This window comes from Ochrobactrum sp. EDr1-4, assembly GCF_049199085.1.
GTDB lineage: Bacteria > Pseudomonadota > Alphaproteobacteria > Rhizobiales > Rhizobiaceae > Brucella.
The window spans coordinates 1-57,671 of record NZ_JBLZOF010000009.1 but is presented as its reverse complement, the minus strand read 5'-3'; the positions used below and the strand labels follow the sequence as shown (position 1 = coordinate 57,671).

Sequence of the window (57,671 nt, the reverse complement as noted above, 5' to 3'; positions counted from 1 at the left end):
TCTGCATACCATGCAAATCGCACATCTGGCCAGGCGTCTTCCTTCGCAAATCTCAGGTGGGCAACAGCAACGCGTTGCAATTGCCCGCGCTCTTGCGACCGATCCGAGCCTCCTTCTATTCGATGAGCCGCTTTCTAATCTGGATGTGCAACTGCGTCTCGAGATGCGCCGAGAATTCGCGCGCTTATTTCGTGATCTTGGCAAGACGGTGCTTTACGTCACACATGATCCGTTGGAAGCCAGCAGCTTCGCCGATATTCTTGTCGTGTTGAAACAAGGGCGTATCGAACAAATCGGCGATCCGCAGGAATTGTTCTCCAAACCGCAGTCGAAATGGATTGCGGGCCTTGCGGGTTATGACAATCGGATTGCTGCACAGGTCGTTGGTGCAAAGAATGACGGTATGCTCGTAATCAGAGCTGGGTCTCAAGAGCTAATCCTACCAGCAAGCGTAGACGTGAAAAGCGAGTATCGTGGCGACATCGTCCTTATGCTTCGCCCTGAAGCAACGGCCGTTAATGTCAGCGCGCTGGGAGAGCAGGGTCGATTGCGGCTACACGGTAAGGTGCTGCAAAGCCTGTTTGAAGGGGGGAAGTGGCGCGTAGAAGTGGACCTCGGCAATGCAACGATTGCAGCGTTTATTTTGAATGAACGCCATGCAGCCGGAACAGTTATCAGTCTTGATATTGATCCAGCGCATGCACTTCTGTTCCGTCCCTGATTCTTCACTTAGAAAAATGCTCAAAAAACCAATGATCAAGCCCTATTCTAAACCATCCTTTGCCAACGAAGCATTTCGTGAGTGGTATCTTCCATCGGGCACCCAGTGTCTGGGATATGTGCCATATTCGGTTGCCAAGTTTTTGGTCCGTATGGGGCTGTTTTTGGATGATGGTATGCGCCTAGAGTTGAAGGGGCAACACGAGCAAATGAGTGACTTCACTGCTGCACTTGAAAAAGTTAGGGATGCTTTATGGTCAGAGGGATTAATCGTTGAGCACCGCAATGAGGTGATGGACGTTCTTTATCATTGTGACGCTGAGCCTGTCGCCACAATCGACCGTAGTGCTTTGCGAATTTTGGGGCTGTGGGCAACGAAAGTTCATGTGAACGGCATCCTCACGACATATGAAAGCAGCAATTCCCAAATCTGGCTTTCTCAGCGTTCCGATACCGCGAATGCCGCGCCGGGACATTGGGATACGTTGGTGGCGGGCGGTAAGGCGAGCAATGTAAGTACTCTTGAAACGGCTGTTAAAGAGGGATGGGAAGAGGCTGGCATTCCAGCAGAGCTCATGTCCGGTCTTACGCAACGAGGCCGAACCCCATGCATCTATTTTAGTCCACAAGGAATGCATCGGGAATTGCTTGTCTCGTATGATCTCGTTCTTCCATGCGAGTTTGAACCCATATGCAACGATGCTGAGGTTCAGGATTTCAAACGTGTCGATGCAAAAACACTGACTCCCTCAAATGGTAGAAGCCTTCCCATCAAGTTTAGCTCTAAGGTGGTTCTCACCTCAGGCGAAAGCGCTTTATGAACTTAAACAGTCCGGTTAGGGATAGCTTGGCTTCAAAGTTTCCGGCAACACAGCGGTGATACGTGAGCTTGAACCGGTAATATTGACTGGCAATCTTGAATCGAAGCTACCTTCACTTACAAAGGGCGGGTCGAGCCCTTTATTGACTCCTAATCATCTATCTCGGGGACCTCACCCAGAATGATGGGCACTTGAGGGGGAAACGCTATCAAATTCAGAAAGCATTTTGTCACTGACTTTGACATGAGTTTTGAAACGAGAGATGCTGTATGGCTTAATCGCAACAGGAGTAGAACGTCCAAGGATCAGATTGGTAAGGCAAACGCCTACAGCTGGACCAATCTGAAATCCGCCGCCACTGCCACCGAACGCGTGATAGAGTCCCAGCGTTGTTTCAGATGCGCCGATTATCGGGAGCATGTCTGGCAAATAGGCCTCTACGCCTGACCATACGCGAATAATTTCTGCATTGCTTAACGCTGGAATATATTGCCTAATTGCATGCGTTCCGTTGAGGGTTTTCGTGGGCGGAACGAATGTGTGTTTACCATCGTCATTAGACATGGTGCGCGGGTAGCCCGCAAAAATGAAATTTCCACGCGAAATTTGTCTGATAATCAGATCGCCGTCAATACTGTAGACGGACGGTTTCAGAACATAGGGCAGGGGTTCTGTCACAAACTGTGGCGGGCCTGCTCGAAAGAGTGGCACTATTTCACCAAAGCTCTCAGCAATTTTATCGGCCCAGCCACCGGCTGCGTTGACGACGACATCAGAGAAGAACTTTCGTCCATCGACGCTGGTCACTTTAAAGTCTGTGAGGCGTTTCTGGATCTGAGTTATCTGGCAGTTTTCAATTATCCTCCCCCCGCGCTTTTTAAACGCATGGGCAATGGCGGGGGTCGCAAGGCGCGGATTAGCTACGGCGCAGGCCGGCGAATAGGATGCAACAAGCGCATCTTTGCTCAGCCAGGGCAGGTTTTTGCGCAAAGCTTCGCCTTCCCATATTTCAACCGCAAGACCACACTGATGAGAATTGCTGGCATAATGAAAAAGCTTTTCCCGGCTTTTCTCATTGTGAGCAAAATAGATCATTCCATTTTGTTCATACTCACAGTTGGAGCCGAACTCTTGTTCGAAGTTCTCCCAATATTGCTGCGCTAATAATGATAGTGGATATTGTGTAAGTGCGCGTCCTTGTAAGCGTAAGCCACCAAAGTTAGCGCCGCTGGAGGCCGCCCCAATATAATTGCTTTCAAGCAGGAGGACGTTCTGGCCAGCTTTCGCAAGAAAATAGGCTGTGCAGACCCCGAAAAGGCCGCCACCAACGACAATGGTGTCATGCTTGCTATCCATTTGCCTTTTCCTGCTCACACGTTTTCTGGTCAGACGGACCAACCGGAATTGGGCGAAATGGAGCTTGTGCTCTTAGTCTACCAATGAACTCTGGCGATTTGCCGGAAGTACAGATTGCGAGCTCCTGCAAAGTCTGGTTACAATAGCGACCTTGGCATCGTCCCATGCCGCACCGCGTAATCGCTTTGATACGATTGACTTCAGTATGGGCAATGTCGAATTTCACCGCCTGTCTTATCTCACCAGCCGTTACTCTCTCGCAACGGCAGACATAAGTCTCGTCTGCCAATGATGAGGCATTATCGTGCGGCCACTGGAAGGCTGTCGTCATAGCACGCTGAAAATTCCGAAGCCGGTTAACTTTTTTCTGTAGAGCGGCTAAGGCGGTTTGCTCGGTCAATGATCCTCGTTGTTTCAGCATAGATAGCGCGGCCAACCGACCAGACGCTGCCGCAGCTTCTGCTCCGCCAATTGCGGCACAATCGCCAGCCAGCCAAAGATCGTCATGCGCCTGGCCACTTTCTGAAATTATAGGAAACCATTGCCGGAAATGTGGGTCAAACCCGATCTTTGCTCCTGCAAGTTCGGCCAGCTGGGTTTCTGATCTCAGACCAAAACCAAACGCAGCCGCATCAGCTTCCAGCCGATGTTTGGTGCCATTCCTGTCTGTATAGTTGACGGCTTCCACGTGATCATTGCCTTCAAACTTATTTAAATGAGCGCCATTTATGATTTTGACGCCCCATAATTTAAGTTCGCTGATAAGCCGTAATCCATCAAACAAGGTTCTCAAAGAATAGCGCGCCATATGAAACGCAGCTTTGTACTTGGCGCTTTGAACGGTCGTATCCAGGATCGTAATTTTATTAAAACCGAGGCGCAAATATTGTGCAGCGGCAAGGTAAAGAAGTGGGGAAGAGCCGGCAAATACGATCTTTTTTCCAATCGAACTGCCATGGGTTTTCAGTGCGACCTGCGCACCGCCGAGAGAGTAAATTCCCCCGAGTTGCCACCCTTCAACTGCCATAATGCGGTCAGTTGCACCGATAGCAATCAATAATTGCTGATAAGGAATTTCACTCTGATAACGATCAGAGATCGTGGAAACTCTATTGTTGTAAATAGCCCATGCCATGGTGCCAGAGCGATAATCACAGCGGGAAAGAACGGCGTCTTCATCTTTCTGACGCAACAAGATTTTTCGGTACGCATTGCGGCCAAATATCTTTTGACCATGTTCTTCGATCCGCGGATGAAGCCGACGTGTACCCTGACCGCCTGGGAAATTAGTTTCCTCGAGGATGATCGGTTGAATGCCAGCCGCAACAAATGTCCTGGCGGCTTCAAGCCCTGCCGGGCCTGCCCCGATAATGACCGGCGGCAAGTCAAAATCCTTTGATGTCATACCGGAAATCCAAGCAGTGGCGCACGGCTGAGGAGCTTTTGCCCCTCCTCCACAGTTGCGCGGCAGGCGCGTAAGCGTTCACCATAGTATGTCCAGACAGAACAGTCCTGACATGCTCCCATCAGGCAAAAACCGGCTCTCGGTGCTCCATCAAACTCTGAGAATGAAAGGCTTTTCTGCTGCCGTAACAAAGCCGCTATCACGGTCTCTCCGCGATAAGCGGGAATGGAGTGGTCATCGTAATAAATAACGAAGTCCGGCGTTATGCCTGAGCTTATAGGAAGGAATTGACCTCCGTCCATTATGTTCCCCATTATTGTTATGCAATAACTATTATCTTATAATGGTAAGTTTAATTTTCCCCAATTGTCAATCAAAATGCGCTGGGCAATGCGAATATTAACTCACCGACATTGAGTGGGCAGCTGCAATGACAAGATTGGCAAACTTTTCAGGTACGTCTTCCCGTTTGTAACGCGCAAGCGTCACAGCAACACTGACTGCGCCTAAAACGTCGCCATTAGGATGCGTGATCGGAGCCGCGATTGACGCATCAGCGTGATAAATCTCTTCATAAGCTGTAGCAAAACCAGCTGCGCGGGCCTCAGCGATCATGGCCATAATGCGCTCTGGATCGGTCGTGGTGTCTCGTGTAAAGCTACGCAAGTCAGAACTATTAATTATCTGCGTTACTTTTTCACGAGGGAGGCGAGATAGTATTGCTCTTCCAGGGGCTGTACAAAATGCCGGGAGTCGAGATCCAATAATAACATCAGTATTGAGTAAGTGTCTGCTCAAAAAACGCGTTACGAATACGATTTCTGTACCATCCAGTACCGTAAGATTTACAGTTTCTTCAGTCTGCTTGCTCAGATGTTGCAATATAGGCATCGCTCTATCAACAAGCTTTGAGCTTCCGATAAAGTGGTATGCTAGGTCTAGAGCCTTAATTGAAAGCTCATATTGACGATTCTGCGGGTGTTTATTCAAATAGCCAAGCTGATGTAATGTATGGGCGAACCTTTGTGCAGTACTAATATCTATGTTGGCCTTCTGCGCGATTTGCGACAAGGTCATAGCAGGGTCATAGCGATCAAAAGCACGAAGTATATTAAAAGCCTTCGCCACAGATTGCACCATTAACGGATCTGTCTTTTTTGGGCTGTTTTCCATCGCTTTCAGCCTTTCCCCTTACGCAACAATCAAATGTCGACAACCAAAATCTCAATTCAGTAATTCATAGAGCAAGTTTCCGATGCATTACACCTCCTGTTTGCCGAAAAAATCAGGGAAGGCGCAACTTTTCCTTGACGTGGATCATCTCTCTTGTTTCTATATAATAACAATTATTGCATTACAATAACGGAGGCGCAGTTGAGCAACTTTATTCTCACCGAGACGATAGGATCCGTTCGTCGCATTACACTGAACAGGCCTGAAAAGCTCAACGCATGGAACAAGCCTATGCGCGACCAGCTCATTGCGGCCCTCAAGGAGGCTGAACAAGACAATGATGTTCGCGCAGTTATCCTTACAGGTGCAGGGGATCGCGCCTTTGGCGCGGGTCAGGACCTGAGTGAGAGTAAGACGTTTGATGCATCGAGTGCTGAAGGCTGGATGGGAGAATGGAAGGCGCTTTATTCGCTGTTTCGTGATTCTTCCAAGCCAGTCGTGGCAGCTTTGAATGGCGTTGCAGCCGGCTCTGCGTTCCAGATTGCTCTTCTATGTGATCTGCGCATCGCTCATTCGGGCGTAACAATGGGACAGCCAGAGATTAACTCAGGCATCCCAACAGTTACCGGCAACTGGATCATGCGTGAGATGATTGGGCTTTCTCGCACCATCGACCTCACGCTCACTGGCCGCATGCTTGAGGCTGAAGAAGCCTATTCCTTCGGTCTCATTTCGCGACTGGTTGATCAGGAGAAAGTGCAGAGCGAAGCACTCGAAATTGCCAATCTTTTGGCTTCGAAGCCTCCGGTCGCTATGCGCCTTAATCGCAAGCGAATTGCCGAAGTTACTCAACAGGGCTTCGATGACGCAATGCAGTCTGGCATTCTTATTCAAAAAGATGCCTACGCGACCGGCGAGCCGCAAGCCATGATGGAAAAATTCTTCGCGGAACGTGCTGCTCGTAAGGTGGAGGCGTAACACATTCGCATGAGTGACCCGTTTCGCGGGTTAACATACAGCAGACGTTGCGCTCTGTAGTTCTCCGAATAAAGCCAGTCCAATGGGTAAGTTAACACGTTGGACAGCTTAAATGGAAATAGAAGCGCTCGTTCAACGATAAGAGGGAACAATATGAAGAAATCAACTTTTGAGATCAGTCGCCGCGGCCTGCTTCTTGGAGGAGCGGCTGCATTGACCTTGCCAATGATTAACCGGCAGGCATGGGCAAAAGAAAGTCTTGTTGTGGCGGACCCCGGCGGACCATTTGCAGAAGGCTATCGTGTGGCTTTTTACGATGATTTTACCGCAGAAACCGGGATCGAAATCCAGAGTGTTGCACGCGATGCTGAACCAACAGCTCAGTTTAAGTCAATCGTGGAAACCGGCTCTTATATTTGGGATGTTTGTACCTCTACGCTTTCTGCTCGCCTCATTCTAGAGCGGGATGGATTGCTTGAACCTCTCGACATCCCTACTGCAGATGTCGTCGATGTAATGCCGGAGGCCGTACATTCCAATATGCTTGGCACGGATGTTTATTCAACGGTTCTCGCCTACAATAAAGAAACCTTCTCAAAAGCCCCGACGAACTGGGCTGATTTCTGGAATGTCGAGGAATTTCCGGGTCGTCGTTCTTTGCGGAAAAACCCACTGGACACGCTGGAAATTGCGCTGATGGCTGACGGGGTCGCCCCGAAAGATCTTTATCCGCTTGATCTTGACCGTGCGTTCCGCAAGCTTGACGAGATTAAGGACCATATCGACGTTTGGTGGACAGGAGGAGCTCAGTCCACTCAGCTGTTGGAAAGTGGGGAAGTCGATATGATTGCTGGTTGGAACGCTCGTTTCCAAGCTGCAATTGATAATGGGACCCCCGCTGAGATCGTCTGGAACCAGGGGCTATACTCAATTGAGGGCTGGGTTGTTCCAAAAGGTAGTCCTAAAGCCGATTTGGCGCGCAAGTTTATCGCCTTCTGTGCTCAGGCCAAACAGCAGGCAAAGTTCACTGAATATCTGGCTTATGGACCGACAAATCTGAAGGCATATGATTTCATTGCACCGGCACGTGCCGCCATCCTCCCAACAGCTCCGCAGAACCTGAGCAAGATGACACTGGCCTCTGACCCTTACTGGCTGGAGCACCGCAACGCTGCCACAGAACGCTTTAATGGTTGGCTCTTGCATTAAAGCGAGCCTTCGGTGGGAGAGCGTTCGCTCCCCCATTTAACCCTTTCCGCACATTGCTCAAATGCCAGTTTGGCTTTGAGAGAAATACCAGACTACGGAGTAGTAATGACTGAGGACGTCCGCTCTGAGAAACTTCTGCTTGATGGTATCTCCAAAAATTATGGGGAATTCACAGCGCTGAAACCCACGCAGCTCTCCATTATGGATGGTGAATTCCTCACCTTGCTGGGGCCTTCCGGGTCGGGAAAAACCACGCTTCTTCAGATCATTTCGGGTCTGGTGGAGCCGACAACTGGCAAGATGTTTTTCGAAGGCGAAGATTGGACGCATCGACCAGTCAATGCACGTGGTATGGGCATGGTGTTTCAGCACTATGCATTGTTCCCGCATATGACTGTTTCTGAGAATATCGCTTTTCCGCTGAAAATGCGTGGCATGAACCAGTCTGAGATTAGCAAAAAAGTTACCGACACGCTGAACAAAGTAGAGCTTGGCGCATTTGGGCATCGTTTCCCGCGTGAGCTTTCAGGCGGGCAACAGCAACGCGTTGCCTTGGCACGTTGCTTTGTCTATCGTCCGAAAATCATTCTGATGGATGAACCTCTTGGAGCATTGGATAAATCGCTGCGTGAAAATATGCAGCTTGAGATCCGCAGGCTGCATCAGGAGTTCGGCACCACAGTCATTTATGTTACCCATGATCAGGAAGAAGCGCTGGTCATGTCGGACCGTGTTTGTGTGATGAACCACGCTCAGATTGAGCAGATTGCACCACCACGCGAGATTTACCTCAACCCGGAAACCGTGTTCTCAGCGTCTTTCATTGGGCAGTCCAATATCATTAAAGGCAATCGCGTTTCAGCAAGTGCAGATACTGCTATGATCGAAACCGCTGTTGGCAGCTTCACGGGACGGTTTACAGCGCGTGACAAACAAGCATCCGAATTGGCGCTTGTTATCCGCCCCGAGCAAGTTTTTGTCGGACAGCCCCAATCTGCAGAACAAGACAGTTTAGAAGGCATTCTGGACGACACTGTTTATATAGGTTCCGATGTCCGCCTGCTGGTCAGGCTTTCGGATGGCAGCCAGTTCAGTGTGCGCCATAATCCACTGGCAACCAACCTTCCTTCCAAGAATGACACAGTTCGCCTGTACTGGAACCGGTCTGTCGCGAGGATCGTATCATGACGACTGTCTCGGCTAAAAACTGGAGACCCGATCCGATATGGCTTGCGGCTCCGGCTCTGCTTCTTCTTGCCGTTTTCTTCCTGCTTCCCATGTTTCGATTGCTTGGCCTCAGCTTTACTGATGAAGGTCAGGGAAGCATTTCGCTTATCAATTATCAGCGCCTCGGCGATAGTCTGCTCTACTGGCGAATTCTTGGGATAACACTTGAAATTTCGGCTTTGACGGCACTGTTCTCAGTATTGTTCGGCTATCCAATCGCGATGTGGCTCGCTGGCCTTGAAGATCGCAAGCGTGGCAATATGCTGATGCTTGTACTGTTACCCTTCTGGACATCCTATCTGGTCAAAACCTTTGCCTGGATGATCCTGCTCGGTAAAAACGGTGTCTTTAATTCGATACTTCTTGGGTCTGGAGCAGCGGAACGTCCTGTCAATCTCATGTATAATGAGTTGGGCGTTTTGATTGGCATGGTTCACGCCATGATACCGCTTGCCGTCCTTTCCATGCTCCCGGTTATGTCGGGAATTGATAGTCGTCTTACGCTTGCTGCATCAACTATGGGCGCAAGTCGCTCAGATCGCTTCTGGCTTGTTTATTTCCCGCTTTCCATGCCCGGCGTGGTGGCCGCCGGTTTGTTGACCTTCATTACGTCGCTCGGCTTCTTTATCGTTCCAGCCTTTTTGGGCGGTCGTCAGCAAACTATGCTTGCGCAGGCGATCATTACCCAAGTTCAGGAAATCGTTAACTGGCCTTTTGCAGCGGTCCTCGCCACGATGCTTGTCGTTGCAGCACTGATTGTTATTGTCATGTACAACAAGCTTTTTGGGCTATCATCCCTTTCGTCAGGAAGTGGTGCACAAAGCAAAAAGGTGATGTCGTCCAACAGTCTGCTACGCAAACTGGGATATGGTCTTCTCGCGATTATCGCCCGCATTTTCCGACCGCTCGATCGTGTATTCAAGTCGAAGTCGAGCGGCAGTCCGGTCCGAACCATTTATGTGGTTCTGGTGATCGCATTTTTGATGTTGCCCGGTCTGATTGTTATTCCGCTCAGCTTTACCTCCGGAAGAAATCTTGCCTTTCCTCCTCCCGGATTTTCGCTGCGTTGGTTTGAACAATATTTCAATTCTGCAATCTGGATGAGTGCAACAATGCGCTCCTTCGGTGTCGCCTTCGCCACAGCATTTTTCGCCACAGTTCTTGGCGGCCTGGCCGCGCTCGCACTTTCGCGTAGTTCATCCCGCCTGAATGGTCTGATCTTTGGTTTGATGCTGGCTCCTATGATCGTGCCGAGGATTGTGATTGCAGTTGGCTTGTTCTATCTCATGGCACAGATTGGTCTTGTTGCCACTGATACGGGCCTTGTAATCGGCCACACACTTCTCGCTCTACCCTACGCATTTATAACGATTGGCTCGGTTCTCAAAAACTACGACTGGCGTCTTAATCAGGCGGCGGAAACGATGGGAGCGGGCAAGTTGACTGTGTTGCGGCTGATCACCATTCCTCTGTTACGGGGCGGTCTTTTGTCTGCGGCACTCTTTGCTTTCGTAACATCGCTGGATGAATTGACGATTGCGATCTTCGTATCGGGTGGACTGAAAACGACCCTGCCAAAACAAATGTGGGACGACATGTTCCTGCAATTGAACCCAACCCTCGCGGCGGTCTCTGTCATCGTTCTTCTGATAGTGACGGTGATCTTGTTGCTCGCACGTAAACTCGAACGATAATTCAAAGATAACCTCCCATCTTTGATAGCAAATACTAAGGATGCAAGATGCATATCCATGGACTGGTGCGGTCGTTTTTAGACCGCGCGCGAAACAGTGCGCAAAATACCTACGCGACTTTGAACGGCCAGTTGTGCAATTTTGACGCCCTCTATAAGGCGTCTGAAGCGATTGGCCACCGGCTGGCACAAGCAGAGCTAAATCCCGGCGACCGTGTGGTCGTGATGATGGCCAACAGTCCATATTCGCTGGCTCTTGTATTTTCGCTTCTGCGTCGTGGCCTTGTCTGGGTGCCGGTTAATCCGGCTCTCGTAGGAAGCGCTTTAGATAATGTGCTCCAAACGACAGAACCAAAACTCGCTTTCTGCGAGCCGGAGATTGCTGATGTTTTGCGGGGTAGCGCAAAACTTACCGGCACGGCTTTAGAAATCGTCGCGGATACTTCGTTCCCGGAATATACGTCAGACGCTCCCGCAGTAGATTTACCGGGTCCCCATGATCTTGCTGCCATCATGTTTACATCAGGCACCACCGGACCAGCAAAAGGTGTCATGGTGACACATATGATGTTGGAGCTTGCCTGCCATTCGGTTGCACTTTGTACGGATTTGAAGCCGGGCGATAAATTTTTTATGTGGGAGCCATTCTATCATATTGGTGGCGCGCAGGTAATTTTGCTCCCTCTGTTCCATGACATAACGCTTACTATGGCTGAGCGTTTCAGTGCGTCTCAGTTCTGGAAGCAGGTTAGCGAAACTGGCTGTACTCATATTCACCATCTGGGCGGCATTATTCAGATCCTGTTGAAGCAGCCTGAAAGCCAATTCGACCGGAACCATAATGTCCGCGTTGCCTGGGGTGGTGGCTGTGCAGCATCAGTCTGGCGCGCGTTTGAAGAGCGCTTTGCTGTTCAGATCCGTGAGTGTTACGGCATGACGGAGTGCTCATCTTTGACGACCTTCAATGATGAAAATGTCGTCGGCTCGGTAGGGCGGGCACTGCCCTATTTTGAGGTCAGGCTGGTTGATCAGAATGGTAAGGTGTTAGGGCGTGGTGAAGGCAAGGGTGAAATTGTAGTTTCTACCACTTTGCCCGGGGCTATCACCGCAGGCTATTATCGCAATGTAGAGGCAACCGCCAAAGCATTGAAATCTGATGGCTTCTATACGGGCGATCTTGGTTCGTGGGATGAAGATGGTCATCTCTATTTTCATGGCAGAACCGGCGATTCAATCCGCTGTAAGGGCGAGAATGTTTCTGCCTTTGAAGTCGAAAGTGTTGCGAACCGACATCCAGATATCGAGGAATCTGCTCTTGTCGGTGTTAAAGCGGAGATTGGAGAATATGACATCCATCTCTTCATCGAGCCAAGAGTATCCAGTTCACCTGATCCGTTTGAGATATGGTCTTGGCTTTCAACGCGACTGGCTCCTCATCAGCGACCCAAATATATTTCCATTGTGGAGCGTTTCCCAAGGACGCCTAGTCAGAGAATTCAGAAGCACTTGCTGGACGTTAATCCGGGAAATCGATGGGTGGCACCGCAAGAAGTGAGAGGGAAAGCAATATGAGCTGTGATGTTCTGATTACTGGCACTGGCATGTTTGCAGGGCGTATTGCTCTGGATATAGCTGCGACCGCTAAAACACCGGTGAACGTGGTGATTGCTGGCAGAAATAAGATGCGCCTCGACTGGCTGAAAACTGCCGGTAACGCACGCGCAGCAATGTTTTCGACGCCGGCGCGCTTTTCTACCATCGAAGTCGATATGGTTGCGGAAGGTGCCAGCGACCGGCTGTTAGAAGAATGCGATCCACGTATTGTCGTGCAGGCTGCATCCATTCAAACATCGAGCGTTATATCTGATAAGGGCAATCGCTGGACTCAACTTGTCGCTGAAGGGGGATTGAGTGCCACAGCCGTATTTCAGGCACTCATTTCCTCGCGTATGGCAGCAGCAATATCACGCCGTAAAAACCGTCCGGTGTTGATCAATTGCTCATTCCCTGATGTGGTCAATGGCATCATCAAAGCGATGGGATATGACGTACTATGTGGCACGGGCAATGTGGCCATCTTGTCTAATGTGTTTGAAGGTGCTTACAAGCCCGCACCGTCTGATCCATTGCGTGTGGTCGCTCATTATCAGTGTCTCGCAGCATGGCGAAAGCCCCCTGAAGAACGCGCAGGCGCGCAGGCGCCTTTGGTGTATGTCGGTGACAAAAAGCTCGAAAATGTACTCGATACATTCAAAAATTGCCAACTGACACCCGAACCTGCAATTGAGATTTCAGGTGGCTCCGGGGTGACCCTCATCCTTGCCTTGGCTGCTGAAACGACGTGGCGAGGCCATGCGCCGGGGCCAGATGGTTTACCCGGTGGTTATCCCGTGCGGCTCGACAATAACAAGCTGGTTCTTGATCTTCCGGCGGCTATCACCAAGGAAGATGCGATTGCATGGAATAGCGAATTTGAGCAGAAAAATGGGCTTGTGATAGAGGGCGAAACTGCACGCTATTGCGGTAAACTCAAGTCGCTTCTCGAAAACGAAAACTTTCAATTTGCTGAAGGGTTCATAGCCAGCGATCTGGAGCACGTATGCAAAGACATGATCTTATTACGTGATCGATTAATGGCCCAGACAGCCTGACGAGAATTTCTCGCCTGCACACTGACTAACAGCCTCCGGAAATATCAATATCAGCACGGCACACCGTGCTGTTCTTCACTTTCATCTAACCGACAATCAGCACCAGATCGCTAATTTTAGGGTGCGGAGGCGTGCTATAACCAGCTCTTCAATCTCTGTATCACCTCAATGGAGCTTATCGTTCATATATGCCATTATGGTGTTAGCCCGAACATCTATCGTGGCTGCTATTCCTATTCTTGCTTTGAAATTTTTAGGTCACGCCAATTATATCAGCGCGCTTTATCTTTCCACGAGCGTGATTTGTCTTGCCTTCAGTCTACTTCTTCCAAAGCTAATTTCTACAGCAGGACTTTGGCGCTCGTTAGTCCTCGCCGCGTTATTCGGGGTTATCTCTGCAGGTTCGTTTCTTGCGAACAGCGTATGGTTTTTATTCCCCGGCTTATTGTTTCAGATTTTTATGTTTTCGCTTTTTGAGAGCGCTATCAATATCTATACGACGCAACTCATATCACGCCGCGACTTGTCATTTTTCGAATCCCGAAGAGTGTTGTTCTCTGGATTTACCTATCTTGGCGGACCTCTCATTTGTGGCTGGGCGATTTATGCTGATATTTTATGGCTGCCTGTTTTGCTCGGTGGCGCTTGTGCTATTTCTGTGCCAGTTTTGTTGATTTTTTTAATCCCAACGGCAAAAAAAATTCAATCGACTAGAAAGCTTGCCATGCCTGGTCGCGCGGACCTGAAGCTTTTTGCTTCTCAGCCCCGGCTGGTATTGGCGTGGTTTCTGGCTTTAAGCAGATCATCCTGGTGGCAGGTTTATACGGTTTATACACCCGTCTTTGCTGTAAAGGCGGGCTTTGGTGCTGCATCTGCGGGCCCGATTATCGCATTGGGTACCGGAACGCTGATTCTTGCACCATTTTGGCAAATTCTTTCCCGAAAATACGGTCTGCGTCTAACATTCTTCTATGGCTATTTGATGTGTGGTATCTTCACCGCATTCGCTGGCCTGATTGGTAAGGAACACGCTTTTTTGTCAGTTACCTTATTGGTTGGCGGCGCACTTGCTATCAGCGCGGTGGACAGCGGCGGCAATGCGGCATTTCTACGTGCGGTGCGGCCTCATCAGCGAATGAGACTGGTACCGCTTTATAACACCTATCGTGATGTTGCGCAGATCGCACCCTCCGCAATTTTTGCAATTGTTCTGGTTTATTGTAGATTGCAATCTGTATTTTTAGTAACGGGAATTTTCATAGTTACTTGTTCCTTTTACTGTCTTTCTCTAAATAAGAGAATTTAAATCTAATGCTGAAAATTAAATTTATTAGGCAACAGAAGTGGTAATTTTAATTTTTGTTATGTAGGGAATAGCGTGAAGTCCTTTGTAAATTTATTGCAAGTATTCCGCACTCCAATCCATCTGGATTCTTGACTGGCAATCAAATTACCGCCAAATGGCAGTTAACAGTGGCTCATAAACCTTCGAGAGATTTCAGATGGCTTTTTGCCATGGAGCCTATTGTTTGATTAGTTTTATTTCAGCGTTTTTAGAAATTGACCTTAACGGCATTCATGTAGGCCATTTAGTCGTTCTCGCAGATACGAAAGGCTAGACCGAGCAACTCCAATGGGGTCTATGTTTCTATTGCCGAAGCCTGTTTCTACTGTAAACACACCCTTGTAGCGATGATCCGCAAGCGATTGAAGCAAAATATTCCAATCCATATTGCCTTTCCCGATGGCTGTTCGACCTGTATCTGCAGCGTGAATATGCAAGAGTTTATCACCCATTGCAGTCACATAGGATGGAAGGCTTTGACCTTCATATGCAACATGGCAAGTATCAAACATCAAACCCACATTGGGGGCGTTGCATTCATTCATCATGCGTTGCGCGTCAGCAGCACTGTCAATGAGATTGGTGTCAGCTGTGGTAGGTTCAATTGCAATCTGGATTCCTGCTGTATTGGCATAGGCTGCAACCTGCAGCAGACAATTTAGACTGTGAGCCCAGCCGTCAGTCTGCGACATACCCTGTGCGCGCCAGCCGCCGATGTAAAGAACCATGCCGGCATCAAGATCATGTGCGAGATCGATAATTTTCTTGTAATGATCGATAGTCGCTTCCCGTTCAGATGCGAGAATCGAGCAGGGGTTGCAGCCGAACCCCCCACCAATGGCTGGCAAGAGGCTTGATATGGCAATATTTTCCCCCTTCGCTGTCTTTGCGATCTCTCTGCGATCATCTTTGGATAGGTGATCTGGCCATGCATGTGGCGCGCAGCATCCGATCTCAACTGCATCATACCCAATTCTTGCCAAAATGCGGATCGTCTCTTTAAGGGAATATGTTGGCAAGAATGTTGGAAAACTGCTGAACGCAAAAGTATTAAAGCCAAATTTCAAGGTACACCTATTAAGCATGCAAAGTTAAGCTGTCTGTCCCAAAGGCTTTCGCGTCCATGGGCTGTTCAATGCGTTGTCTGTAACACTTCCGTTGGGGGTTGCAGGGCTCCTGTCATCATTGCGACCACATCTGACATTGAACATTCGGTTGGGCGCACTACGGCTAGTCGCTTTCCAAGCCGGTGGATATGGATACGGTCCGCCAATTCGAAAACGTGGGGCATGTTGTGGCTTATGAGCACAATTGGAACGCCACGAGCGCGCACCGCTTTTATCAGATCAAGCACTTTTTGGGATTCTTTGACCCCAAGCGCAGCTGTTGGCTCATCCATAATGATGACTTTTGACCCGAAGGCTGCGGCGCGTGCTACGGCGATACCCTGACGTTGACCACCGGAAAGTGTTTCCACTGGCTGAGCAATGTTCTGAATTGTCATCAAGCCAAGTTCGTTAAGCTTTTCACGTGCTACGCGATCCATCGCTTGGCGGTCGAGCTGTCGAAAAAACTTACCCAAGAAGCCCTTACTGTGGATTTCGCGGCCAAGGAACATATTATCGCTGATCGATAGGGCTGGTGACAGAGCGAGTGTCTGGTAGACAGTTTCAATTCCTGCATGCCGCGCCTCGATTGGCGATGAGAAATTGATCGGTTTGCCGTCTAAAAGGATTTCGCCACTATCGGGTTTTAGGGCTCCCGAAAGGGCGCGTATCAAACTCGACTTGCCGGCTCCATTATCACCAATCACTGCCAGAATTTCGCCCGGCATTAGTTCAAAGTCCGCGCCGTCTATAGCTACAACACGTCCATATTTTTTGGAGAGGCCTTTTGCCTGTAATACTGGAGTGACGGTCATGCTGATACCTTTCTGATCCACTGGTCTACAGCCACGGCAAGGAGGATAAGCCAGCCGATGGCGAATAGTTGCCAAAGCACATCGACGCCAGCGATGCGTAAGCCAGACTGGAAAACGCCAACAATGAGGGCGCCGATTAGTGGACCAAGAATAGAGCCACGGCCACCAAACAGCGATATTCCACCAATTACTACGGCGGTAATCGACTGCAGATTTCCCTCAAAGAAACTGGTCGGAGACACAGATCCCACGCGCCCGATCGCTGACCAGCCGGCAAGAGCACAGATGAAGCCTGCAACAGCGTAAACCGAGATCAGTACACGATCAGTGCGAATACCAGCGAGCTTGGCAGCTTCCGGGTCATCGCCCACTGCGTAGACATGCCTTCCCCAAGACGTCCGCGAAAGTGCGTACCAAAGGATTGCGAACACAGCGATCAGCAAAAGAGAACCGTAGCTGATTTGTGCCCCCAGAACTGAAATAGTATTGCCGAAGAACTTCAGCGCTGGCGCTGTAGCATCAATCTCAGTTCCCCTGATCGACTGGGCGCCGGACAAATACAGGTTGAGTGCATAAAAGATATTCCATGTGCCCAAAGTGGCAATGAAAGGCGGCAACTTGACCTTGGTAATAAGAAACCCGTTGAAGAGACCAATTGCAGTTCCGCACAAAAAGGCGATCATAAGTGCGAAGCCGACTGGAACCCCAAGCTTAACAGCAAGATTTCCTGCAATAACCGAACTAAGAACCATAATAGCTGCAACAGATAAATCGATGCCGGCTGTTAAAATAATCAGGCTTTGGGCTGCGGCGAGAATTCCGATGATAGAAACCTGCTGCACAATCAGCGACATGTTGTAGGCGGAGAAGAACCGGTCCCCAGCTACAATGCCGAAACCAATTAGTGAGAGGATGAGTACAACCAGTGGAACTGCGGTGGGATAACTATGAAAGAAGCGCTGGATACGGACGAGAAATCCGGCGTCAGATGTTTCAAACTGCGCATGGGCCGGTGGGTTGCTCGTAACTTTAGGCAGGACTTCCTGCGATGGCTGGGCGTTTGACATGACAACCTTCCGTTCATGGCCTCGGCGATCGCGGATGGTTTCTGAGGAGCCATCCGCATCTCTCGTCAGGTTTTTTCAAAATTTCTGGCTAACCCCAGCATTTTTTGAGGGCTTCTTCCGATGTCATGGATTTTGTACCGTCTACCGGATCGTCTGTAACAAGTTCGGTTCCAGTGTCGACGAAATCAAGTCCATCCGAAGCCTGTGGCTTCTTACCGCTATCTACGAATGTCTTGATAGCTTCTACGCCCATTGTAGCCATCTGCAATGGGAACTGCATTGACGTCGCTCCGATAATGCCCTGTTTGACATTATTGACGCCGGGGCAACCACCATCAATGGATACAATGGTGATCTGGTCTTCAAGTCCAGCAGCTTTAATCGCTTCATACGCGCCAGCTGCCGCAGGTTCGTTGATGGTATAGACTAGATTTATCTCCGGATTCACTTGCAGCAGGCTCTCCATCGCAGTGCGCCCGCCTTCTTCATTTGAGTTGCTGGCTTCATTTCCAACAATTCGGCTGTCGTCTTCATCTCCAATTTTGGTCTTGTCTTTGATGTCAATACCAAACCCGGACATGAAGCCCTGGTTGCGCATGTAATCGACTGTAATTTGCTGGGCATTTAGATTGAGAAGAGCAATTTTCGCGTCGCGGGCTTTCTCTCCCATACGGCCTTTTGCCCATTCGCCGATCAGAACACCCGCTTTAAAATTGTCGGTAGCAAAGGTTGCATCGGCAGCATCGGCTGGCGCCAGTGGTGTGTCGAGTGCGACGACCAGTATACCCTGATCTCGCGCTTGCTTAACGACAGGTACAAGTGCACTTGAGTCATTTGGCACCAAGAGGATGCCTTTCGCTCCGGCCGCAATACAGGACTCAATCGCTGAAATCTGTGTGTCGACATCTCCTTCCGCTTTACCTGCATAGCTGAGCAGTTTCATACCCAGTTCTGTAGCCTTTGCGGTGGCGCCTTCCTTCATCTTTACAAAGAATGGATTGTTTTCTGTTTTCGTTACCAAACAGACGCTCGTTTCAACCGCTCGGGCACTCCCAAATGAAACGGCAGAGACAGCGATTGTTGAAAGCATAAGTGTCAGATATTTGCGCATCATTCCTCCCATTACCGGCGTAATCCGGATTTGAACAAGTGCCTCCAGACTGACAGTTCCTCTTCCGCAGTGCTGGCTTTCGGATGCAATCAGCTATCTGCATCAGTGTCAATATATAATACCGGATGATTTAATAAAAAGATATTTACGCATAAATCGGCCGAATTACGCGGTATATAGAGATTTTATGGTTAAATATCTCATTCGGTATGATTTATATATTGACGTGTCGAAGAAAGTTTTTAATCATGAACATCAACATTCGTACGATATGAGAGTAATCGCCATGGCATGTCTGGAATTGAAAAAGTTCATGCACCAGCTTGTCCAGTTTACGGTTAAAGAATAGAGCGGATATTTGAATCGGGGAGGTGACTTTGTTTAAGATGGGTGGACTTGAAGAGTTTCAGCCAAGCTTGAGTGATCCGAGCCGTGGTACAAATCAAACCGGTATGAAACTTTATAACGAACGGCTGGTTTTGTCGCTCATCCGCTCGCATGGCCCCTTATCAAAAGGCGAAGTATCTCGCATGACTGGGCTCTCAGCGCAGGCGAGTTCAGTGATTATGGGTCAGCTGGAAAATGATGGTTTGCTTTTGCGTGGTGAGCCTCAACGGGGCAAAGTGGGGCAACCTTCCGTGCCGATGTCGCTTAATCCAGAGGGTGCCTTCTCGATTGGAGTGAAAGTAGGACGCCGGACGGCTGAGCTTTTGCTGATGGATATGGCGGGGCAAGTGCGCCGTCTGATCAGCCTTAATTTTGCATACCCTACACCGGCTGTGCTGGTAGAGTTTGTTAACAAAGGCATCAATGAGATTATTGATAATCTGACCCGGATTCAGCTGGGGCGGGTAAGAGGGATCGGGATTGCGATGCCATCTGAGATGTGGAGCTGGGAAGAAGAAGTCGGCGCACCGCATACTGTCGTCGATGCTTGGAAGGCTTTTGATCTCAAAGCACATATTGAGCAGGTCTTTTCTATGCCTGTTCATTCTTATAATGATGCCACTGCTGCTTGCGCAGCCGAGATGGCTTTTGGCATTGGGCGGAAATATCAGGACTTCCTTTATGTGTTTTTCGCCACCCTGGTTGGTGGTGGGGTAGTGCTTGATGGCGCTTTGTACCCGGGGCGCCGTGGCTATGCTGGCTCTATTGGTTCTGCGCCCGTACCTTCACCTGTTTTAGGCGAAGCGCCCAAACGTCTCATTCAATGCGCGTCCATTTATCTTCTTGAGCGCATGATCGTGGCGGAGGGCGGTGATCCTAGCGTGATCTGGCATAAATCCGACGACTGGAGCCATTTAGGTACCGTGTTGGATCGCTGGACGGAACAGGCTTCCGACAGCCTGGCTTTTGTGATCGCTTCAGCAATTTCGGTGATCGACTTTCATAATGTAGTGATCGACGGTGGGTTTCCACCACACGTACGTGCCGATCTGGTGCGCCGGACACGCGAGAAAGTTGCCAAAATGGAAGTTCAGGGGGTTGCGCCTGTCGAAATAGTTGAAGGAAATATTGGCAGCGATGCTCGTGTTATGGGTGCGGCGAGCCTCCCACTTCTTGCAGAATATGCCCGTGACAGGGATATTCTCTTTAGTTAGCCGGCAATTTAAAATGAGTGAATACGAGCGGCAGTTGGCTATCCATGTGCCGGAAGGGAGGAGCATGCTTATTGGGATTGATTGGGGTGGCACTAAAATTGAAGGTGTTGCCATGGAACGAGATGGTCGGGAGCTTTTGCGTTTGCGTGCTGATACGCCACGCCACGACTATTTTGGTTGTATCAGTGTTATCAATGATATGATTACCGCACTGGAAAAGAAAACGGGACGAACTGGGTCCGTGGGTATCGGTATTCCTGGTTCGCTTGAGCCGGTCAGTCGTGTGGGTAAGGGTGCCAGCTCTACTTGGTTACTCGGACGTCCGGTAGAGAAAGATCTTCAGGAATGTCTCAAGCGTGACCTCAGGGTTGAAAATGATGCAGATTGCTTTGCAGCCTCTGAAGCTATGGATGGGGCGGGAGCTGGTTACAACGTGGTATTTGCCGTCATTCTGGGATCTGGAGCTGGCGCAGGTATTGCGATTGGAGGAAAAGCACATCATGGACCCAATAATAGCGGTGGCGAGTGGGGACATAATCCGCTGCCGTTTCCTGATGTAACGGAGTTGCCAGGTCAACCATGCTATTGCGGTCGCCACGGTTGCATGGAGACATGGGTTTCTGGTCGCGCATTTGAAGCGGAATATTTCCGCCACACTCAAGAGGAATTGAAAGCCCGAGAAATCATAGAACGCAAGCGATCCGGTGATCGATTGAGCGGTCTGTTGTGGACACGTTATATAGACAGAGTGGCACGTGGACTTGCAACTGTCGTCAACACACTCGATCCGGACATTCTTGTTATGGGCGGGGGTATGTCGAATGTCGACGAGCTATACGAGGATTTGCCTGTGGCGCTTGCCGAGCGAACTTTCTCGACTGTGTTTCAAACCCCGATTTGCAGGGCTGTTCATGGCGACTCCAGCGGTGTACGCGGAGCTGCCTGGCTCTGGAGCGCTTGAAAGAATCTGCCGTTGGCGTGCTTTTAAAATAAGGGAGGACTATCGTGACTGAATCCCATGCAATTGATGAACGTTTTGACTTTTCGCTCGCTCTGATTCGTGAAGCAGGCGATCTTGCAAATCAATTTTTTAACAATCGGCAAGCATTGACTATTCAGAGCAAGGGTCTTCAGGATATGGCAAGCGAAGCCGATCTACAGACAGAACTTCTCATCAAACAAAGACTTGCTGCCTCTTTTCCTCAAGATGCATTTCTGGGAGAGGAAACGGGTATCACTGACTTTGAACCTGGCCAGGGTATTTGGGTTGTTGATCCGATTGATGGAACGCAACCATTTATCTCCGGCATGTCGAGTTGGTGTGTGTCCATCGCATTTGTAAAAGATGGAGAGCTCAAATTTGGGATGGTATATGCTCCAGCGAGAAATGAACTCTTCGCTGGTGGTGAAAACCATGCTGCCACGCTAAATGGTAAACCGGTTGAGCGACATCCAGCGCAATCAGTGCGCGAAGGTATTGTAGGTGTTGGTTATTCCCCTCGTGTGACGCCCGACGAGTTTCTGCCAATGTTTGAACGTCTCCTCAAGGCAGGGGGTATGTTCAGCCGTGAAGGCTCTGGAGCTTTAACGCTGTGTTATGTGGCGAGCGGCCGTCTCATTGGATACATTGAGCCCCATATCAATTCCTGGGATTGTCTAGGCGCGATCGCTGTGGTTCGTGCAGCCGGGCTTAACACTAATGATTTTCTCGCGAATGGCGGTTTGAGGACAGGAAATCCCGTTATTGCGGGAAATGTTTTTATTTATTCTGAGTTGGAAAAAATCTTCGATGGGATCTAGTTATTAGAGGATAATAAATTAGGCCGTCGGAATCCTAAATTGGATCAGTAAACGCGTGATCCACACTGTGTCGGCTCCAATCTCCTTATTGTTTGCTGATCAGGTTCTGTACCTTTCAAGATAAGTCTTTATTGGTGCCGAGAGAAGTAGAACTAAGGATCTTGACTGGTGATCGGCATCGATTGGGTTGCGCACAACGCAAGGGGGAGAGCTGATGTCAAATTGACAAACTTTGCCAAGCTGTGAATATGGCTTGCACAGACAGGAGAGTTTGATGGCAACGATGAATGTATCGCTCCCTCACCCTATGAAAGAATGGGTTGAGGCTCAGGCCAAAACAGGACGCTATTCGAACGCGAGTGACTATGTTCGCGACTTGATCCATAAGGATCAGATGCGTGGGGATAAGGATAAGATCGCAACAATGCAGCAATGTGTCGATGAGGGCCTACAAAGTGGAAAGGGAACTCGTTCGCGGGATGATCTCTTTGCTATGGCAATTGCTAACGCCGAATAATCTCTGAAACGCAACTGAAGGAATTAGCTCTCTCGCTTCAGGCGGAAGAAGACATCATTGCTATTGATGCGCTCGGCATAGCAATGGTCGGGCCTATACAGGCCAAACGATATCATTCGGACTCGTTTAACACGTTGGACCTGATTGCCAAAAATCCATAAATGGCACGCGAACGAGAAGAAATCTCTCCACCTGTTCGTATTCATCCGTTTAATACTCATCTGATTATTTATCAAGTTGAACGGATCGGAGACGTATTTATGATTAGGGTACGGAATGCATTTGAAGATTGGATTAGCGAACCTTTCTAACGCTTGTTTGTGAAATTCAGCCTGAATTGGACCTGGTTGTTTTTGTTGCTGACCAGGCCCAGCACTTGTATCCTACCGAAACCTTTGTCTAATTCCGTAATTGTGTGGGTTAATCCGAAATGGAAACGTGGCTCAAAGTGAGACAAAACTCGACAGCAATGTGCAAAATCAGGGCAAGAGCGATGACTTCAGGGGTGAACGGCTTCCCGGCTCACGATCTCGCCACGCTCAACATAGCCGATCTTCCACATTGGCTATGCTGAGCACAAACCGGTGAGATGCCCATACGGAATAAGTGACAAACTCACGCGAAAAGCAAAACCCTTTAAAGTGAGGAAAGATACTCGGTAATTTCATGCCTAATCAACCCCGAAACACCAACCTCAAACAACCTTGCGATAATTTAAACTCCTAAGTTTCACCGCCGTATTCCTTTATAATTTTGGCCACTCTGATCACGTGCTTTTTAAACCAAACTGTTCTACCTTTTTCCCGAGCAACCATATGTTCTTTATCTAATTTAAATGCTTTCATCGATTCAAGGTCTTTCCAGTAGGCAATAAAAAGAGAAAAACCCTCGTTGTCTGCCAGTCCTTCTGCCCCGACAAAACCAGGATTTTGACTCGCAATTTCCAGCATTCGTTTTTCTGCGATACGGAAAGCCCCGGTATCTTTGTCAGACATTTGAATTGAGAAGATCACAGCATAATATGGGGGTTTAGGAGTGGTTACAAATTTATCCGCATGAGAAACACTGGCACCAGAAAAGATCAGAAGACTAGCAAATAGATAAGTTTTAAACATTTTACAATCCTTATGTAATTTTGTAATGTTTGGAATTTTAAATTAATCCTAGTTTTATCTTAAATAAAATAATTTTATAATAACTTTAAATATTAGTTTCGTAGAAATATAATTATCTTAACTTATATCAATAATTTACAACTTTATATATTTATGAACATTTCACGAGTAAATCTATTTTCCAACTACGGGTTTCTAAAAATATAAATAAATACTTTATAAATGTGTGAACAACATAGATATTTCTGTAATAATGGCGTATCCGATGAAAAACCCCGGAAATGTTAAGTAAGTAAGAAAAATACTAAGTATCACATTTGAAAACTCTTCGTATTTACAATTAATTTGTATATTTTTTTGTAAAATATCTTTTTTCATGACAATATTATCCATCTGCTAAAGAAGTATTATAGAAGTATGTTGAAATTATACGTTGAAGTGCGAGGGGGAGGCGCTCCTCTTATAATGGAAGTCAAGTAATGACCTGACTTCCCTGTGTTGTTTTGCGGCCCGCTTATCGACCAAAGTCAGTATAACTGGACGGCGATGCATCACCAAAACGATGCGCGGAGCCGTCACGATATGTAAGCATCATTGACGGTTTCTTCCGAACCTTTGCATGAGATGCGTCATGTTTAAAGGACTTTAGTAGAAAATTTGGACCGTTCATGCGGAACGCTTTATACTGCAAAACTTCCGAAGCCGGGAAGCCCGTATAAGGATTTTCAGCATACGAAAAAGCCGTGCCTCCGAATATAATTGCAGCAGCAAAAAGTGTTGTTTTAATCATTATAGTTTCTTTCAATAAAATATAATCATGTTAATTTATAGTTCTAATAAATTTTTAATTGTTCATGGTTCGGATTTTGTTGTTTGTTGCAGACATCCTTTTGAGATCATATTTCAGTAAAACAGCCCCTCCGCCGACAAGAAAAACATCCTTTATGATAAAGCTATCAATTTTTCCAAGTTGCGGAAGTAAACTTAAGGTCGTTAAGCCCGTTAATATTACAATAACATCAGCTAATATACCAATACCTGGTCGAAATATAGCCAGAACCAAAAATACAGCAGTAGCGACCTCTATGACACCTAAAAAATAGCTTCCACCACTAAACCCAAACAATTGATATAAAATATTCAACCACGTAGGTTCTATTATCGATTTTAATCCATTAATTTCAAAATTGAACCATTTATAATTTCCAAATAAGAAAAATATAACTACTATACTTACTCTAAGTAAATATATATCATAATCAGATTTATTAAACCTTTCCAGTAGATTCATTAGCTTCTCCCGTAAAAAATATATTTATTTCTTCAATAATATTATAAGTGCATCGGATACTTTATCGAAAGCATCGCTATTTGGTATGTTGTTTAATGTTAAGGCTCCTTTTACTGCTGAATTGACTATAATTGCTAAATTTCCGATGGAAATCCCATTTGCTTTAATGTCACCAGATTCAATTCCGTAATGCAAAATATCTGAAATTATTTTGAGTTCCAGTTCCGCCAATTTAGAAACAGCGTCCTGTAGTTCTCCATCAAATGAAGGTTTATTTATAATCATCGAAAAAGCGCCACAAGTCTGACCCTTCAACGCACATAATTTAAATGCATTTATATACAATTTTAGTCGTTCTAGCCCGTTTTTCTCCTTGATGATTAGTTGTTCTAACTCCTGAAATGCCTGTTTCTTGTAACTGCAATAAGCTATTCCCAATACAGATTTGCTTTTGAAATGATAATGTATGCTTGCTTTATTAAAACCTATCTCTTTTGAAATGTCGGCATAACTAAATCCATTGTATCCTTTCGTCTGAATCAGCTCGTTAGTAAGGTGTAGGATTTTTTCTCGTGTTGGCATCTGATTTCCGTCTCACTTACAAAGCCAGCTTCAATGCCAGTCCGCGGTTCAATGTCGATTGTGACAGAGGCGTCGGCTGTGTCACAATCGAGCCTATCAACTAGTTGGTAGGCAGGCAAATCACGTAACCGTGTATAAAGACGCCATGCGATGGTATTAACTCCCTTGCGTGTTTCAGCAGTGTAGCGATGCCATTAAAACCGGCACTTCGGTTTTCATATCACAACAGGGATTTCGCTGCGTTCTTCACTAACCACAGAGTGCACAAAGACACACCGTTTAAGTGCTGAAAAAGTCGTCGCATTGCAAATGATCAATCTGAACGGAGCGCGGCTTAACTCTGGAAACATTTATGCCGTTAGTGCGTTGAATTGTTGCTTATTTGTGTATGCAGTTGCAGCTGAGAAGACACCTTGCTATCTGCACATCATCTGATGAAATTATGGTCACCCTAATTATTCGCCTACGTGATTGCTCTACTCAGCGGGGAAGAGCAAAATAAGTTCAAACCTATAAAAATCGACGCCTCCGGTCTTGGTCGTAGCGGGTAGGGCCTGGCCGCATTCACGCTTCAATCTCAGCCTGCGTGAAGTTGAAGCGATGATGTTCGAGCGTGGCGTTATGGATTGTTACGAAGCATCCGTGTATGGCGCCGGTCGCATGGCTTTTTGCTCACTGCGCAATTGCGTCGCAAGCCATCCTCTCCTGGTGATGTCGGGCATCTCGATGAAGTCGTTGTTAGGGTCGATGGCAAGAAATGGTTGCTGTGGCGCGCGGTTGATCGGAACGGATATGTGCTCGATGAGATTGTTCAATCCAGTCACAACACTCAGGCATCAAAGCGTTTGCTGCTTCGTTTTCGGAGCAACAAGGTTGTGCACCAAACGTTTCGTCACCGGTAAGCTCCGATGTTGTGGCGCTGCCAGACGTCGATTCATCGCTGACACAAAGGATTGAACAATCGAACTGAGAATTCGCATTTGCCGCTCGGTAATCGAGAGCGAACTCTACAAAGCTTTTGATCGATTGGTTCAGTTCAACATTTTGCATCAATCTTTTCACCCATCCCACGCCATTTTGTTCAGGATAGTCTCAAACCTTCAGCATGAATGATCAGAGCGTATGCAAAAACAGCTATAGTGAATAAAGCGCTTTAACGCATCAGGTCGTTAAAATCGCTTGTATGCTTCAACACATCCCTACACCAAAAAAACGTGACAGCATCGCATCGAAAAGTGAGCCACGTCTATATTATTGTGAAAGTAACAGTGCCAATATTATTTGCTATGGGAATAAAACGGACGTTTCGATTGTCTTACGTCATATCGCATGTCGCGATTGGAACCCGTTTGAGGCAAGCCATGAAAACCACAACGTTTATCTCTCTTTTGGCTCTTGCAGCATTATCCACAACACCATTACGCGCCGCACCAATGGTCAAAAAGATGGAAACATCCAAAGGTCAGGTTTTGGCTGGTGCTGAGGGTATGACTCTCTACACTTTCGACAAGGATAGCAAGGGCATGTCCAATTGCTATGATACTTGTGCCACAAACTGGCCGCCTTTTATAGCAGCAAAGGGTGACAAGGCTTCTGGCGCTTATTTACTGATAAAGCGCAAGGATGGCAGCGAGCAATGGGCAAAAGACGGAATGCCGCTTTACTACTGGGTGAAGGACAGAAAGGCAGGCGACGCGACTGGAGACGGCGTTAATGGAGTCTGGCACGTCGCAAAACCATGAGGCCGAAGTGAACCGTCCTGCTCCCGACACTTTCGAGGGCCAGCTTCTGGCTCTTCTGCCGATCATGCGGCGCTATTCGCGCAGTCTTGCAAGGTCCGATGCCGAAGGCGAGGATCTTTTGCAGGATTGCGTTATAAAAGCGCTGTCCCGGCGCGGCCAGTGGCGAGGTCTTAATCTGCGTGGGTGGATACTCACGATGATGACCAATCTTTATCGCAACAGTTATAAAAGCAAAGCGCGTACCCGACACGAAACGCTGGATGCTGCTGAGAACATCAGTTCCCCTTCAACGGAAGGCGATCCTTTTCAGTTGCAGCAGCTTGAGGAAGCCATCAACAGTCTACCCGAGGGCAATCGCTCCGTCCTGATGCTGATTGTCATCGAAGGATATAGTTATGGCGAAGCGGCAACTATACTTGATATTCCCGTAGGAACTGTAATGTCGCGTCTGTCACGCGCGCGGCAACGGCTCGCCAACCACATGAACGACTCAAATGTCGTAACGCTTCGGAGAAAACTGTGACAAAACGTAATTCTCCGATAACAACACTGGAACTGCACGGCTTTGTGGATGGTCAACTCTCCAGTGAAGAAAGCGCACGTATTGCAGCGATCCTCGAGAACGACCCTGAACAGGCAGCAATCGTCGACGAATGGCGTAAGCAGAATGAGGGTGTCAGACAGCTCTTCTCCGGCTATGCGCATGAGAAAAGCAGTGATGCAAACCTGATCCGTGCGCGAACCAGACAAAATGAACGGCACTATCGCTGGGCTGTTGCGGCGTCCGTTCTCGCTGCACTGGCGATCGGCGGCATCGGCGGCTTCGCCGGTTCCCGCATTTATGGCCAGCCTCAGCAGATAGCCAGGATCGAAGCATTGCCTCAGCAGGCACAGGCCGCCTACCTGATTTATGCAAGCGAAGTGCGCCATCCGGTTGAAGTCTTCTCGGAGGAAGAAACTCATTTGGCAACATGGCTTGGAAAGCGGCTTAATATACCTGACCTTAAAATCCCCGACCTAAGCACGTTTGGCTTTCAGTTGGTTGGTGGTCGTCTGTTGCCAGTCGACAGCAAACCTGGCGCCTTTTTCATGTATGAAGATAGAGCTGGAAAGCGCCTTTCAGTGATCGTTGGTCGGAACCCTGAAAACCGCGACACGAGCTTCCGCTTCGCCTCCAATGATGGTGTTGAAACCTTCTATTGGATCGATGGTGAGCTTGGCTACGCTGTAAGTGGCGAGATATCCCGGGACCGACTACAGCAGATCGCAGAAGAATGCTATCGACAGTTTCCAAACTAGCTCAAAAAAGACAGACCATTCCGACACAATGACGGTGCTGTCACTTTGCTTTTAGTGCAGGCGAGTGTTGAAGTGTATGGGCACTTTTTAAGCGAGCTGATGCGCTACGGCGTTCCATTCTGCGACAGCATTTGTGGGCGGTGTGTTGCATTCTTTTCATCACGGTATCTGTGATGTCTTTTGGGCAGTCAATGACACGATATAAAGACAGCCAACTGCCTTTGACCTTGATATAGTTTTCATAGAGGTTCATTTGCGAGTGACCTGACGGTTCTTTTGATTGAAGCGTTTCAGTAGTTTTGCGCTAAAGCAGATGGCCCAACTATTGAGTGATCGGGATCGACGCTACGTTCCGCCATCATTTCCTTCTGATTATGCAGGCTCAAATTGTGAGCCAGGTACCAACGAACACACAAATGGATAATGGATTTATCAAAATGACGACATTTAAACATTAAAAAACTCGGCTGTTTAAATCCAAATAAGATATCACAGCCATTCGTGATGAAAAGTTTGCAACACAACCAAGTAAAAATGGCCAGAAAAACCTTGCCACCAGAGCCATTCCACATATGCGAAAAAACCCTGTTGGGTGTTACGATAACTGACGCTCTTACATCAATGCCTTCGCTAAAGCCGTCGACAACAGCCTTGCTCCCGAGAAATGGTTTTAATGTGCCGATGAAATCCCCTAACTGGTCAAGCCCTTTTATCAAAAAACGATGAAACGATCTTTAGACTGAAGTGCCTAGAGGAATTTTCCCGGCAGCAGTGGCTGGCGCAAAAAGAGTGTTGCGAGTGCCGTAAGAGTAATGCCGACTCTAATCAGGACAAAAATATCGCTATAAGCTAGAACAAAAGCTTCCCGCTGCACTGCTCTGGCAAGCATGAGCGTTGCTTGCGCAGTCACCTTCGCCGGATCACTGTTGTAAGCCTCCAGCATGGTGGCGGTTCTGTCGATACGCGACTGTACATCCGCAGCACCTCGTTCAAGATGCAAACCGAGTAAGTTCGAGTGCATCTGTTCCTCTATGCGGGTGAACGTGCTGACCGCAGCAAGGCCGGAGGCTGTACCAACGGTGCGAACGATATGAACAAGAGAAGCGATCCACGCTATTTCCCGGACGCTGATGCCTTCCGTTATCAAAACCATCAGCGGTATGGATGTGAGTGGTGCCGCAATAGACTGCATAAACAGCGAAGGCAATATTTGATCCGACGTCCACAGGTGCGTAATGTCCGATAACATAAGAACACCTGCTCCGAACAACAGAAGTCCTAATGCTATCAGACTTCGCGGATCTATCCTGTAGATCAGCCAGGCGACGATTGGCGTCAAAAGGAGTTGTGGCAAAGCAGCTACGCAGAACATCGTACCATTTTCCAGCGCGCGATAGCCCCGAATCCGGATCAGGTATTGCGGTAACAAATAAGCGGAGGTCATCAGTCCAATGCGCATGGTGAACGTCAAAAACAAGCTGATGCCTACATTGCGTCTGGCAAGCAGGCGCGGGCTGACCACCGGGCCTGGATGCCACAATGCATGGATTAGGTAAATAGTCCGAAAGAACAGGGCTGAAGCCAGCAGGCCTACGATTAATCCAGATCCGAGCCAGTCGAGACGATTGCCCTGATCAAGCGCCGTTACCGATGTTGCCAGTCCGAAAGACAGCGCCAGCAGGCCGAAGCCGTCATGTCTGCGGAAACGCAGAAACTTAATAGGATCATTAGCAAGCCCGTAGGCTCCCGCCAGCAATGTAAGACTACCCGGTACTATATTGATCCAGAACAGATATTTCCATGACAGATGCGTGATTACCCAGCCCTCAATGTTGACGGCAAGGCTTGGTGTCAGTGATGAGGCCAGCGCATAAAGCGACAAGCCATAAAGCCGTAAGTGCTGTGGCAAATGCCGCATGATCACAGCATAAGCCATTGGTATTAGTGTACCAGCGCTCAGTCCGCGTATTGCCTGAATGGTAATCAGTGTCTGGAGATTGGGACTGAATGGAGCGGCCAAAGATGCAACAGTGAAGATAAGCGCGCCGATCATGACGCCACGAGCAGGCGAGAGGACCGCACGCAACCAGACGGCGGATGGAATGACGGCCACTTCGGCGACCACATAAGCCGTCGTCAGCCAACTGGCCTCATCCATGCCAACGCCGAGCGCTCCACGAACATCAGCCAGCCCTATATCCGTGAGCCGCGAGTTCAACAAAGATGTTGTCGTACCAAACAGCACAGCGGCGACACCTATCAACGCCCGCATGTCGGGCAGGTTTGCAGATCGTGATTGGGCAGAACGCTCAATAGTGTTAGCGGTGGTCATTGATCTTGAGTTCCTGCTGCCTGTCCGCCGGAATTAAGTTCCCGGACAAACGACCTGCGATTTATTGGGTGAGACTGGCTGTCGTCTCAATGGTCTGGTCTGTATGGACCGTTGCCACGACCGACATGCCCGGACGAAGCAGTCCGTCGAGTACACCAATATGCGAAATTGCGATGCGTACGCCGACACGCTGCGCTACTTTTGTAAAGTTGCCGGTCGCATTGTCTGGCGGCAGCAGGCTGAACTCAGATCCGGTGGCCGGTGACAGTCGCTCTACATAACCATGCAGCTCCATGCCCGGGAATGAATCAATAGTCACGCTTACAAGCTGTCCGGGCCTGAACTTAGCCAGCTGTGTTTCTTTAAAATTGGCAATTACATAAAGCTTGGAGACAGGCACAATGGAAACGAGTTGAGAGCCGGAGCGTACATATTGTCCTTCGCGTGCGCCGGTTACACCCCAACGCCATCCATTGGTGCTGTGATGCGGGTACGATCCAGATCGATCTGTGCGAGCCGCAATGCAGCCTGCTGATTGGATAGTTCTGCATCGGCCTGATCGGATTGCGTGGATAGTACGTCCAGTTTCTGGCGCTCGGCTGCAATTTCGGCCTGTTTTTCGGCAATTTGCGCTTCGATCCGTTTGACGTCAGCAATCGCGGCTTCTAGCTTTTGGGTTGTCGACCAGCCGTCTTTAGTCAGGGATGTCTGGCGACGACCTTCGCTAACGATGCGCTCACGGTCTGCGTTGAGCGCGGTCAACCCGGCTTCTGCCTGTTCGGTCACACGCTGCTGCAAGGTGATGTTACTCTGCGCGTTGTGGATTGCTGCCCGTTCGGCGGCTACTCCGGCCCCGGCCTGATCCACCCGGGCCTGATAACGGGTTGGGTCGATCTGCATAAGCAACTGTCCGGCCTTGACGTGTTGATAATCCTCCACCAGCAAGTGAACGATACGCCCGTCAACTTCAGCACTTAGCGGCGTAGCGTCAGAGCGCAGATAGGCATTGTCGGTCGTCTGATTGGTCATGCCCACAACCCAGCTTCACCACCCAAGCGGAATGACAATTGCGAGACCTATTCTGGCGACAATCACAGATGCCCGGGCAAGGCTGAGATATGTCCGGCGACGACGCCGGGTGCCGGCTTTGTTACTCTCTCGCTTGTTCATAACACGCAGTTCCTACCCGAATTGTGTGAGGTTGATACCTTGGTTGTCAAACCAAAATGGCGAAGCAGGAAACTTGCCTTCGCTTTCAGAGCAAGTCGAATAACATCAGTTTCTGATGCTTGAAGGCGAAGCATCGTCAAAGCCATGTGCCCAACCGTCCTGCCTTACCTGCTGTGCAGGAGCAATATCCGCAGTGCTGGTGAAATCAAGCCTACCAGAAGAAATGTTCGTATTGCGACCGGGCAGAACAAATGCTTTCCCTTGGGCTGGCATGGCTACAGACTGATCGACAAATGGATTGTTAGCCAGAGCGCCGCCAGCGCTTTGAAAAATTGCTGTCATAACAAAGCGATTTTTTCATTATGGTCTCCTTGAAACGCTTTGGTCTGTGAAAATCGAAGTTGTGCTCTAATATGATACGGCCGCTTCCATGATTGAAATGATTTGTTATAATTTAAATCATGAGCAAAATTCATAATATCGATCTTAATCTGATCCGTGTTTTCAACGCTATGATGGAAGAGCGGAGCGTGACAATGGCCGGGGAAAGGCTCAACCTCACTCAGTCTGCAGTCAGTCATTCCCTTGGCATATTAAGACATATTTTGTCAGATGAACTATTTGTGCGCGGTCCGCACGGCATGCATCCAACACCCCGTGCAGAAGAGTTGTCGCAGCCACTGCGCATCGCCCTGTCTGATATATCGGCGACCCTTGCCCCAGTTCGATTTAAGCCTGACAAAGCGGATATGAACTTTGTGGTCGCTACTTCGGATTTTTATATTAGCACTCTTCTCCCAGCGGTTATGAAGCGACTGGAAAATGAGGCGCCGGCCGTCAGAATCTGGCTGCGATTGTTCAATGATCTCAATCTGGTGGAAGAACTGGATCGCGGAACCCTGCATCTTGTTGTCGGTTCTTTCGGGCGGATTCCCAGCCGTTTCAGGCGTGAGCCGCTCGTATCGGTAGATAACGTGTGGATTATGCGTCAGGGTCATCCAGCCGCTGCCAGGCCGCTAACAATCGAAACGCTCGGACATTATCCGCACATTGACGTCTAATTGTCAGGCCGTGCGGCGATGGAAGCTGCGGGTATGCAGGAACGGGAAGGTCTTGAACGCGCATTCGTAACAAGCAACCCACCATTTCTTGACGGACTGCTGCAAGAAGTTGGCTTGTCTCGCCAAATTGGGGCAACGGTTCCCCTTATTCTTGGTGTGCCGTCACTTGTAGCAGCGACAGATATGATCGCTCTGTTACCGCGCAGTGTCGCAAAAACTTACCAGGACACCTACGGGCTCGTTATGCACGAGGCGCCTTATCCATTGCCCCCCACACAGATCGACATGTTGTCTCACAATACTTTCGGTGGGCACCCCGCAGTTGCCTGGCTGCGCTCCGTTCTCAGTGAAGCGATAGTAGACACCTAAGTCCATGTCCATTATGGGTATTGCCAAAGTGTATACCCTTAGCATTTGGGGTATCTGGACTACATGAAATTACCGAGCTCATTTGCCAGGTTGAAGGGTTTCAGCTTTCCACATGCAATTGTCCCTTAGTACCCTTTATTTTGAAGTACAACATGCGAAAGAGCTCATGTTTTGGGTATCTCAATGCGACCTTGCCCTCGGCTTTGTCTACCTTCCTGGAGGTCAGATATGCCATCGTCATTTGCACCGTTCAAAGCCCCTATCGATCTACCGAGCAAAGAAAAAGCGACTGCAACCGATATCACCGTGACAGCTGCCAGGAGCCACAGAACGCTCGCGAACGCATCCTCGTATGCTATCAGTAGCTCGGTATGAGGTACATGAGGTGGAACGCTTGCCGGTGTATGGATATCCCCCCAGGCGAGACGAAGTGATGCCCTCGGTGTTCGCTCCTCAATATGATCTGAACGACCCCTGAAATAAATTTTCGAAGCTCTCTATGTGTAATGCGGGGATAATCGCGCTTTACCATGACCACACAATCTGCGGTAAGTAATAAACGACGCATCGGCTCAGGATCGCATGATCCACTGACATGCTTCTTTTATTAAGGATCTCTCGCAGTTCTCGATATGAAACCGGGTAGCGAACGTAAAAGAAAACCGCATGCAGGATGACGGATTTGAGAAAAGGTTCCTCTCTGAAGTCAGCCGTAACGCGCGCCTGCCTCGGTCAATTTCTACATAGATCGACCTATAACTTATCACATGAGATATAATTGCCACAGCACTGGTAGCAGTCACATAAATTCCGTTGGGGTTGATTAAGGATTTTTTATTTTCATTTTTTATTGTTAAAATTCATTGACATAAATCTCTTGCCGAATAGAATCTATGAACTTATTTCCATTATGAAATCTATTCTGCATGACTTATGTATGCAAATCTAGAACAGTAGTTATTGCTGATTTCGCTTTAGGTACTCCTAAGGTCGTTCCAGAGGTTTAACATTCAGATTAGTAATTATCGTCAGTGTTGGGAGTGATGATATGAGTTGGGATTTTTGCTGGAATGAACGTAATTTAATGTCGGATTTCCTTACCTGTTGTCTCCACCATGCTAATGACCGTTTCCGTGTCAGCTCAGGTGGATGATGAAGCAGTGAAGCCAAAAGCACCAGCAGTCCAATTGGCCCGTTTTGATAATTGGCACGGTTGCACTGAGGTTAAAGCCGCATAGAGTAAGGCCGTTTCGTAGTGATTAGTTGTACAGACTGCACGGTTCAAGCAAGGTGAGGAAAACGTGAATGTTCTCACATTGGCAATTGCGAGGACCGCACTGGAATCTGACAAAAAGTCCTCTGATAACGAGTTGCTTCAGATTGCTTTACGGCTACGTTTGGTTCTATCGCTGCTGCCTCGATTGTAAGTTTCCACAATATGACCCTTACCGCCGGACTGGATGTTGGTGTTTCTGACAGTATCCCGACTGGCGGGGCGCTCGTCGCGACGGCCACCCTTACCATCATTGCGACGAGCGCCGCTTCCGATATTGTTTTTGTCGTGAGTAAAGCCTCTACAAATGGTGCTGTAATTGTTGGCGGCGATCATGATTTGCGGCCTTAGGTTGAAGGCAGGGCCATTGATGTCGGAGCGTCACTATCTGTTGGTGATTTAGACACGGATTTAATCGCTTTTACGCCGCCACTGTTATGAGTTATGGGGTGGTTAAAATTGCCGACACCACAAGAATAAACGGCAAATTGCTGTCTGGTGCGGACACTAACGTTGACGGTCAGGAACTTTCTATGGGTGCTGCTTTTGCAGGTTTTGATCTTGATGAAGTCCAACAAGCAATATTGTTTAGGGAAGTTTTGCACGCACGCGTAGGCCCTGAACATAGATGCTGGACTGTTAGGCAAACTAAGATGCTCAACCAGTAACTGGTGCTTTCCTGACCAGGCCCAGCAAAGTTCTCACTCCAATAAAATTGGAACTATTTCACCCGCGCGGCAAGCCCGCTGAACGTAAGTCTCCTGCGCGATTAAAACGGATACTCCCCTGGTAAAGGAGAGGTAACATCGGAAAATGGAGCAAAATATATTCACTCCTAAAAAAAGTTACTACTACCGAAAACCTTGAAGCCAATAACATCGCTCACATTGTAAGACAGAGCTTCGCCAGGCAGCACTAAGCAAAAAGTGATTCCTTTAGTCGACACTGACAGCCTGGTGGAGGCGCCCAGGTAATTCACTTGACTAACCGTTGCTAAGAATAGTGCTTCAGCATCGTCTTGCGCTACCGGTTGCAATTGATTACAGCGAATAAGCAGTTGCCCCATTTTTCCACTGTTCGCTGCTCCTTCATGACATTGGACGGGCAGGCGATCTACAAGTGTACAGGTCGCATAACTTCCGTCTTTGGAAAGACGGGCGGGTAAGAGAAGGTATTCATCGTAAATGAAGTCTGCCGCCTCCCTTGAAGTCGGATTGTTATAAACTTCCTTTGGTGTGTCGAGCTGGACGAGTCGTCCGTTCTGGAGCAGGCCCACACGATCAGCGCAGCTGAAAGCTTCCTTGCGGTCGTGAGTGACAATAATTGCTGCAGAGCCACTCTTGCGCAGTATCTCGATAACTTCGTTTCTAATCCGAGCTCTTAGATGCTCGTCGAGAGCACTGAATGGCTCATCGAGCAACATGACCTCAGGCTTTGGAGCGAGTGCCCGAGCAAGCGCCACCCGTTGCTGTTGCCCTCCCGAGACCTGATGCGGCATATAATTGGCCAATTCTGAAATTTGGGTAAGCTTCATGACTTCCATTATCCTGTCGCGATCCTCACGCGACCGCCCCGTACCGTCACCCAGGCCATAGGCTATGTTACGATAGACATTGAGATGCGGGAATAGCACGCCGTCCTGCACGACGTAACCCAGATGCCTGCCTTGAGGCGGAATGAAACTGCCGTGTCCAAAAACCATCCGATTGCGAATTTGCATGCTTCCTTGGTTGGCTTGTTCAAATCCGGCGATAATCCTCAGTAGTGTCGTCTTGCCGCAGCCTGATGGACCCAGCAGGAAAATTACTTCACCCTCAGCAAGTATCAGTGAGACATCATTAAGGACGGTTTTGCCTGAAAAGCTTTTATTGACATTTCTCAAGCTTAGCAGACTGGTTCTTTCGTCAGTTGAACGCATATTTCCTCACAAAAAATACTGGAATACCTGAGAAGAGTATGAGTGCCAGAGCATATGGGCCGACGGCTCCATACGAACCATCCTGAGTCAATTCCCACACAGATACTGCTACCGTCGGTACTGTCGTGGGTGTCAAAACCAGAGTAGCAGTGAGTTCCTTTGTCATATTGAGAAAGACAAGGGAAAATGCAGCTGCTATGCCGGGTAACATAGCTGGGACTACCAACGTTCGAAATACAAAGGCCCTGGACCGCCCTAGAGAATGTCCAACATCCTCAACTGCTTTGGGTATGATTAGGAACGATGCCCTGAGTGCTGTCTGTGCCATAGGCAGAAATAGCATCAGGTAAGCCAGCAATACAGGAACAAATGTTTGATAGAAGGGGCGGGCATAATGAATGGAGAAGTATGTCAAAGCCAAAGCAATGACAATTCCGGGGAGCGCATGCAACAGAAACGGTAGCCGGTCTATCCACAAGGTGAGCAAACTTCGGTATCGTACCGAGCACCAGACAAGCGGCGCTGCTACAAGCAGGGTAACAAGGGCGCCTACAAGCGATATTCCCACGGTGAGGCCAATAGAGTCAGCCAATTCCCAAAACGCAAACTTTGTTTGCAGAGACGAACCGATCACCGTCCAATAGACGACCACGGCACCCGGAATGATCACTCCAACACCGAACTGAATGAGAAAAAAAAGTACCGCTAAGATGTGTAGCACTCCGGGCAGTTCACGCGGAACCGGTGGTGTTGCTACGCCGCGACCGCGGCCGCTTAGTTCCTCGTTACCGCGAATGAAGAACTCACCCACAACGATAACAAGACAGATGAAGGCCAGAACAAGCGACAAAAGGGCCGCTGTAGCGTTATCGAAGGCCATATCGTATTCTTGAAATACCGCCGTTGTGAAAGTCGGGTAATTTAAGATTGAGACCGCTCCGAACTCAACGAGCAGATGCAGCGATATAAGCAGGAAGCCACTGCCCAGAGCCGGGCGGAGTTGCGGTAACACGGCATGGCAGAAGGTGAATACGCGACTACGTCCCAACGAAAAACTCACCTCCTCCAATGATCTGTCTATTCGTCTCAAGACTGCTGCGACTGGAAGATATGCCAGCGGAATAGATACCATGGACATAACCAGTACAGAGCCAGCCAATCCCGAAAAGCGGAAGCTTAAGCTTAACCAGCTAAAGCTTGATATAAAAGCCGGGATGCAAAGCGGTAAGGTAATTGTTAACGAAAAGAATTGCCGCCCGCATATCCGATAGCGTTCTAGGAGTAATGCTGAACATGTGCCGACGCCCACAGAGATCAGGGAAACGAGGATGGCAAGTATCATGGTATTACCGAGCAAAGACCAGGTACGCTCTCGAAAAAGTAGGGCGACAGCACGATCCATGCCGACATTCGATGATCGAATAGCTATGTAAGCAAGAGGGATCAGCATCAGAACACTGATCCCCGCCACCACGAACACCAGCCACAGGGGCGGGCGCTGGCCACTTCGACTACCTACGACATATCGTTTTGAAGTCACTTGAGGCCAACTTCCTCGAGCAGCTTCAGAGCGGCCTCGCGATCCAAAAACGTTGTCGCGGGCACCACAGGCGCTTCCAGTTCCGTGTAGGGCATCATACCGAAAGGAGATTTGACATCCGAACGAAGCGGATATTCAGCTCTGACGTTCGAGAATACTTGCTGTCCATTCTTGCTGACGACGAATTCAACGAACTTATTAGCTTCTTCTTTGTTCACAGAAGCCTTAACAACGCCGATCCCTGCGTAAGTTATCATCGCACCCGGGTCCTCATGACCAATGAAATGCAATCTGCTTCTGACCTTGTCCAGGCTGCCCTGTTCGCGGAGCATGTTGTACCAGTAGTAGTTATTGATGAGCGCAGCAGGGAGCTCTCCAGCTTCGACTGCCTTCAGTGCGACGGAATTCCTGGCATAAAGCTTACCATTCTCCTTCAGACCCGTGAGCCAGCTGCGTGCGGCTTCCTCGCCCTTCAGCTTTGTAATAGCAATCACCTGCTCCAGGAACGCACCCGACGTAGGAACATAGCCGATCCGGCCTTTCCATTCTGGCCTTGAATAGTCGAGGATTGATGCCGCCAGTTTGGATTCAGCGATTTGCTTTGGATCATAAACGACCACGCGGGCTCTTCCGCTTGTTGCAACCCAATCCCTGCCAGCCGCCTTAGGGACGAATTTGAACCCTTGACCGTTCGTTTGAGCAATCAACGAAGCGTTCAGTGGAGCAAGCAAACCTTTTTCGGCAAGAGCCAGTAACGGAGGAATTTGCTCTGACCAGAAAACGTCAGCGGGGGATTCATTTCCCTCTTCAGCGAGTTGACCTGCGAATTGTTCTGTAGAGCCGCGCTTTACGACAACCTTAATTCCAGTTTCTTTCGTAAATGCTGAGGCAACAGCCTTCGTACCGGCCTCGTGCTGACCGCTATAGATGGTTACGTCGGCGATCGCCGGGGTGACGGAAATGACTACGCTAAAAATTGCGGGAAGACCAAAAATCAGATGCATTATTTCACCTTTTATTGTTGATTATAAGGGGAACGCCGGACTTGCGAGTAATTAGGAAAACATCGTCCGCGAAAAACAAATTCCATTGTCTGCGGAACCTTATTTCATCCGTTTTATACAAACAAAGCCAAACGGTATTGCTGCGCTAATTCTGTTGGGGCAGACGCGCCACCCATGGCTCTGACGTTAAGGAATAGGTGTAGCCCGTGGCATCGCTAAGTAACTTTCCTGTTATCTAAGGAGTCGATCATTTACTACGCCATAGCCTCCCTCTCCGCTGTGTCATCGTTATCATTTTCAGTTGAAATCAACGCGGTATCAGATGGATGTATCCGCTTCCTTTGATGAATTTTCGGATGGTTGGAGCCATGTTGACTTATTGGGGTACAATCGCTTTCGCTAAGAAAGTAACCGAATGGTTATGAGAAGTTAGGACAGCATTGTACAATTACCTTTTTCCGTAAATCACCTCCAGGTGATTAATGGCAATTAGTTGAGTACTTGTAATAAATCAAAGGTGCGAAGCATACTCTCTGGCGCGTTGACGATCAGAATGAACTTATACCAAAAAAACTCCGTACAAACCGCGATCATACTATCGCTCCCAAAAGTGTTATCAGTAGGCTACTTTCAGGCTAGGGGTGTTTCCCCACATAATGATTGCTAAAAAATAAGGCGTATCGAGCTTTTAAGGAAAGATTGGCTATACGTTTGTGGTCATCATCTGCATAAACGCTTAAACAATAGCGGAGAGGGTCGATAGACGCCTACCATTAAGAGTTACGTTAAGCCGACAAGAATGTCTGGTATGGGATACTCCACATTATTTGGGTTGTCCTTTATAAACGACTCTTATTGCGATCATTGGAAGCATAGACAAAATCGTCATGACGGCCGCCACCCATATCGCCGAAACGAAATGGCCTTTTGAGCCAACCCAGTACGCGGCGATTGAAGGCCCGGCTGCAGTACCAACCAGATTAGCGAACTGGCCAAATGTTACCACTGAACCTGAACGATCAAGTTGCGACTGTATGCTGAGGAAAAAAGGGAATACCAGTGCCCACGATATTGTAAATACAAACATTCCGGTAATATAACCCGCTTCAGACGCGAAGACATAAAGAATTATTGCTGAGATCAATTGTATTAAAATGCCGGTGATTAGAGGAGGATAATGGCCAAATCGATTTTCGATCCAGGCCACTCCTAATGCGGCGGTTCCAGCCGCAAAATTTGCATATGCGATGATGTCACCAATTCGATTAATATCGAGGTCGGCTATGCGTCCAATCCCTTCGGAATAGGCAAATATAGCTCCGTTTGATCCACCATAAATACATATACCTATATTTGATAGTATAGCAGGCAAAGATGTTAGAGCTTTTAGCTCAAGATTTTTCGCCTCAGCAGAATGGTCGACGGACATTCCGTTTTCTGGCAAATAGATGAATGCTCCGACGATGGGTGCTAATAGCAGTCCCGACAAAATGAGAATCGATTGCCCCCATTGCATACCGTTGAAACCATGCAAAAGGGACGTTACAGGTCTCTGTAGCAGTCGCGGAAAAAAATACGCACCTATGCCTGGATAGAAAAACTGAAATGATGTAAAAATGGCGAAAGCGCGCTCATAACGCTTTGTTCGACCGAGTGCTGCGGCAACGGCAGCTTGTGTCAGACCACCACCAAAACCCGCAATGAAGCTAGATATAAAAATTGCAATAATCTGGTGAGACATAAGTGTAAACATGGTAAATATGAGCATGATAATCATGCCGTAAACTGATATTCGTCCCATATTCCAGTGGCTGGCGCGTAATGCGACTAGAACAGTGGCGATTGAGAGTCCAATGATTGCGGAGGACGATATCCATCCAGCCATATCAGGTCCAAAACCCAATTGGACGTCATATGCATAGACCAGAATAGGTAGCAGCATAAGCGGAGATAGCGCAATTGATCCGACATAGCTCGCCAAAACCTGCGCTGGTAATCCATCTTGATTGAGTTTTCGGAAAGAAAAAAAGCATTTTGTTGGGTATGAAATGACTGGTTCCTGGGGCATCATTTTGCCCCCGGCAACACACATAGCATCTCGTATAGTAGGTTGGCAGCAATTACGGCTGTGTTGCCTGTGGGATCATAGGGCGGGGACACCTCCACCAGGTCGCAACCCACAAGGTTCAGCCCTTTACACCCGCGGACAATCTCTAGTCCCTGGATGGTCGTCAGCCCAGCAATTTCGACAGTCCCGGTACCGGGAGCAAAGGCGGGATCCAGGCTGTCAATGTCAAAAGAGAAATAGCACGGCTCTTGCCCAATGATGGATCTGATGCGTGCCATAATTGGCGCCATTGAGCTATACCAACATTCTTCAGCGGGCACGACCGTGAAGCCTTGCTGTCGCCCCCAATCAAAGTCGCTAAGTGAATAGCCACTCCCGCGTAAGCCAATTTGCCAGACCTTATCACATTGAAGCAGTCCTTCTTCAACGGCACGTCGAAAGGGCGTACCATGAGCAACAGCTTCGCCGAACATGGTTTCATTCGTATCGGCATGCGCGTCAACATGAATCAAAGCGACTGGTCCATGCTTGCGTGCTATGGCGCGCAGAATTGGCCACGAAATAGTGTGATCGCCGCCCATCGTCAGTGGAATAACCTCATGACGAAGAAGATCGGTGTAATATTGGGTAATGATTTCGACGCTGCGCTTGAGATCAAATGTGTTTATCGGTACATCACCAAGATCTGCAACTTGTATATGGTTGAACGGGGCGGATCCTGTCGCCATATTGAAAGGGCGGATCATGCGGCTCTCGTCACGAATCTGGCGCGGCCCCAAACGGGTTCCTGAGCGATTGGAGGTTCCAATATCCAATGGAATGCCAATGAATGCTGCGTCCAACAGCGCGCCGCTAACCGCTTGTGGTAGGCGCATCATCGTCGCTGGACCAGCGAAGCGTGGCATGGTATCCCCACCCAAAGGCTGATTATACTTAAGTTTTTTCTCGGATACCGTCATGCTTTCGCTCCTCTACAACCGCATGAAAATATGCGTGAGGGTACAAAACATAACGCCTGGTTTAAATTAGAATATGCCAATCGATATATTGATTAGAGCAAATGTTTCGCATAGGTCTGAAAGACTAATTGTTCTACATAAGAAATATTTCTTTGTTTTTTACCCGCCCGCACAACCATCTCGATTTTCGCCTGATAGTCGTCGTTGCGCACGGGTAATGGACGCAAAAGCTCCTTGCTAACAAAACTCTGGGCATAATGAACAGGCAGTAATCCGATGTACGCTCCCGACATTATAAATAAGAGTTGGGATTCAATGTCGTCAATAAGCCTGTCAGTTTCATTAAACAGGAAGCTGCGTTGACGCATATGGCTCCAATACTTCCGATGAACCCAGGGCAATTGATAACACATACCAGTTGTTATATCGTGGTCTTCCATGGCATAAAGCGGGCTTTCGGCACCACAGTAGAGCCGGTGTTCCTCGTTATACAACATCGTGTGTTTCAGACCATTCAGATGGAGATCAAAACCACCGAGTCCCATATCCAGCTGGTTATTGGACAAGCGGACTATGATCTCGTTGGGGGGCAATATTTCCAAAGAAATTTCAAGTGTTGGTGCTTCACGTGCTGCTTTGGCGAGGATGGCTGGGAGGTGAAAATTCTTATCTGTCGACAGGCAATCTACAATCGCTATACGAACGCGACCGCTTAGAGGACTGCGTAATTCATTTAGTCTGTTTGAATTCTTATCGAGACAATTCAAAATCTCGCAAATCGCTTCGTGAACAATTCTGCCCTTTTCGGTTAAAGCAAAACCGCGCCGTCCACGTTCACAAAGCTTTAATCCAATACGGTCTTCCAAAGCGCTTAAGTGGTTAGAAATTGTCGGTTGACTAAGCGACAATTCGACTTGCGCAGATGAAATTCCATTGTTGCGAATAACGCTATCGAAAACACGGAATAGATGTATATCCGAGCCTGAAATTCTCATTCACTATTCAATAATGCAAATGTTCCGATTTGAAATTTAACATTTCCGTGATTGGTTGTCCGTCCTATCCTAAAGCTAGGATAGGGAACAATAAATGAAAAGAATACATAGAATATCGGCACTTGCATGTGAAACAGACCAGCTAGAATCCTGTGCGTTTGTTCCTCTGGGTGCTGCTTTGTCAATAAATCCTATTGAAAAGGGAGCGCTGCATTTCACAGATAGTTGTATGTCAGCCGGCACCTGGGAGGCAACGCCTTATTCCGAAATTCTGGAGATGCGTGGCGCAAGCGAGTACGCAATTATTCTGTCGGGTGCTTTGACTATTACGGATGGTAATGGCGTTCGATATGAGTTTGCCAGCGGCGACAGTTATGTGTTGACCGATGGTTTTGTTGGGCGTTTCGAGGTCACCTGGACCATGCCTAAAACCTATGTGCTTATTGAAGGCAGTAAACAAAGCGATGTTGGGTTGGTAATAGTTGCCTGAGGCAGTGGGAATTTCATAATGCATCAAAGTTGGAACGCATTAAAGGACGTCACATTATATCCATTCTGGTTGGACAATGCGTTGCAACCTGATTCCCAACCAAACTTGATAGGTCAAACTGAAACTGATCTGTTGATCGTGGGCGGTGGGTTTACTGGCCTTTGGGCATCGATACTTGCAAAACAGCAAAACCCGTCGCGCGATGTTGTTATTATAGAAGCAGCAAAAATTGGGCACGGCGCTTCCGGGCGTCCGGGCGGTATTGTGTCTACATCAGTTATGCATGGCCTTTATCATGCATCGAAAATTTTTCCGAAGGACCTGCCACAACTAGAACGATTGGGAGTTGAAAACCTACAAGGCTGGTCCAACACTCTGCTCAATTTTGGCATCGATGCAGATCTGGAATGGTCTGGTGAAATGACAGTTGCCATTGAACACAGTCATCTAGACTATCTTAAGAGTGAGTATGATTTGGCAAAACGGTATGGCCATGATGTAGTCATGTTGGACCGAAAAAAGGTACAGTCTGAGGTTGCTTCGCCGTTGTTTAAAGCAGGCATGTGGTCGCGTGCGAGGAGTGGTATAGTTCACCCTGCCAAACTCGCGTGGGGCTTGAAACGCGTCGCAATCGAACTCGGCGTTCGTATATATGAACACACACCGATGGTCAGCGTCGAAAATATCGGCACGGCTCTGTCAGTCGTCAGTCATGATGGGTCCGTGAAATCACCGAAGGTTATGTTTGCGACCAATGCCTGGGCAGCTGGTCACAAAAATATAAAGCGACGCATTGCAGCTATCCGTGATCGCGTGTTAGCGACAGAACCATTGACTGGCGAGCAGATGGCGCGTCTTGGTTGGCAAAACCGGCAGGGAATCTACGACACTCGTACACAGTTAAATTATATGCGCTTGACGAAGGATAACCGAATTATATTCGGCGGCAGAGTTGGCTACTATTTCAATGACAATATCGATCCGCTGCAAGATCGGCGGGTCGCAACATATCAGCAGTTAGCAACCTATTTTTTTAACACCTTCCCACAATTATCGGATATTCGCTTCACTCATGCCTGGTCCGGACCAATTGACCTTTCAACACGCCTCGCTGTCCATTTCCAGCCCTATTATGACGGTAAGGCGCTTTACACAGGCGGTTATTCAGGATTTGGCGTAACCGCAACACGGTTTGGTGCGCGTATGGGGCTTGCTCTGCTGGACGGGGAAGACAATCCTGACCTCAAACTTGATTTTGCCGCAACACTCCCAAAAATGATTCCGCCCGAACCGTTGCGCTGGATTGGTGCCAAACTAACGATGTATGCACTTGATGAGGTAGATACGAAGGGAGGGTGGCGTAAGTTATGGGCGAGGCTCGTTCATCACATGGGTTTTCCGTTGTGACGTGTCAGTATCTGTCGAAACATCAGGCAGATTTAGACTATGTGGAAACATTATTGATAAATTTTATGTCCAGAATGAAGAGTTTAAGCGCTGGTCGGATTCAATTTGATGGAAGCGTACTCTGAAAGGAGGTTCATATGTTCGATAAGCGTAAATTCTATATTAATGGTGTCTGGGTTACGCCCCATTCTCCGCAGACGCGGGACGTCATCAATCCTGCGACGGAAAAACCTGTTGCTATTATCTCAATGGGGGCGGGAGAGGATATTGACAGCGCGGTTGTTGCTGCAAAACGGGCCTTTGCTACCTATAGCAAAACCACTGTATTAGAACGTCTTTCACTACTCGAAAAATTATTGGTTATTTATCGTAAACGCTACAACGAAATGGCGGAAACGATAACTTTGGAACTCGGTGCTCCAATTACAATGAGCCGAGAACAACAAGCTGATGTCGGTGTAGGGCACCTGCAGAGTTTCATTGATGCGCTTGGAAGCGCAACTGAACAAGAGGAACTCGCAAACGGAGACACAATGCTGCGTGAAGCGATTGGTGTCTGTGGTTTGATTACACCATGGAACTGGCCAATTAATCAGATCACACTGAAGGTGATACCGGCTTTGGCAACGGGATGCACATGTATTCTGAAGCCGAGCGAATTTACGCCGCTGAGCGCTATGCTTTATGCAGATATCATCCATGAAGCCGGTTTTCCGCCAGGTGTTTTTAACCTCGTCAATGGCGATGGCGCGACGTGTGGTGCTGCTTTATCCAGACACAAAGACGTGGATATGATGTCATTCACGGGCTCGACCCGAGCCGGGATTGCAGTGAGCAAAGATGCTGCGGACACGGTAAAGAGGGTCACTCTCGAATTGGGTGGTAAGTCTTCGAATATCGTCTTCGCGGATGCCGATCTGAAGAAACGGGTCGCTGGCAGTGTCGCTGAATGTTTCAACAACTCTGGTCAATCATGTGATGCACCGACACGCTTGCTTGTCGAACGTTCTGTCTACGAAGATGTTATAAAGATCGCCCGTCGTACAGCTATTGAAACCGTAGTCGGGGATCCTATGAAGGAAGGTCCACACATTGGGTCGCTTGTTAGTGATATTCAGTACGAACGTGTTCAGGCGTCGATTAATACTGCTATCGTCGATGGCGCCAGATTGCTGGTTGGTGGGCTCGGCAAACCCAATGGTCTGAAGGAAGGTTACTTCGTCCGACCAACGGTTTTTGTCGATGTTGACAGTACGATGCGTATTGCTCGTGAAGAGGTTTTTGGCCCGGTTCTTGCCATTATTCCATTCGACACTGAAGATGAAGCAATCGAAATAGCCAATAATACGCCTTTTGGTCTGGCAGCGTATATCCAGACCGACGATTTGGTGCGCGCGGAAAGGGTGGCTAAACAGCTTCGCGCTGGGATGGTGCACATTAATGGTGCTCAGCATCGATACGGTAGTCCGTTCGGAGGCTATAAGCAATCAGGTAATGGCAGAGAAGGGGGAAAACTAGGTATTGAAGATTTCCAGGAGGTCAAGGTCATTCACCGTCCAAATTAGCCCATTCCCAAGTTTTCAAATTGTTAAGAGGAAGGCTATTTGGCGCACAGCATAGCTGAACCCTTTAATGGAGTGCTTGCGCATATTTCGGTGTCGAATTACCTGCCGTGAAAACACGAAGATGCCTTTGCGGTAGGAACTGGGTGGAATATCAGCTCACGTTTTCAGCTCTGCTTCTCATTGATATTGATGTCAGTTCCGAGAGCAACCAATGTACCGCCTCTTTGTTGCACTGCTATGGGCGCTTCGGTTTTTGGGCAATCAGCAACTTTACCACGCGTTTGGCGAATATTAACCGGACGGCCTCTTGCACAAACCGTTGCGTCGTTTATCTGTGTGAAGCCTCCACGAAGCCAACCGTACCATCATCGACATACCATTCTTTACATGGCTTCGTGCTGTTAATACGAATACAGCCACTGTGAAAACACATGCTTTCGCGGTCACAGGTTTACAGTGATCGATCCGAAGAGATGGCGCGGGAAATCTGTACAGCCAGGATAAACAGAATTTTTGTCTGAGTTCGGCATAAATGCCAGGAACTGACGATACCATAATGAGACGACCCCGCTGGAGCCTCGTCGGGCTCGGTGGTACCTGCCATGATTAGAATTGAGCAGAGAATGGTCGAATTACCCTATCAATTTGATGAGTACGCTAATCAGCTCAAATAGTAGAAAAACCTGTTCTTCGAGAGGGCAACACGCATTATCGGTAATGAAGCCGAGGCTGCAGAGGTAGTTCCAATCGTTGATATCCAAATGCTTCACGCCAAGATCGGCAGGTTGGCGTTGGAGCACGATGCTTCGCCTGGTCTAGAATTCTCGCTTAGATAGTTGGATCGCTCGGCATGATAGGATAGCTGGGCGATAAACAATGATTGGCAGCTCCCACAAACTGTAAATAGGCCGTCATGCGAAGTCTCTAAGCTTCAGGCTTGGTTACGATCATTATCTGCCTTGATGTCGCGCATCGACGAGCCGCGTCTAAACGACCCTTTTCCCGGAAGTCGGATCTTGTAGGGACTTTTGAGCAACGGGAGCTCTTCTTCGTCGCGTGATCTGGTCCCCATAAAAAACTATGTTAGATAGCGCGCCCTTCGGTTGTCGTGTTGTAATAAAAGACTGCCGCAAACTGACTATTCCCTACCTTCCTTGATAACATACCATATGATGGGAGAGGGCATGTTGGGAGGTTGGTTCTTGGGATATATAATTGGTATTGCTTACTTCGTGGTATTTGTAACGGCACTAGTAATTATAGTTCGGTTCGGCCAGGTGCAATGTCAGGGTAAAATGCCGACAAAAACATTTACATTCATTGCATTGCTATTTACCGCTGGCCTTGACATGGGTCTCATCATGCTGCCGTTGTCAGATTTCAATCTTTTCGCGAATGATCGTTCTTATGCATTTACGAATCCACTCGCAATTGAATTTGGCATGTGGGGGCCACTCGTTTGGCTGATGTATTTCCTCTCAACATTTTACTTTGTAGTTCTGGAACCACGGCTCCGTATATTTGAACGACCTGTCATCAAAGTGCTATATAATATGACAATTATAGCAACCTGTGCGTTCAGCTGTTTTCTGTTTGCTAATGCACTGCCTGGTTATCTTCCAGGCACGGGGTTTGCTTCTCAGAGTTTCATTGTATTGCTAGTGGTCGCTTGTTCTGTCTACTCGAGCGGGAATCTTCACTTTATGAAATGGTTAGCTGTGGGCTCTACCTGGCTATTCAGCTTGCTGCTTATATCCTGTTTGTTGCTTATATTTATCACGTTCGGATCCGCAGGTACGGTGAAATATGTCCATGATTTGGAACTATTAAACGGGTATTTTTCCAACCTTTATCGGTTTCTTGAACCTATCAGTCAATATCATGAGTTTTATTTGTATTGGTGGTTTGCCTGGAGTATTATGATTGGACAGTTTGTTTCAGTATTCGTGGGAGGCATGAAGGCTTGGCGATTAGCGGCCGCTATGGTGATATTACCGACAATACCAATCGCAATATGGTTCACGACACTATATTTTTTCTATGAAAGCGGGTTTAGGATTCCTGGCTGGTTGCAGATATTTATGATTTTCGTTGGACTGGTTTTTGTCGTTAACTCGCTTGATTCTTTGATAAGGCTTTATTGCTTGAACCTCTCTTGGACTAAGACTAAATTGGGGCCTGCACGATACTACATATGGAACTTTGGCTTACAAATATCACTTGTTGTTGCTTACCAGTTTACTCCATTCAGCATTGAATGGGTGGGGCTTATCGTCATTGGTTTGTATGCTCTTATCTACATTTCAGTTATCTTGAATCGAAAGGCCGTGAATATCGTACTCTCATAGCCTATTTATAATATTTCAGAAGCTTGCATTTTTGAAGGAGAGGGCATTGGAACCCTGGATTTACCGTCAATAGTTGCCGGCTGTTCTCTTCCTCCCACAAGTGATCTGATAGGTTATGTATGAAAACTTAAACCGTCAGAATGTGGTTCATTTACTTTTATGCAAATCTGCGTGCGGACCTTGCGTCCCGACCCCATAAGTTCACACCGGCAAGAAAGGAAGCGACCTAATTTTTAAAAAGCATCCACGAGGTTTAGCGTGCTGTACAGTTTATAGAGATGTGTTGCCTTCATGGCCGGACGGGAGCTCACAATCGCCTGTTTGAGGCAGTTGGCCATGTTAAAAGCAAAACGTGGTTCATAGGCTGTTGCGGTTGTTGGGTTAGGTAGAAAAGAAATAACGGTTGATTTTATGGGCGGCCTTTAACCTAGGGCATTGTCCGTTATGCCGATTTTTTTATATATTTCCAATTACGTTCCTTATCGTGATTTTTTGGAAGCAACGGCCGAACGCATCTGTTTATGGCGTGCCGAGCATCGGAGGATGAAATAGGGGCAAGAAGCTGATTTTACGATCCTAATTCATCTGGGAAAGAAGATATTATAGAGACCATTCACGAACAATTCGTGAGCTTTTTACGCAGCAAGAGGGACACGACGCCGGTCAACCAGCTGCAATTTATTACGCTCGCTTGTATTCTCAATGCTGCCACTTCGCGAATGTTTTGAATAGAAGACCCTCGCCAAGGTTTTTGCAGAAAGTGACATGACAAGGAAGCCTTTCCAGAGGCGCAATGCACGTGGATCGAATTTTCCGGGGTCGAGGAGGCATGTTCGTTCACAGGAGATACAAATAGCTTATCGCATGTCTGCATGTCGATTGAATCATAACTCACTGTAAACACTCAGTTCATTTTTTGGAAAAGGCCAGAAATCAAACCATTCGCTTTGTTTGGAGGCTGGAATTATATTTCATATATCTGCTTTCTGACCAACAGTTCTGCAAGTGAACGATTTAGCTCTATTGATGATTTTATCTCATTTAAAATGATTATATGAGAATTCACCAACGAAGAAAGTATCGTCCGCTAATCGCTCCGATGACGCCAGTACCTACGACGCCGCCGGTGTACCAAATGGCGACAAAAGGGATCCCTGGTTCTGGACAGTGAAATGAATAGATGAAGACACTTATTCCGCCTGACACAATGCCCGCAGCTAAACCGGCCATCGTCGAACTGTAGGGGGCGAGTTTTCGTATAGCACTTAAGAGAGCTAATAATATCGGAAATGCGAGCACCATTATTAGTCCCGAGCAAACCCAGGCAGAGTCGCCAATTACAAGCGCCTTTTTTTGGTTAGGTAGAACACTGAACATGTCTAATACTGCTAAAAATGTAAGGCAAGTAATTAGCAACAAAAACTTTTTCCAAGGAAAAGTAGAGCGTACGGGACGAGACAATGCCAGTAAGGGCGGTATCATTATAGCAAGCAGCGATGCGGCATATCCGAACTTAACCCATAGTGTGGGCGTAAACATTGCAGTTGTAAGATCATGGCGTACGCCAAGCAGCACAATCATAATGGACGCAGCCATCACGAGGCCAAAGATTGCATGTTTTAAAAATAATTTTTGCATCGCCTGACGAGAAACTGGCTTCATGTCGTCTACGAGTTGATTAATAACGTCAGTGAGCAAGCTATTTCCCTCCGAACCGCCTTATAAGCTTCGACAAGCCACGATGGATAGCAACTTTTACAGCACTTTGACTCAAACCGCTTAAATGTGCGGCGTCTTCAATCGAGAGACCCTCTACTCTTACGCTGCGGATCAGAGTAGAAGTTGGCTCTGGTATTTCGCTTAGTATACGGTCAACATCAAGACGAGCATTAATAGAACTGGATACATCCACTGTAGGTAAATCTTCCTCCATAAGTGTCATCATTTTGTGTCTGCGCTGTCGCAAAAAATCAACAAGCTTATAATTGGCGATGCCTTTAACCCAAGGCAGTAAAGCCATATCACGGTTATACGTTATGCGTCGAGTGTGTATTGCCAGCAGGGTGTCCTGCACTAAATCCTGCGCGTCCATCACCCACCGTTCATGTAAACGACGCTTAAAATAGGCCTCTAACACGCGAGCAAGTTCATTCAACAGGTCTCGGTAAGCCGTAGCATTTCCGTCCAGTGCCTTGAGCATCAGAGACTTCAATCTTTCCTCGTTAGAATAGGTCAGATGTTGCTCCACTTCATGTCTTAATTTTTGAATTGAGTACGGTTTTTCCCACCGTGAAGTAATCACATAATTGTGTTTGCTGTAACCTTTCACACAAAATTGCCGAATATGGTTTTGTTAAGCGCAGCTTGCGCAAACCTAAAGGAGTTTCATTATGAACATTAAAAAGACCCTAACGGTCATTCCTACATTTATTTTGTTTGCTGGTCTTTCATTCGTTCCGGCTTCATTTGCGAATGACGCCATGAAAACAGATAGTATGCATGGTGATGCAATGCAGCAGGATGGCATGAAAACCGATGCTATGCACAAAGATTCAACCGATAACATGAAAAAAGATAAAAATGATAGCATGCATGGTGATGCAATGCAGCAGGACGGTATGAAAAAATAACATGAGCGAATTCGCCCGCTAATCATACAAAATTAGCGGGCATTTTATTGATCGGTACACCATGAAACAGCTCGTTTACCGTCAGCGTTTACTGACACGACTAACACACTGGTTGTGGGCTATATGTATTTTCTTCCTATTTTTTTCTGGGACCCAGATATTCAATGCGCATCCCACGCTTTATCTGGGAAATGAATCTGGATTTAACTATGATAATGCCGTTTTTTCTGCGTATGCAGTGACGGGAGACGACGGCCCAGAAGGGCGCGTCAGAATATTCGGAGAGGAAATAAATACAACGGGTGTCTTTGGCGTTTCAGGCAATCTTGATAATCCAAGCTATCAAGGTTTTCCATCAACCTTGACTATTCCCTCATACCGAGACTTAGCTAGTGGGCGAATTGTTCATTTCTTTTTTGCCTGGCTTTTCGTGGTCAACTTCTTCTTTTGGCTTTTTGGCGGCTTCGCAAACAAGCATATTCAACACGATATACTACCGTCGAAAACCGATCTGCGGCGTTTGCCGAATGATTTTATTGCGCACCTGAGATTACGTTTTCATCCCAGAAAGCAATATAATCCCTCGCAAAAGCTTATGTATTTTGGTGTTATGTTTGGACTCTTTCCGATCATCATTGTTACAGGTCTTGCAATGTCACCAGGAGCAGATTCAATACTACCTCTGACACATTGGTTGGGTGGGCGCCAGACCGCACGGACATTGCATTTTGCAGCCTGTCTGCTGATTGTAGCCTTTTTTGTAGTGCATATAGTTATGGTGTTAGTAGCAGGGCCGGTTAACCAATTGCGCTCGATTGTTTCAGGCTGGTTCAAGGTGGATGTAAACACCGATCAGATAGGACAAGATCATGATTCAGCTTAATCTTAGCCGTCGAAAATTTTTAACTTTAGCAGGAATCGCTACATCAACCTCTGTGCTTAGCGGGTGTGATGCCTTTGATTTCATTGGCAGTGACACAAATATGGTCCGCCAAACCTTGCAAAAGGCGAATAGCCTGAGTTATGTTGCCCAACGGAGCTTGCAAGGGCCTGCTACGCTGGCACGTGAGTACAGTCAGAGCGAAATTCACCAGGGACAAAAACCTAATGGTGCAAAAAATCCTGCAACAGAGGAATACTTGGCACACTATAAAGCGGCTTTTGCTAATTACAGGTTACGGCTTCATGGCCTCATAACGAAGCCTATCAGTTTCACGCTTGATGAATTACGAAATATGCCTCAACGTTCTCAAGTGACACGACATGATTGTGTTGAAGGTTGGAGTACGATTGCGAAATGGACGGGGGTTCCACTTAGTTATATAATTGATCAAGCTCATCCTGCATCTACAGCGCGTTACATAATATTGCACTGCTTTGACCCTATCGAAACATCTAACGGTCCCGACCTGTTTTATGGTAGTATAGATCTAATAGATGCCCGACATCCACAAACTATTTTAGCCTATGCGCTCAATGACACCTCTCTACCTGTTGAATACGGAGCGCCACTGAGGTTGCGCGTAGAAAGACAGCTTGGCTATAAAATGAGTAAGTATGTAAAATCGATAGAGTTTGTTTCCAGTTTTGCAAATATCCAGGGCGGTCGAGGCGGCTACTGGGAAGATCAAGGATACGACTGGTATGGCGGCATATAGATATTAGGTAACAGGCACTGATAATCATTATTATTGAGATTTAATTAATTACAAGTTTAATGCCGACTTATGCCAATAAATGGTTTTATAGTACAGAAGAATATAGATTGGAATGCTTATTATGGTACTTTCTCTAACACGAATCGCAACAACTTGCGCTTTGCTGATAACTACACCCGCTTTAGCGGACCCTTTTTTAGCCGGTTTCGACTATGGATGGGCTGTCAATTTTCAGACCATTATTAGTCAGAAACAAGCGCTACGCATGGCCTATATTGACGTGAAACCGAAACAAGCAAATGGCCACACGGCGGTTCTCCTTCACGGGAAGAATTTCTGTGCGGGCACGTGGGAAACCACTATCAAGTCTTTATCAGATGCAGGATATAGGGTTATTGCACCAGATCAGGTGGGCTTTTGTAAGTCGTCGAAGCCAATGGTTTATCAATATGGTTTAAATACCCTGGCGGCCAATACGCATGCTCTGTTAACTGAGCTTAAGGTGACCCACCCCATTATGATTGGCCATTCTATGGGTGGCATGTTGGCAATGCGTTACGCACTGCAATATCCCACGTCGTTAGAAAGGCTTGTCCTGGTTAATCCTATAGGATTGGAAGATTGGCGCGCGAAAGGAGTTCCCAATGCGACAATTGATGAACTGTACACGAAGGAACTAAAAACAACAAAAGAAAGCATCAAATCTTACCAGCGCGCGACATACTACAATAACACATGGAAGCCTCAATATGATCGTTGGGTTAATATGCTGGAATCTATGTATGAAGGCTTAGGAAATGAAATAGTATCGTGGAACCAAGCGCAAACATACGACATGATTTTTAATCAACCTGTCATTCATGAAATCAGTAACATTCATGTTCCCACTGTGCTGATGATCGGCTTGAAAGACAATACTGCCATTGGCAAAGAACGAGCGGATATCGAACTTGCGCGCACACTGGGTAACTATCCTCAACTTGCAAAGAATGCTGTGGAGCAGATTCCAAACTCGAGGCTGATTACTTATGCAAATTATGGACATGCACCGCAAATACAAGACCCTGATAAATTTAATGTGGATCTTCTTGAAGCTATCAAAACCGACTGAAGATAGTTGATACGGCGAACAGGTTCACTTCAAAGACGATCAGTTAAAATGGTTGTAGGAGCTAGTCATGAAAAACACATGGTTACATTGCGTAGATTTTCAATCGGAACGGTTGTTGCCAAAGCAGTTAAGGGAACTCTAAGCGCAGCTCGACGTCGTTGTGCTGTGTTTTGCGTCCGTCTCCGTTAACTTAAGATTGGATTGTTAAGGGTGTGAGTAAGAAACGATATTAACTGCGCACACTATTGTAATGGCATTAAATGTTCAGCGATGAAGCAAAGCCTTGGCACCGTGGGAAACTGTGATGAATGCTGCATAAACAACAATTCAGTCGAGTCGCTCTGTGACCAGAGGAAAATAATGCATTTGTTCGGACTCGGCTATAATACCTCAATAACGTCTTGCCATACGACTTCTTTGGGAGGTCAAATTGTGTGCTGATGACGATATGGAATAGGGCATAAACCAGAGTTTCTATCTTGCCGATAGGACCAGGGCTAAATCTCATGCTTAGGGATTCGACGAGACGAGAGGTCATGTGATGAATTAGATGAGCCTGACGAGAGGTCTTTTCGGCTTAATTTGGAACGCGTCAACGTCATCGATTGTTGGTGTGCTTTATGTAAGTGGTTGAGGTTTGACGTCATTGATATATGGTATGGAGAAATAATTATGAACACGCTTAACAGACGTAACTTTCTCACTATTACTGCAGGTGTTACTGCTTTTGCCGCGACCACTAAGGCGGGCATCAGCAAGTCTATTATCAATGCGACAGCTGCAGATAATAGTGCCTTGTTTGTTTTGCCTCCACTCCCATACTCTAAAAACGCGCTAGAACGATCAATCGACACTCAGACTATGACGCTTCATCATGATTTCCATCATGCAACTTATGTGAACAATCTCAACAAAGCGGCGAATGCTGCACCGCAAATATTGAAATATCCGATTGAGTATCTACTTGCCAATCTTAATAACGTCCCTGAAAGCGTGCGTGCTACCGTACGAAACAATCTGGGCGGCCATGCCAATCACTCCATGTTCTGGCAGATTATGAGCGGGGATAGCGGCAACGCTCATGGCGAAGTGTTAGCAGCGATTAACCGCGATCTTGGCGGTTTGGATAAGCTTAAAACTGACTTTGATATGGCTGGCAGTCGCATCTTCGGATCTGGTTGGGTGTTTGTCACCGTTACACAAGATGGCAAGCTTGCGATTGAAACACGCCCCAATCAGGATACCCCGTTAATGGAGAATAAACGTGTACTGTTTGGCAATGACGTGTGGGAACATGCCTACTATCTACGCTATCAAAATCGCCGCAACGATTATCTCGAAGCATGGTGGGATGTTATCAATTGGGCTAAGATCAATGAACGCTACATTGATGCCAAAAAGGGCCTACTCGGCATCTGATTTTTTATTCGAAGAATTGCTTCCTAAATGCGGTGAGTGGCGTCGAAGTAGCTCGCCGCGGTTTCATTTACTCGTTCGAATAATTATACGAAAATAACTTGTTGGCCTTTATCTGTTTATTCTGGATTGCTGTCTGGAGCCACGAGAGTCGAATAGATTTTAATTAAAACGAATATAATCTAGTTTGAAATCGAAGCAACAAGGAATGGCGCCAAGTACCACACCGGGCTACGGCTAAGGCTATTATAAGCTCATTTAAACATTTCCTATGATGCGAAAAGTGTTGTCTTTATCGATGCCGGGGTGCTTACTCAGGAAAGTATTGATAATATCCTCGGTGAAATTGCCCGAAGTTTAGCGAAATTACGACACCAGATATTGCTTCTTGAGTAGCATTTTTGGGTTGACGGAAATTATTATCGTATCTTAAGCGATGATTGCCTTTTGACGGTGCGACTGTTCTCGCCTTATGGTTCCATCACAACAATTTCGCGCACACACAGTTATAAAGCTTCAATCATTACATTAAAGTGCTATTTGGCATTCCTGCCGATATGTAAAATTTATAGAAAGCATGTGGTTTCTGGTATGATACGATGCCAATCCGCATGTGCTCGTGCATGACCAGCACGTGTCATTTTAAAAGAGTGACGTATACGGTTGCCAACAGCTCACCATATATTATGAGATACTGATTTTTTTGTTCAAGCAAGGTCGAGCGCAACGTGCATTTCTGGTTGCAACCGGGAGTCCTGCCAGATTTAGGGTCTGTCGATAATTATTTCAGACTCGGAAACAGATTAGATATATTGCGCGATATAATCGTTTCCATAATGGAAATATATTTCGCAATTATTTCAGTATTTTAGCGCGATAACTTTTTAAAGTTTAAAACCATTTCCATATCGAAAACGATATACTCTGTTACCACCATAGGCACGCCTGTATTCGATCATAGTTTAGACAACTTTGGGAATGATAGGGCTTATGAAATCCTTCGCGCGTTTTTTTCTATTTGCATGTATTTGCCTGATTTCGTTCTCACAGTTGGCTTATAGTCGTGATGAATCAGCAGGAGGCTCAATTGTTCCTCCACCTGACAGGGGAACTGTTGGTCAGAACTATGGTGTTCATCGTTTGTTTACGAAGCATGCGGGTCGAACATTTACTTATTCTGTTGATAATCTGCCTCCTGGTTTACAAATAAATCGATTGCCTGATGGTTTGACGATTTCCGGAACACCAAGTTTAGGGGGTGTTTTTCCCTTTAAGATAGACGTTTTAATCGACGATGGATCAGTATCAGCTAGTGCGAGTGTTTCTACAGGTGTAGATATCGTTATTGCGCCGCGGCCACAGATCACTGTGAATGTCACAGGTCTGCCTGCAACCGGTAAGATCGGTCTGCCTTATGGCTCACATAAGGTGACTGCGAGTGGTGGTACAGCGCCTTACAACTACACGATCAACGGTCTTCCGGACGGCCTGAAAGCCGCCAACGACACGGTGTCGGGTACGCCAACCAAAGCTGGCAGCTTCACGGTGTCAATCACTGCGAAAGATGCCGAAGGCTTCACGACGACCAAAACCCAGACTGTCGTTATTGCGCCGCAGCCACAGATCACTGTGAATGTCACAGGTCTGCCTGCAACCGGTAAGATCGGTCTGCCTTATGGCTCGCATAAGGTGACTGCGAGTGGTGGTACAGCGCGGTCATACTACCATCTCAC

54 protein-coding genes and 3 pseudogenes (1 of these 57 running past the window's edge) are annotated in these 57,671 nt (G+C 47.6%); 30 read left to right on the top strand and 27 right to left on the bottom strand.

The window, feature by feature from the left end; translation table 11 throughout:
• Together ACOZHT_RS20485 and ACOZHT_RS20480 are read left to right on the top strand one after the other, a co-directional pair.
• Nucleotides 1-721: the 3' portion of an ABC transporter ATP-binding protein gene (locus tag ACOZHT_RS20485; protein ID WP_421566434.1), read on the top strand. It extends 350 nt beyond the left edge of the window; 721 of the gene's 1,071 nt are visible here — the last part of the coding sequence; the start codon falls outside the window, past its left edge; the stop codon is at nt 719-721.
• Nucleotides 657-1,541 (top strand): DUF4743 domain-containing protein, encoded by an 885-nt coding sequence (locus ACOZHT_RS20480; RefSeq protein ID WP_421566433.1) that lies wholly within the window; start codon nt 657-659, stop codon nt 1,539-1,541. The genes ACOZHT_RS20485 and ACOZHT_RS20480 overlap by 65 nt, the downstream gene beginning before the upstream one ends.
• Before the next feature lie 171 nt (nt 1,542-1,712).
• Here the strand turns inward: ACOZHT_RS20480 and ACOZHT_RS20475 are convergent, their stop codons facing one another.
• The 4 genes from ACOZHT_RS20475 to ACOZHT_RS20460 form a co-directional block, all read right to left on the bottom strand.
• Entirely contained in the window at nt 1,713-2,897 is a 1,185-nt protein-coding gene (locus ACOZHT_RS20475) for an NAD(P)/FAD-dependent oxidoreductase (RefSeq protein ID WP_421566432.1), read from the bottom strand.
• Nucleotides 2,890-4,302 (bottom strand): FAD-dependent oxidoreductase, encoded by a 1,413-nt coding sequence (locus tag ACOZHT_RS20470; protein WP_421566431.1) that lies wholly within the window; start codon nt 4,300-4,302, stop codon nt 2,890-2,892. Before ACOZHT_RS20470 ends, ACOZHT_RS20475 begins: the two co-directional genes overlap by 8 nt.
• Nucleotides 4,299-4,604: a (2Fe-2S)-binding protein gene (locus ACOZHT_RS20465; protein ID WP_421566430.1), complete on the bottom strand. Its 306-nt coding sequence runs from the start codon at nt 4,602-4,604 to the stop codon at nt 4,299-4,301. The genes ACOZHT_RS20470 and ACOZHT_RS20465 overlap by 4 nt, the downstream gene beginning before the upstream one ends.
• Nucleotides 4,605-4,701: 97 nt before the next feature.
• The gene (locus ACOZHT_RS20460) at nt 4,702-5,475 is read right to left on the bottom strand and encodes an IclR family transcriptional regulator (RefSeq protein WP_421566429.1); all 774 of its coding nucleotides are present in this window, start codon (nt 5,473-5,475) and stop codon (nt 4,702-4,704) included.
• A 201-nt stretch (nt 5,476-5,676) separates the two neighbouring features.
• Here ACOZHT_RS20460 and ACOZHT_RS20455 point away from each other — a divergent pair, with 201 nt between their 5' ends.
• The 7 genes from ACOZHT_RS20455 (at nt 5,677) to ACOZHT_RS20425 (ending at nt 14,539) form a co-directional block, all read left to right on the top strand.
• A complete protein-coding gene (locus ACOZHT_RS20455; protein WP_421566428.1) occupies nt 5,677-6,453 on the top strand; it encodes an enoyl-CoA hydratase/isomerase family protein in 777 nt (258 codons plus the stop codon).
• A gap of 153 nt (nt 6,454-6,606) precedes the next feature.
• Entirely contained in the window at nt 6,607-7,662 is a 1,056-nt protein-coding gene (locus ACOZHT_RS20450) for an ABC transporter substrate-binding protein (RefSeq protein ID WP_421566427.1), read from the top strand.
• A gap of 105 nt (nt 7,663-7,767) precedes the next feature.
• Nucleotides 7,768-8,850, top strand: coding sequence for an ABC transporter ATP-binding protein (locus ACOZHT_RS20445; RefSeq protein ID WP_421566426.1), 1,083 nt, complete (start codon nt 7,768-7,770; stop codon nt 8,848-8,850).
• Nucleotides 8,847-10,583 carry an ABC transporter permease subunit gene (locus ACOZHT_RS20440; RefSeq protein WP_421566425.1) on the top strand — a complete coding sequence of 579 codons (1,737 nt, stop codon included), beginning with the start codon at nt 8,847-8,849 and terminating at the stop codon, nt 10,581-10,583. Before ACOZHT_RS20445 ends, ACOZHT_RS20440 begins: the two co-directional genes overlap by 4 nt.
• A 47-nt stretch (nt 10,584-10,630) precedes the next feature.
• The gene (locus ACOZHT_RS20435) at nt 10,631-12,154 is read left to right on the top strand and encodes a class I adenylate-forming enzyme family protein (RefSeq protein ID WP_421566424.1); all 1,524 of its coding nucleotides are present in this window, start codon (nt 10,631-10,633) and stop codon (nt 12,152-12,154) included.
• Nucleotides 12,151-13,233, top strand: coding sequence for a hypothetical protein (locus ACOZHT_RS20430; RefSeq protein ID WP_421566423.1), 1,083 nt, complete (start codon nt 12,151-12,153; stop codon nt 13,231-13,233). Before ACOZHT_RS20435 ends, ACOZHT_RS20430 begins: the two co-directional genes overlap by 4 nt.
• Before the next feature lie 121 nt (nt 13,234-13,354).
• Nucleotides 13,355-14,539, top strand: coding sequence for an MFS transporter (locus ACOZHT_RS20425; RefSeq protein ID WP_421566422.1), 1,185 nt, complete (start codon nt 13,355-13,357; stop codon nt 14,537-14,539).
• A gap of 260 nt (nt 14,540-14,799) precedes the next feature.
• Here ACOZHT_RS20425 and ACOZHT_RS20420 read toward each other — a convergent pair whose 3' ends face one another.
• The 4 genes from ACOZHT_RS20420 to ACOZHT_RS20405 all read right to left on the bottom strand — a co-directional run bounded on the left by ACOZHT_RS20420 (nt 14,800) and on the right by ACOZHT_RS20405 (nt 18,677).
• Nucleotides 14,800-15,645 (bottom strand): sugar phosphate isomerase/epimerase family protein, encoded by an 846-nt coding sequence (locus tag ACOZHT_RS20420; RefSeq protein ID WP_421566421.1) that lies wholly within the window; start codon nt 15,643-15,645, stop codon nt 14,800-14,802.
• 65 nt (nt 15,646-15,710) lie between these two features.
• Nucleotides 15,711-16,499, bottom strand: a complete 789-nt coding sequence (locus ACOZHT_RS20415) for an ATP-binding cassette domain-containing protein (RefSeq protein WP_339510768.1) — start codon at nt 16,497-16,499, stop codon at nt 15,711-15,713.
• On the bottom strand, nt 16,496-17,566 hold the full coding sequence (locus tag ACOZHT_RS20410; RefSeq protein ID WP_421566420.1) for an ABC transporter permease: 1,071 nt from the start codon (nt 17,564-17,566) through the stop codon (nt 16,496-16,498). The genes ACOZHT_RS20415 and ACOZHT_RS20410 overlap by 4 nt, the downstream gene beginning before the upstream one ends.
• A gap of 88 nt (nt 17,567-17,654) precedes the next feature.
• Entirely contained in the window at nt 17,655-18,677 is a 1,023-nt protein-coding gene (locus ACOZHT_RS20405; protein WP_421566419.1) for a substrate-binding domain-containing protein, read from the bottom strand.
• 386 nt (nt 18,678-19,063) lie between these two features.
• Between ACOZHT_RS20405 and ACOZHT_RS20400 the strand changes: the two genes are divergently transcribed.
• The 5 genes and pseudogenes from ACOZHT_RS20400 to ACOZHT_RS20380 all read left to right on the top strand — a co-directional run bounded on the left by ACOZHT_RS20400 (nt 19,064) and on the right by ACOZHT_RS20380 (nt 22,906).
• Nucleotides 19,064-20,278 carry an ROK family transcriptional regulator gene (locus ACOZHT_RS20400; RefSeq protein ID WP_421566507.1) on the top strand — a complete coding sequence of 405 codons (1,215 nt, stop codon included), beginning with the start codon at nt 19,064-19,066 and terminating at the stop codon, nt 20,276-20,278.
• Nucleotides 20,279-20,291: 13 nt separating this feature from the next.
• A complete protein-coding gene (locus ACOZHT_RS20395; RefSeq protein WP_421566418.1) occupies nt 20,292-21,239 on the top strand; it encodes an ROK family protein in 948 nt (315 codons plus the stop codon).
• Nucleotides 21,240-21,283: 44 nt separating this feature from the next.
• Entirely contained in the window at nt 21,284-22,078 is a 795-nt protein-coding gene (locus ACOZHT_RS20390) for an inositol monophosphatase family protein (protein ID WP_421566417.1), read from the top strand.
• Between the two features lie 274 nt (nt 22,079-22,352).
• Nucleotides 22,353-22,595 carry a type II toxin-antitoxin system ParD family antitoxin gene (locus ACOZHT_RS20385; protein WP_421566416.1) on the top strand — a complete coding sequence of 81 codons (243 nt, stop codon included), beginning with the start codon at nt 22,353-22,355 and terminating at the stop codon, nt 22,593-22,595.
• A gap of 14 nt (nt 22,596-22,609) precedes the next feature.
• Nucleotides 22,610-22,906: pseudogene (locus ACOZHT_RS20380) on the top strand (type II toxin-antitoxin system RelE/ParE family toxin).
• 411 nt (nt 22,907-23,317) lie between these two features.
• On the opposite strand, the gene ACOZHT_RS20375 reads toward ACOZHT_RS20380, so the two are convergent.
• The 5 genes from ACOZHT_RS20375 to ACOZHT_RS20355 form a co-directional block, all read right to left on the bottom strand.
• Nucleotides 23,318-23,710: an antibiotic biosynthesis monooxygenase family protein gene (locus tag ACOZHT_RS20375; RefSeq protein WP_421566415.1), complete on the bottom strand. Its 393-nt coding sequence runs from the start codon at nt 23,708-23,710 to the stop codon at nt 23,318-23,320.
• Nucleotides 23,711-24,224: 514 nt separating this feature from the next.
• A complete protein-coding gene (locus tag ACOZHT_RS20370) occupies nt 24,225-24,500 on the bottom strand; it encodes a hypothetical protein (RefSeq protein WP_421566414.1) in 276 nt (91 codons plus the stop codon).
• A 54-nt stretch (nt 24,501-24,554) separates the two neighbouring features.
• Nucleotides 24,555-25,001 carry a DUF417 family protein gene (locus tag ACOZHT_RS20365; protein WP_421566413.1) on the bottom strand — a complete coding sequence of 149 codons (447 nt, stop codon included), beginning with the start codon at nt 24,999-25,001 and terminating at the stop codon, nt 24,555-24,557.
• Between the two features lie 24 nt (nt 25,002-25,025).
• Nucleotides 25,026-25,583 carry a TetR/AcrR family transcriptional regulator gene (locus ACOZHT_RS20360; RefSeq protein ID WP_421566412.1) on the bottom strand — a complete coding sequence of 186 codons (558 nt, stop codon included), beginning with the start codon at nt 25,581-25,583 and terminating at the stop codon, nt 25,026-25,028.
• A gap of 629 nt (nt 25,584-26,212) precedes the next feature.
• On the bottom strand, nt 26,213-26,398 hold the full coding sequence (locus ACOZHT_RS20355) for a hypothetical protein (protein ID WP_421566510.1): 186 nt from the start codon (nt 26,396-26,398) through the stop codon (nt 26,213-26,215).
• Here ACOZHT_RS20355 and ACOZHT_RS20350 point away from each other — a divergent pair.
• The 4 genes from ACOZHT_RS20350 (at nt 26,345) to ACOZHT_RS20335 (ending at nt 28,624) form a co-directional block, all read left to right on the top strand.
• Nucleotides 26,345-26,485, top strand: a complete 141-nt coding sequence (locus tag ACOZHT_RS20350) for a hypothetical protein (protein ID WP_421566506.1) — start codon at nt 26,345-26,347, stop codon at nt 26,483-26,485. The genes ACOZHT_RS20355 and ACOZHT_RS20350 overlap by 54 nt on opposite strands.
• 459 nt (nt 26,486-26,944) lie before the next feature.
• Nucleotides 26,945-27,325, top strand: a complete 381-nt coding sequence (locus ACOZHT_RS20345; protein ID WP_421566411.1) for a hypothetical protein — start codon at nt 26,945-26,947, stop codon at nt 27,323-27,325.
• On the top strand, nt 27,297-27,848 hold the full coding sequence (locus tag ACOZHT_RS20340) for an RNA polymerase sigma factor (protein ID WP_421566410.1): 552 nt from the start codon (nt 27,297-27,299) through the stop codon (nt 27,846-27,848). The genes ACOZHT_RS20345 and ACOZHT_RS20340 overlap by 29 nt, the downstream gene beginning before the upstream one ends.
• Nucleotides 27,845-28,624, top strand: a complete 780-nt coding sequence (locus tag ACOZHT_RS20335; protein ID WP_421566409.1) for an anti-sigma factor family protein — start codon at nt 27,845-27,847, stop codon at nt 28,622-28,624. Before ACOZHT_RS20340 ends, ACOZHT_RS20335 begins: the two co-directional genes overlap by 4 nt.
• A 290-nt stretch (nt 28,625-28,914) precedes the next feature.
• On the opposite strand, the gene ACOZHT_RS20330 is transcribed toward ACOZHT_RS20335, so the two are convergent.
• From ACOZHT_RS20330 to ACOZHT_RS20310, 5 genes are all read right to left on the bottom strand, one after another.
• Complete coding sequence (locus ACOZHT_RS20330; RefSeq protein WP_421566408.1) at nt 28,915-29,340, bottom strand: hypothetical protein; 426 nt, start codon at nt 29,338-29,340, stop codon at nt 28,915-28,917.
• Between the two features lie 32 nt (nt 29,341-29,372).
• Nucleotides 29,373-30,956 (bottom strand): DHA2 family efflux MFS transporter permease subunit, encoded by a 1,584-nt coding sequence (locus tag ACOZHT_RS20325; RefSeq protein ID WP_421566407.1) that lies wholly within the window; start codon nt 30,954-30,956, stop codon nt 29,373-29,375.
• A 61-nt stretch (nt 30,957-31,017) separates the two neighbouring features.
• On the bottom strand, nt 31,018-31,479 hold the full coding sequence (locus tag ACOZHT_RS20320) for an HlyD family secretion protein (protein WP_421566505.1): 462 nt from the start codon (nt 31,477-31,479) through the stop codon (nt 31,018-31,020).
• Complete coding sequence (locus tag ACOZHT_RS20315) at nt 31,410-31,985, bottom strand: HlyD family secretion protein (RefSeq protein ID WP_421566406.1); 576 nt, start codon at nt 31,983-31,985, stop codon at nt 31,410-31,412. The genes ACOZHT_RS20320 and ACOZHT_RS20315 overlap by 70 nt, the downstream gene beginning before the upstream one ends.
• A 246-nt stretch (nt 31,986-32,231) precedes the next feature.
• On the bottom strand, nt 32,232-32,468 hold the full coding sequence (locus tag ACOZHT_RS20310) for a hypothetical protein (protein WP_421566405.1): 237 nt from the start codon (nt 32,466-32,468) through the stop codon (nt 32,232-32,234).
• A 119-nt stretch (nt 32,469-32,587) separates the two neighbouring features.
• On the opposite strand from ACOZHT_RS20310, the pseudogene ACOZHT_RS20305 reads away from it, so the two are divergent.
• Nucleotides 32,588-33,556, top strand: a pseudogene (locus tag ACOZHT_RS20305) (LysR substrate-binding domain-containing protein).
• A gap of 540 nt (nt 33,557-34,096) precedes the next feature.
• Here ACOZHT_RS20305 and ACOZHT_RS20300 read toward each other — a convergent pair.
• A pseudogene (locus ACOZHT_RS20300) lies at nt 34,097-34,231 on the bottom strand (IS6 family transposase); the annotation flags it as partial.
• A gap of 763 nt (nt 34,232-34,994) precedes the next feature.
• Between ACOZHT_RS20300 and ACOZHT_RS20295 the strand changes: the two are divergent.
• Nucleotides 34,995-35,180 (top strand): hypothetical protein, encoded by a 186-nt coding sequence (locus ACOZHT_RS20295; RefSeq protein WP_421566404.1) that lies wholly within the window; start codon nt 34,995-34,997, stop codon nt 35,178-35,180.
• 484 nt (nt 35,181-35,664) lie between these two features.
• Here the strand turns inward: ACOZHT_RS20295 and ACOZHT_RS20290 are convergent, their stop codons facing one another.
• The 6 genes from ACOZHT_RS20290 to ACOZHT_RS20265 all read right to left on the bottom strand — a co-directional run bounded on the left by ACOZHT_RS20290 (nt 35,665) and on the right by ACOZHT_RS20265 (nt 43,313).
• A complete protein-coding gene (locus tag ACOZHT_RS20290; RefSeq protein ID WP_421566403.1) occupies nt 35,665-36,747 on the bottom strand; it encodes an ABC transporter ATP-binding protein in 1,083 nt (360 codons plus the stop codon).
• Entirely contained in the window at nt 36,734-38,287 is a 1,554-nt protein-coding gene (locus tag ACOZHT_RS20285; RefSeq protein ID WP_421566402.1) for an ABC transporter permease, read from the bottom strand. The genes ACOZHT_RS20290 and ACOZHT_RS20285 overlap by 14 nt, the downstream gene beginning before the upstream one ends.
• Nucleotides 38,284-39,291, bottom strand: coding sequence for an iron ABC transporter substrate-binding protein (locus ACOZHT_RS20280; protein WP_421566401.1), 1,008 nt, complete (start codon nt 39,289-39,291; stop codon nt 38,284-38,286). Before ACOZHT_RS20280 ends, ACOZHT_RS20285 begins: the two co-directional genes overlap by 4 nt.
• A gap of 823 nt (nt 39,292-40,114) precedes the next feature.
• A complete protein-coding gene (locus tag ACOZHT_RS20275; RefSeq protein ID WP_421566400.1) occupies nt 40,115-41,362 on the bottom strand; it encodes an MFS transporter in 1,248 nt (415 codons plus the stop codon).
• Nucleotides 41,359-42,318 (bottom strand): agmatinase, encoded by a 960-nt coding sequence (gene speB, locus ACOZHT_RS20270; protein ID WP_421566399.1) that lies wholly within the window; start codon nt 42,316-42,318, stop codon nt 41,359-41,361. The genes ACOZHT_RS20275 and speB overlap by 4 nt, the downstream gene beginning before the upstream one ends.
• Before the next feature lie 92 nt (nt 42,319-42,410).
• Nucleotides 42,411-43,313 carry a LysR family transcriptional regulator gene (locus ACOZHT_RS20265; protein ID WP_421566398.1) on the bottom strand — a complete coding sequence of 301 codons (903 nt, stop codon included), beginning with the start codon at nt 43,311-43,313 and terminating at the stop codon, nt 42,411-42,413.
• 94 nt (nt 43,314-43,407) lie between these two features.
• Here ACOZHT_RS20265 and ACOZHT_RS20260 point away from each other — a divergent pair, with 94 nt between their 5' ends.
• From ACOZHT_RS20260 to ACOZHT_RS20245, 4 genes are all read left to right on the top strand, one after another.
• Complete coding sequence (locus ACOZHT_RS20260) at nt 43,408-43,803, top strand: cupin domain-containing protein (RefSeq protein WP_421566397.1); 396 nt, start codon at nt 43,408-43,410, stop codon at nt 43,801-43,803.
• A gap of 18 nt (nt 43,804-43,821) precedes the next feature.
• A complete protein-coding gene (locus tag ACOZHT_RS20255) occupies nt 43,822-45,210 on the top strand; it encodes an NAD(P)/FAD-dependent oxidoreductase (protein ID WP_421566396.1) in 1,389 nt (462 codons plus the stop codon).
• A 137-nt stretch (nt 45,211-45,347) separates the two neighbouring features.
• Nucleotides 45,348-46,775, top strand: a complete 1,428-nt coding sequence (locus tag ACOZHT_RS20250) for an aldehyde dehydrogenase family protein (RefSeq protein WP_421566395.1) — start codon at nt 45,348-45,350, stop codon at nt 46,773-46,775.
• 1,184 nt (nt 46,776-47,959) lie between these two features.
• A complete protein-coding gene (locus ACOZHT_RS20245) occupies nt 47,960-49,123 on the top strand; it encodes a BCCT family transporter (RefSeq protein WP_421566394.1) in 1,164 nt (387 codons plus the stop codon).
• Between the two features lie 1,062 nt (nt 49,124-50,185).
• On the opposite strand, the gene ACOZHT_RS20240 is transcribed toward ACOZHT_RS20245, so the two are convergent.
• Both ACOZHT_RS20240 and ACOZHT_RS20235 read right to left on the bottom strand, forming a co-directional pair.
• Nucleotides 50,186-50,821 carry an NrsF family protein gene (locus tag ACOZHT_RS20240; protein ID WP_421566393.1) on the bottom strand — a complete coding sequence of 212 codons (636 nt, stop codon included), beginning with the start codon at nt 50,819-50,821 and terminating at the stop codon, nt 50,186-50,188.
• 1 nt (nt 50,822) lies between these two features.
• Complete coding sequence (locus tag ACOZHT_RS20235) at nt 50,823-51,323, bottom strand: sigma-70 family RNA polymerase sigma factor (protein WP_421566504.1); 501 nt, start codon at nt 51,321-51,323, stop codon at nt 50,823-50,825.
• A gap of 190 nt (nt 51,324-51,513) precedes the next feature.
• Between ACOZHT_RS20235 and ACOZHT_RS20230 the strand changes: the two genes are divergently transcribed.
• The 6 genes from ACOZHT_RS20230 to ACOZHT_RS20205 all read left to right on the top strand — a co-directional run.
• Nucleotides 51,514-51,753, top strand: a complete 240-nt coding sequence (locus ACOZHT_RS20230) for a pentapeptide MXKDX repeat protein (protein WP_421566392.1) — start codon at nt 51,514-51,516, stop codon at nt 51,751-51,753.
• Between the two features lie 61 nt (nt 51,754-51,814).
• Complete coding sequence (locus ACOZHT_RS20225) at nt 51,815-52,636, top strand: cytochrome b/b6 domain-containing protein (protein WP_421566391.1); 822 nt, start codon at nt 51,815-51,817, stop codon at nt 52,634-52,636.
• Nucleotides 52,623-53,411 carry a molybdopterin-dependent oxidoreductase gene (locus ACOZHT_RS20220; RefSeq protein ID WP_421566390.1) on the top strand — a complete coding sequence of 263 codons (789 nt, stop codon included), beginning with the start codon at nt 52,623-52,625 and terminating at the stop codon, nt 53,409-53,411. Before ACOZHT_RS20225 ends, ACOZHT_RS20220 begins: the two co-directional genes overlap by 14 nt.
• Before the next feature lie 121 nt (nt 53,412-53,532).
• Nucleotides 53,533-54,522: an alpha/beta fold hydrolase gene (locus tag ACOZHT_RS20215; RefSeq protein WP_421566389.1), complete on the top strand. Its 990-nt coding sequence runs from the start codon at nt 53,533-53,535 to the stop codon at nt 54,520-54,522.
• Between the two features lie 672 nt (nt 54,523-55,194).
• On the top strand, nt 55,195-55,941 hold the full coding sequence (locus tag ACOZHT_RS20210) for a superoxide dismutase (RefSeq protein WP_421566388.1): 747 nt from the start codon (nt 55,195-55,197) through the stop codon (nt 55,939-55,941).
• A gap of 1,365 nt (nt 55,942-57,306) precedes the next feature.
• The coding region (locus tag ACOZHT_RS20205) for a PKD domain-containing protein (RefSeq protein WP_421566387.1) at nt 57,307-57,671 on the top strand (365 nt) is incomplete at its 3' end.

Bases quoted from the DNA above. Each gene is read 5' to 3' on its own strand.
- ACOZHT_RS20250 (WP_421566395.1), top strand. From the start codon at position 45,348: ATGTTCGATAAGCGTAAATTCTATATTAATGGTGTCTGGGTTACGCCC.
- ACOZHT_RS20215 (WP_421566389.1), top strand. From the start codon at position 53,533: ATGGTACTTTCTCTAACACGAATCGCAACAACTTGCGCTTTGCTGATA.
- ACOZHT_RS20375 (WP_421566415.1), bottom strand. From the start codon at position 23,710: ATGTTTAAAACTTATCTATTTGCTAGTCTTCTGATCTTTTCTGGTGCC.
- ACOZHT_RS20360 (WP_421566412.1), bottom strand. From the start codon at position 25,583: ATGCCAACACGAGAAAAAATCCTACACCTTACTAACGAGCTGATTCAG.
- ACOZHT_RS20435 (WP_421566424.1), top strand. From the start codon at position 10,631: ATGCATATCCATGGACTGGTGCGGTCGTTTTTAGACCGCGCGCGAAAC.
- ACOZHT_RS20445 (WP_421566426.1), top strand. From the start codon at position 7,768: ATGACTGAGGACGTCCGCTCTGAGAAACTTCTGCTTGATGGTATCTCC.
- ACOZHT_RS20460 (WP_421566429.1), bottom strand. From the start codon at position 5,475: ATGGAAAACAGCCCAAAAAAGACAGATCCGTTAATGGTGCAATCTGTG.
- ACOZHT_RS20275 (WP_421566400.1), bottom strand. From the start codon at position 41,362: ATGATGCCCCAGGAACCAGTCATTTCATACCCAACAAAATGCTTTTTT.
- ACOZHT_RS20465 (WP_421566430.1), bottom strand. From the start codon at position 4,604: ATGGACGGAGGTCAATTCCTTCCTATAAGCTCAGGCATAACGCCGGAC.
- ACOZHT_RS20235 (WP_421566504.1), bottom strand. From the start codon at position 51,323: ATGCTCAAGGCACTGGACGGAAATGCTACGGCTTACCGAGACCTGTTG.
- ACOZHT_RS20440 (WP_421566425.1), top strand. From the start codon at position 8,847: ATGACGACTGTCTCGGCTAAAAACTGGAGACCCGATCCGATATGGCTT.
- ACOZHT_RS20325 (WP_421566407.1), bottom strand. From the start codon at position 30,956: ATGACCACCGCTAACACTATTGAGCGTTCTGCCCAATCACGATCTGCA.
- ACOZHT_RS20260 (WP_421566397.1), top strand. From the start codon at position 43,408: ATGAAAAGAATACATAGAATATCGGCACTTGCATGTGAAACAGACCAG.
- ACOZHT_RS20450 (WP_421566427.1), top strand. From the start codon at position 6,607: ATGAAGAAATCAACTTTTGAGATCAGTCGCCGCGGCCTGCTTCTTGGA.
- ACOZHT_RS20280 (WP_421566401.1), bottom strand. From the start codon at position 39,291: ATGCATCTGATTTTTGGTCTTCCCGCAATTTTTAGCGTAGTCATTTCC.
- ACOZHT_RS20230 (WP_421566392.1), top strand. From the start codon at position 51,514: ATGAACATTAAAAAGACCCTAACGGTCATTCCTACATTTATTTTGTTT.
- ACOZHT_RS20385 (WP_421566416.1), top strand. From the start codon at position 22,353: ATGGCAACGATGAATGTATCGCTCCCTCACCCTATGAAAGAATGGGTT.
- ACOZHT_RS20395 (WP_421566418.1), top strand. From the start codon at position 20,292: ATGAGTGAATACGAGCGGCAGTTGGCTATCCATGTGCCGGAAGGGAGG.
- ACOZHT_RS20220 (WP_421566390.1), top strand. From the start codon at position 52,623: ATGATTCAGCTTAATCTTAGCCGTCGAAAATTTTTAACTTTAGCAGGA.
- ACOZHT_RS20340 (WP_421566410.1), top strand. From the start codon at position 27,297: ATGGAGTCTGGCACGTCGCAAAACCATGAGGCCGAAGTGAACCGTCCT.
- ACOZHT_RS20475 (WP_421566432.1), bottom strand. From the start codon at position 2,897: ATGGATAGCAAGCATGACACCATTGTCGTTGGTGGCGGCCTTTTCGGG.
- ACOZHT_RS20255 (WP_421566396.1), top strand. From the start codon at position 43,822: ATGCATCAAAGTTGGAACGCATTAAAGGACGTCACATTATATCCATTC.
- ACOZHT_RS20290 (WP_421566403.1), bottom strand. From the start codon at position 36,747: ATGCGTTCAACTGACGAAAGAACCAGTCTGCTAAGCTTGAGAAATGTC.
- ACOZHT_RS20345 (WP_421566411.1), top strand. From the start codon at position 26,945: ATGAAAACCACAACGTTTATCTCTCTTTTGGCTCTTGCAGCATTATCC.
- ACOZHT_RS20410 (WP_421566420.1), bottom strand. From the start codon at position 17,566: ATGTCAAACGCCCAGCCATCGCAGGAAGTCCTGCCTAAAGTTACGAGC.
- ACOZHT_RS20370 (WP_421566414.1), bottom strand. From the start codon at position 24,500: ATGATTAAAACAACACTTTTTGCTGCTGCAATTATATTCGGAGGCACG.
- ACOZHT_RS20365 (WP_421566413.1), bottom strand. From the start codon at position 25,001: ATGAATCTACTGGAAAGGTTTAATAAATCTGATTATGATATATATTTA.
- ACOZHT_RS20405 (WP_421566419.1), bottom strand. From the start codon at position 18,677: ATGCGCAAATATCTGACACTTATGCTTTCAACAATCGCTGTCTCTGCC.
- ACOZHT_RS20470 (WP_421566431.1), bottom strand. From the start codon at position 4,302: ATGACATCAAAGGATTTTGACTTGCCGCCGGTCATTATCGGGGCAGGC.
- ACOZHT_RS20400 (WP_421566507.1), top strand. From the start codon at position 19,064: ATGGGTGGACTTGAAGAGTTTCAGCCAAGCTTGAGTGATCCGAGCCGT.
- ACOZHT_RS20480 (WP_421566433.1), top strand. From the start codon at position 657: ATGCAGCCGGAACAGTTATCAGTCTTGATATTGATCCAGCGCATGCAC.
- speB (WP_421566399.1), bottom strand. From the start codon at position 42,318: ATGACGGTATCCGAGAAAAAACTTAAGTATAATCAGCCTTTGGGTGGG.
- ACOZHT_RS20245 (WP_421566394.1), top strand. From the start codon at position 47,960: ATGTTGGGAGGTTGGTTCTTGGGATATATAATTGGTATTGCTTACTTC.
- ACOZHT_RS20310 (WP_421566405.1), bottom strand. From the start codon at position 32,468: ATGACAGCAATTTTTCAAAGCGCTGGCGGCGCTCTGGCTAACAATCCA.
- ACOZHT_RS20430 (WP_421566423.1), top strand. From the start codon at position 12,151: ATGAGCTGTGATGTTCTGATTACTGGCACTGGCATGTTTGCAGGGCGT.
- ACOZHT_RS20225 (WP_421566391.1), top strand. From the start codon at position 51,815: ATGAAACAGCTCGTTTACCGTCAGCGTTTACTGACACGACTAACACAC.
- ACOZHT_RS20315 (WP_421566406.1), bottom strand. From the start codon at position 31,985: ATGACCAATCAGACGACCGACAATGCCTATCTGCGCTCTGACGCTACG.
- ACOZHT_RS20210 (WP_421566388.1), top strand. From the start codon at position 55,195: ATGAACACGCTTAACAGACGTAACTTTCTCACTATTACTGCAGGTGTT.
- ACOZHT_RS20415 (WP_339510768.1), bottom strand. From the start codon at position 16,499: ATGACCGTCACTCCAGTATTACAGGCAAAAGGCCTCTCCAAAAAATAT.
- ACOZHT_RS20265 (WP_421566398.1), bottom strand. From the start codon at position 43,313: ATGAGAATTTCAGGCTCGGATATACATCTATTCCGTGTTTTCGATAGC.
- ACOZHT_RS20295 (WP_421566404.1), top strand. From the start codon at position 34,995: ATGACCCTTACCGCCGGACTGGATGTTGGTGTTTCTGACAGTATCCCG.